The following is a 57,671-nucleotide window of genomic DNA, read 5'->3' as shown; positions in this document are numbered from 1 at the left end:
TTTCAAACTGGTAACCGCCATGTTTTTGATTGTCCAGTTTAAGCACTTTTGTCCCCATCCATTGCTCCACAATCTCTGGTTCTTCGTAAGCTTTAAAAAGCAATTCCAATGGCAAATCAAATTCCCTGGTAATCACTAATTCCTGTTTGCCATTTTCGGCATGGATCTTTGTTTTTTGTTCCATATCAGTTTATTTTTTGGATTGATAGTTTTTCATAATGGCTTCCAGTTTGTTAAATCTGTCATCCCACATTTGGCGGAATGGTTCAATAAAGTCGGCTACATCTTTCATTTTTTGCGCGTTTATGTGATAGTAAATTTCCCTTCCATTTTGTTTCTGTTCCAATAATTCGCATTCGGTGAGTATTTGTAAGTGCTTGGAAACTGTTGGTCTGGCGGTGTCAAAATTGGCGGCAATTGCGCCCGCAGTTAAAGCTTGTGAAGCAACTAAAAGCAATATGGCTCTTCTTGTTGGGTCGGCTATGGCCTGGAATACGTCTCGTCTTAAATTCATTGCGTAGTCATTTGACTACAAATATAAATGTAGCCATTTAACTACGCAAATTTTTTTATTATTTTTTTCTCTGAAACTTTTACCTGTGTTAGACCTTTGTATTTAATTAGCCTGCATTCATTAAAATAAATCTTAAATTTAATAAAAGTGACGCTAATAAAGGTTGACGGCATTTTCATCTATATGGAACACAACAAAAAAATAATAGAACCCGACAATACAGCCGTGCGAACAGCTTTATGGCGAGCCATGCATGTTGAAATTGATGCCCTTCCACACATTATTGATGATGAAGTAGGGTTAAAACTAGTAGCTCCAAATAACGACTGGCAACAGCGACCCGATATGCATCCGGAGTTCACCAAACGGTTGCGGGCATCCATTGTAGCCCGGGCCCGTTTTATTGAGGATCTGATTATTAAAGAAAGCGCACAAGGGATCAATCAGTATGTTATCCTTGGTGCCGGGCTTGACACATTTGCCCAACGACAGCCAGACATTGCATCCAAACTACAGGTATATGAAATTGATCAACCCGATACACAAACCTGGAAACGGCAGCGGTTGACTGAACTGGGCTTTGGTGCTCCCAATTGGCTACATTTTGTTTCTGTTAATTTTGAGATCTCTTCCTGGTGGGATGAATTGTTAAAAGCGGGATTTGACCTTAATAAACCAGCAGTTGTGGCTTGCACCGGCGTTAGCTTGTATCTTAGCAAAGAGGCTATCATTACTACCTTAAGGCAGCTGGCAACACTTGCAGCAGGTTCCACATTGGCTGTGGCTTTTTACCTGCCAATGGATCTGCTGGATGAAGAAGATAAATTTTTACAACAAATAGCAGAGAAAGGCGCCCGCGAAGCGGGTACGCCATTTGTAAGCTTTTTTACGCCTGATGAAATATTAGCCTTGGCCAAGGAAGCGAGATTTAAGCAAGCAAAAACAACATCGGCAAAGGATATGGAGCAGCTTTATTTTGCAAACCGGACTGATAGCCTTTTACCAGCGAGCGGAGAAATTTTCCTGTTAGCAACAACATAATAATTGCGATGTGTTATTCTTGGGTGTCTGGCTGTCCTGGTTAATATCAATGCAAATGAATTGACTCTGATAACGTGACCATAACACCACTTAACCTTGATAGTTTCCAACAGCAATGGGATCTTCTTCAAAAACATTTAGCAGCCTGTTTTTCCATTCTTCTATCCTAAGAGTAAGCTCTGCTGCTGATTGTTTTTCCGTTCCATAGATCACGTGGGGCCGTAATACCGAAAATCCGGTAAACTCTAAAATACCCCTTTGCAATGAATGCAGTATTACATCAAGATCTCCATATCTCTCACTGATATAGTTAGCTTCTGGCCCGCCAGTAGTCAAGGAGAGCAGCGCTTTTTTACCCTGGAAAATGCCATTTTCATAAATGTGGCCATTTTTGTAGAAACGCCCCATGGCAAACACACGGTCTACCCAACCCTTCAAAATAGCAGGCACGCTGAACCACCACAACGGAAACTGCCAGATCATGAGGTCGCACCACTCTACCTTTTGCTGCTCTTGCTCAATAAAGTTTGCAAAACCCTCTGTTTGACTTGCATATGCCTCTTCCTGTTGTTGTTTAAAAAAGAGAGGATCGTTTACCGTTGTAAAGTTAGATCGATCTGAAACCGGGTTAAACTGCATGGCATACAAGTCAGATATCTTTACCTCATGGCCTACAGCGGTAAGTGTTTCCATAGCGATGCTCAGTAGAGCGCCGTTCATACTTTGAGGTTCGGGATGGGCATATATAATAAGAATTTTCATAGTGCTGATATCGGTTTTTTAATAAACCGCAGGCAAAACTATCCCTTAATCAGTAAGTTTGTGCATGTACGGCCAATTGTATGAGGCACACAAAAATGTAAGTTATGAGCACAAGAAAAATCACATCCACTAATAATATCAATCGGGAAAAACTAATTGACTTCTGTGGGATGATGTATGCCGTTGATCTACTGGGCGGGCGGTGGAAATTGATAATTCTTTACAAATTAGGCAAAGGCTCCCTGCGTTTTAGCGAACTAAAAAAAATCATCCCGGGGATTACAGACCGTATGCTGACATTGCATTTAAAAGAATTGGAACAAAGCGGTTTAGTAATCAGAACTATTTATGCCGAAGTACCACCTCGGGTTGAATACAGGCTTACCAGCAGCGCCGAACAACTGATACCCGTATGGCAGCAATTGGAGCATTGGGGCCTTACTCATAAAGAAAGCCAAGGTGTAAAATAAACGCGTAATTTGTAATCCACTCCCCCCTGCAACCCCTGATTTATAAATCAGCTATCATGAAAGCAATTCTTACAAAAACCTTATAATCAAACTCTAACGCTCTTTTTCCCAATTACTGAATCAGCTATAATAATGACTGACTACCCGGCCAATAAATCAATAATTAAGACAGCTGTAATCCATGCTCCTGTTACAAAAGTATGGACAGCCTTGACAGATCAGGAATTGATAAAACAATGGATGATTGATACGGAACTACAGGTGGTCACAGATTGGCAAACGGGAAATCCCATCATTTTTAAAGGGAGTTTACATTGGATAAATTTTGAAAACAAAGGCACTATCCTACAGTTTGAAACTGCTAAAGCATTTCAATATAATTATTGGAGCACACTTTCTGGCTTGCCAGACGTGCCTGAGAATTACACCATAGTTGGTTTTGTACTAAACCCAGCAGAAGGGGGAACAACGTTAACACTAACCCTAAGTAACTTTCCAAACAAAGTGATCTATAAACATCTTGATTTTTACTGGACGGTTACGCTGGATATTTTGAAAAAGCTTTGTGAGCAGCCATAGCCCATTGCTATCTACTTTTGTACATGTAAATCCACACCCTATAATTGTCGTAATTGCACCCGCCGTTATTGAGCATCTTGCCCTACCTTTATTTTATTAAAACAAAACAGCAATTAAAATGGAAACAGCAAATAACACCGCAATTACAGTTGAGACTATTGTAAACGCTCCTGTTGCAAAAGTTTGGAAATCATGGAGCGAACCTGAACATATAACCCAATGGTGCCAGGCATCTGACGACTGGCACGCGCCTTATGCAGATAACGACCTGCGCGTCGACGGAACTTTTAAAACTACCATGGCCGCTAAAGACGGTAGTTTTAGCTTTGATTTTGGTGGTGTTTATACCACGGTAGAAGAAAATCAGCTTATTGAATATACCATGGGTGATGGCCGAAAAGTATCTATTGTTTTTGAAGATTTTGATAATAGTACTAAAGTAATTGAAACTTTCGATCCGGAAAGTACCAACCCCATCGAAATGCAACGTGGAGGCTGGCAGGCTATTCTGGATAATTTCAAGAAGTATACAGAAACCGCTATTTAGTAATAGCATACCACTATAAAAGCCTGGTAAGGATATGTACCAGGCTTTATTAATATTTTAACTGAGTAGGCGATACACCGAATTTCTTTTTAAAAGCGGCACTAAAATGCTGAACGGATGAATAACCCAGTTCAAATGCTATCTCTGTAACCGATTTCTTCGCCTCAAGCAAATCAATTTTAGCCAACTCAAGACGGCTTTCGGCCAGATACCCAAATACGGTAATACCGAACATCTCTTTAAATCCCCGCTTTAATTTATACTCATTGATACCTGCTGCACGGGCCAGCTGCGATAAACTTGGAGGCACCTCTATATGTTGCATCAGATAGTCCCGGGCATATACCAGTCGCTCCCTATCATAGTCGGTTTTAGCGTAAATTTTTATTGGAGTGAGTAGCTGATCATAGGATTCGGCCTGTAAAACCAGTACCTCGATGGCTTTGGAAAGCAGGAACATTTTTTTCAGTACCCCTACAAATTTGCAATTAACAACTGCATTGATGCAGCTTTGAATAGCCAGGTTGATATTTAAGTTATCGGCAGATAGGGCAGCCGACTCCCCTTTTAATATTTTATCGGCGAATCTCTTCAGTGTATCATTACCATCACGGGTAATGTTCAGAAAGGCCTCTTCGGTAAACTGGATCATGAATGATCGCATTTTTAGCTCTTCCACCTTCATTTTACCTTCTGCCTCACTTCCATAAAAAAGATTGTGCTGATTGGAGTTCAACTCAAACTGTTTGTTCAAATGCTTGTCGACCATAAGCAATTTACCTTGCAAACTAAAGTACATCGTTACCATCTTCATATCGCCACGCCAATCAAGCACGCCCTGCTCTCTGAATACAGATTCTGAATAACTCATCCGGATACCATTAAATATCCAAATACGCGTTTGCATATCGCCAAAAGGCAGGCTCAAATTAACCAGCTCCGTTTTTAGCTCATCCGTATTAAACCCGGCCTCATTAAGCGGATGGCTATACAGGATATTGTTACTGGCCGCATCTTTTAATTCAAATGGCATTACTCCGTATTATATAAATCATACTCCTTTTAGTGTAACAAACGACTACCAGATCAAGGGCATCTTTGTAATACAAAAACTGATCAAACCCTGGTAATCAATAGTAAGATACTAAAAAGCTCTTCTTGTTACTGATTACCAGATGATAGTAGTGATCTAAAAAAATGAATTTTAAAAAATTAAGACAAATGATCGAAATAAAAGGAAATGGGAACATAGTTTCCAAAGAGATACCGGTAAGCTCATTTATCAGGCTGCATCTGGCAGCAAAAGGGCTGATAGAGTTAGTGCCATCCGATGAAGAAAAAATAGTAATAGAAACCGACGAAAACCTGCTGGATTATTTCGAAGCCGTTAATTCGGGGCGCACTCTCTATATATCATCCGAAGCAAAATTCAGAAAGCCATCTTTTACCAGGTGCAACATCAAGGTTTATTTACGCCAGATAGACACACTTTATATACGTTGCGATGGTGGCGATGTAAATTGTAATAAAGCGATCACCCTGGATAACCCACTGGAAATAAAAATACAGAGTGTTGGCAATACTGTACTTAACATTTTTGCTCCCGCGATAAAAGTATTGAGCCAATGCTCAGGCAATGTTACCCTTAAAGGTAAATGTGATACGCTTACTATCAAAAACCAGAGCGAAGGGAATTTATTTGCCCTGGAGATGCTTGCAGATGATTTAAGTATTAAAAACATGGCGGAGGGTAATGTAGAACTATATGCCAACAGATCCATCAGTATTGCGCACTGGGGCCAGGGCGATGTACACTACGCGGGGAACGCAGTACTAACCGATGTAAAGCAGTACGGCGACGGCATCATTAAACACGTTAAATAATATGGACACTATCAATAAACCAATAATCATTATAGGAGCTGGTTATGCTGGCTTATCCCTGGCTTTGTTTTTGAAAAAAGCAGGCATATCATCTACTGTTTTTGAGGCTTATCCCGATGCAAAGAGCATTGGTGCAGGCATTGGCCTGGCTCCAAATGGCGTAAGCATACTACAGGAGTTGGGTTTAAGTGAAAAAGTGATCAATGCCGGAAAAACCATCGATTATAATAACTTCAGGAATTACAAAGGCAAATTCCTGGCCCGGATAAAAACCAATGCCATCAAAAAATTTGGACAACCATTTGTGACCATCTCCAGGGCCACATTGCACCAGATACTTTACCAGGAGGCAATTGAACAGGGTATTGGAATAAACTTTCAAAAGCGATTAAAGGATATCAATGAACACACTGAAGGGATAATCGCCATTTTTGATGACGAAAGTCGGGTTGAAGGTTCCCTGATCATTGGCGCCGATGGCATTCATTCGGCAACCCGGAAAATCATTTTCAACAATGCCTTTCCCGAAGAATATACTGGCTTTTATGGCTCCGGAGGATTTACGCAGAGATCGGCCGTTTGGCAACATCTTGGTCAATATGATCATGATGCACTTAACCTATCATTTGGGTTGAGCGGATTTTTTGGTTTTAGCTTCCAATCAAAAGATGAGCTGATGTGGTGGTGCAGCTTGGAACTACCTGAACAGGATGCCAAACAAACTTTAATGAATCTTCCTGCCGAAGCATTAAAGAACAAATTAGCTACTGATTATAAAGATTTTTATCAGCCTGTCCCACAATTAATAGCCAACTCAGATCATGTCATCAAAACTATCATGTATGATATGCCCAGCCTGCCCGAATGGCACAAAGGCAAAACTATTTTAATAGGCGACGCTGCCCATGCAGTTAGCCCCACAAGCGGACTGGGAGCTTCCTTAGCCCTGGAAGATGCCATGATATTAGCTAAGCTACTCAGGAAATACACTACAGCTGATTACCCTAAAGCTTTTTCCGATTTTCAATCTATCAGAAAGCCACGAGTGGAGAAGGTACGCGCCGATGCCCAAAAGCATAACAACGATAAAAAAGTGCACTCGCCAATCTCGGCCTGGTTTAGAGATGCGATGATGTCGATTTTTCTCAGACTACTCGGATTGGGGGCAACCGACTGGAAGTACGATTATAAAATTAAATGGGATGATCAATAGTAGAGAGGCTGTATCATCAATCATGATACTGCATCTTTGTTCTTTGAACTATCCGGATACCCAATTACGGATTGAGCTATACCCTTGGATTAAATTGGCTCAATTAACAAAAAAGTGGGTTTACATGGTTTACACTTTTTTGGGTTTATATTTAATTATTTAGCTGACAATCAAATAATTAAATAAATTTCATCATCAAAAAGTGGGTTTACATGTAAACCCACTTTTTGATGATGCGCTTAATTTTTAATTCATAGGCGCCACAATACCAAAAGCGGTCAATTTGATTTATGATACAGCCTCTTTGTTATTTGATAATTTCAGAAAACTCAAACAGTTGCAACAATAAACAATCTTGGGAATGGTAACAGCACAGAGCCATCTGCGTATTGTGGGTATGCTTTCGCTATTCCCTCTTCATATTGCGCCAGAAAAGCATTTCGTTCGGTATCATCAAGCGGCTCAATAAAAGGGCGAAGACCGGTTCCTTTAAACCACTCTACGATTGCCGCGGGGCCACCTTGCAACGGATGATGATAAACCGTACGCCAGATATCCAGCGTAGCAACCTTATCGCGTAGGTTACGATAATACCATTCAGCTCCCTCTCTGGTCATTCGTTTTGATGCATCGTTTAGCTTGGCAGCCCAAGGCCCATTTGCGGCAGTTTCACGCATGAGACGGTGCGCAGGCTCGTTAAAATTATCGGGCATTTGTACGGCCAGGCAGCCTCCTTTAGCCAATTTACCGATCAGCGCGGGGAACAGCGTCTGATGATCAGGAACCCATTGCAGGGCCGCATTCGCCAGGATAACATCATAGGGCCCGGTGTCGCGCCATGTTGAAATATCGTCGACCTCAAAATGAACATCCGGCAGGCGTTTACGTGCCGCTTCGATCATATTTTCAGAACTATCCATACCCGTAATTTTAGCATCTGGAAATTGAGCGCTCAACAACTCCGTTGAATTACCTGGGCCGCATCCAATATCAGCTGCTGTATTTACTTGATTTATAGGAACATTAAAAAGAAGATCCCGGATGGGGCGATTACGTTCATTTTCGAACTTTGAATATTGTGCGGAGGACCAACTCATATATTTTCATGTTTAATATTTAACAAAATACAGATAAAAAAATTGTACACGCAGAGTTGTTCGTTATTACCTTAAGATAACTCCAGGCACTGCTATTTCTATTAATTTTGCAGGCTCACACCACCAATACTATGCAACATTTGCTTGATAATCCTATCTGGAATGCTTTGATATCCGGAAATAATAACCTGGCTCAGGGTAATAGCCAGGTTAAATATTACGCCGAAAACGTAGCCCCTTTTGTTGGCTTTGAAGATTATTCAACGGCTAACTTTAATATCCTGCACGATCTTGTACCTGATCAGCGGGTTTTGGCCGTTGTTTCGGCAGAAGAAATTACCATTCCTGATAACTGGAAGGTGCTGAATAATATGAAAATATTACAACTGGTGTTTGATGGCCCATTACCACAGGTGTCGCTAAATCAAGAATTGGTTAGTTTAACAGATCAACACATACCAGCCATGCTTGCATTAACCCAAATGACCAATCCCGGGCCATTCTCCGAGCGCACCATCGATTTTGGTAATTACAAAGGCATTGTCATTAATAATGAGTTAGCTACTATGGCCGGATATCGTACCCAACCATCACCATATATTGAAATTAGCGCCGTATGCACCCATCCAAATCATCTGGGCAAGGGTTATGCAGGCACCTTAATTAATTATCATATACGCCAAATCATAGCAGCATCAGGGGTTCCCTATCTTCATTCACGTATCGATAATGCAAACGCCATAAGACTTTATCAAAAGTTGGGCTTTTCCATCAGGAAGGAAATGACTTTCAATATCATCCAAAAAAATTAACAAACAGGCCCGGCATTTTATGCCGGGCCTGTTTGTTTTATAATACTATTGATATATCAAAATTATGAATTACCCTTGATAAGTCTTGATATCCATACCAATAGCACAGCGCCAAAAAAGGCGGTAATCAGATAACCAATGCTCCCACCCCAATGGATGCCCAGCCATCCTAAAACAGCGCCACCGACCCATCCGCCGACTAAACCCAACAGAATATCAATAATAATTCCATAACCATCACCCTTCATCACTTTCCCTGCGAGCCAACCGGCAATACCGCCTAATAAAATTTGAAATAATACGCTCATAATTATAGGAGTTTAAGTTAAAAAATCAATTGATAACATCACCACAGCAGATTTGAAGCCACTAGTTACGCTTTTGTATTCAGAGAATTGTTTTATACTACTTCACAGGTCTTTAAGTACCCGTTAACTACATTTAGGTTTACATAAAGGTATTCATTATCTGTTACATTTGCAGAATACATTTATTTCATTTTCAAATAGCACTTATACCTAAAACACCAAATTTACTTTTGTACTTGCAGAATATGGTTTTCTGTCTATATTTGCACTCCCAACGCGAAAGTAGCTCAGTTGGTAGAGCACGACCTTGCCAAGGTCGGGGTCGCGAGTTCGAATCTCGTCTTTCGCTCAAAGCCCTTCCTTCAAAAAGATGGGCTTTATTTTTAAAAGGTTAACACCTGCTCAGATGGTGGAACTGGTAGACACGCAGGACTTAAAATCCTGTTCCCGTAAACGGAGTGCGGGTTCGATTCCCGCTCTGAGTACAAAACCCTGATACATGCCCGTATCAGGGCTTTTGTTTTTTGTGGTATGATGATAATAACAACCATAGGAAGAAGAATAAAGTAGATGCCCCGATTTTATTCAACTTATTATAAAAGCAAAAAGATTATTTTTACGCTATGAAAAATGTGCTATTGGCAAGTACTTCTGCTTTGTTTGGAGAAGAGTACCTCGCCTACCTGAAACCATTTATTGCAGACCTGTTTACCGGGGTAAAAGAAATCATATTTATTCCTTACGCCCAACCCGGCGGTATCTCACATGATGATTATACCCGGCAAGTTGCAGAAACATTTGCAAATCTGGGCATTACCGTAAAAGGGCTGCATAGTTTCAGCAATCCCAAAGCCGCAATTAAGGATGCCTGTGGATTTTTCACAGGGGGTGGCAATACTTTCCTGCTCGTGAAACAATTACATGAACAGGATCTGATGAACCCACTGAAGGAAGCGGTAGAAAAAGGCACCCCGTACCTGGGCACAAGTGCGGGTAGTAATATAGGCGGTGTCAATATGCAAACAACTAACGATATGCCTATTGTATATCCGCCTGATTTCGGCACCATGGGGCTGGTACCTTTCAATCTTAATCCCCACTACCTCGACCCCAATCCACAACTAAAACACAATGGCGAAACCCGCGAAACGAGGATTAAGGAATTCCACACCCAAAATACTATTCCGGTGGTGGGACTGCGTGAAGGTAGTTGGATCAGGGTAAAAAATGATGTTATAACCACTGAGGGTATGCTTGATTCACGGGTATTTAAACCGGGCAAACCTCCCTATGAGATAAGCCCGGGTACAATCCTCAGGTTTTAAGATTACAATAATAATTTAAGCGGACTTTATCCGCTTAAATTATTTCATTTTCGATACAAAAAGCACCTCAATCAATTTGTTCCTCAATCGCTTAACACATTGGCGTTTCTTTTTACAGCAAGCGGATACTGTTTTTCTATCCTGTTTAATACAACAACAATAGAATCACCTTGATGTATTAATCCCTTAAGAATAAGCTTGCCGGGTGATGACTCGGTATAATAAAGCACAGTTTTTTTGGTAGTATCGGCACGATTGCGTAAAGTGAATAAGTGTTTAACCGTATCCGCCTGATACCCATAAAATAATCTACCTATATTACCATAATATTCTGTAGTCCGGATCTTATTTTGAGTATTTAACTTAAAAGGCTTGGCCACCCGGATACTGATGGTATTGAATTTTTCAAACACAACGTTTTGCCAACGCAAAGTATCGTCTGGAGCATATGGCAAAAGTTTATTATTGATTCTGAACTCGCTCACATCATAAAAACCGGTAAAGTGTTGCAAGCCACTATCAAGCGGTAATTTAAAGGTTTTACCCGATGCGTAAAGATTGCCATATTGATACCCCCGGTAAATCAGGAACACAAAAATAAACGCCGATTTAAGCGCGATACGTGTAGTCCGTTTCCATTGCCTTGAAAAAGCAGGTGGTTGAATATACTCGACCGCTGCCTGCTGATGCCTGATCAGGATGGTATAAAATTTATCCGCGTCCTTTGCTAAAAGTAATAATGAAAGCAATAGCAGATGCAGGCTGGCCAGCTCTACCCCGGCGTCGTAACCAATATTTACAAACCATATAGGCAACAGTATCGCTATCATCATCAACGCGCCTAAGGTAGCAGTACGCCTAAAAAGGATCAGAACTGTTGCCGTGAGCTCAAATATTCCGGCAAAGACCTCAAAAAAAGGCGAGACACCGGTAGTGAGCCAATAAAGCTTCCCGGGAGTAAAATCGCCCAGATTGGTATTTAACTGGCTCAATGTTGGGAAAGGCATTTGCACCGGGAATACCTTGGCAATAGCAAACCACGACATCCGCAAAGCTATCTGATAACGAACCAGTATAAAGAACCAGTTGTAAAGGCCATTGTCGTTGTCCTTTACTTCCAGTACATTTTGCTCTTTGCGCTTATATCGTTCTGTCAGCGCCCAAACGGCGCCAAGTGCAAAACAAACCAACAAAGTAATGAGCCAGCCTCCATAATTTTTACCACCATGACTGCTAAAAAACCATGGATTATTCTGACTGATCACATCGAGCCAGCGCCATGGATAACCTTTAACCGAAAAGCCAGCGTCAAAATCCTGTTGATAAAAAGCGGGTAAAAGGGGTATTATCGTTATAACGGCATATATGGTAAACGTTCTTAGAAGAATCTTCTTCAGCACACCCCAGTTAAGCGTTGTATTACCTGTTATCCGGGTCATAGCTTAGGATAATCTTTTGTTTACGATATCCCAGTTCACCACGTTCCACCAGCCAGCCACATATTCATTCCGCCTGTTTTGATATTTGAGATAGTAAGCATGTTCCCACACATCCAATGCCAGCAAGGGCGTACCTTTTACTACTGCATTATCAAAAAGCGGATTATCCTGGTTGGCTGTGGAGGCAATAGTCAACTTTCCATTCGCATTCAGTAACCATACCCAACCCGATCCAAAACGACCAAGCGCCGCTTGTGTAAACTGCTCTTTAAATTGCTCAAATGAACCAAAGGCCGTAACAATAGCATCTTTGATCTTGCCATCGGGCCCGGTAGAATTGGGCGTTAAACTTTGCCAAAAGAAGTTATGATTCCATACCCCACCTCCATTGTTTCGTGCTTTTGGCGAAAGTTGTGAAGCATGATCAAAGAATTCCTGCTCGGTACTAAATGTTAACTTTTCGGCTACGATAGCTTCGTTCACATTTTTAATGTAGGCGGCGTGATGTTTGGTGTAATGAATTTCGTTGGTTAGCCCATCTATGTGTGGCTCCAATGCTTTATAATCAAAACCAAGCGGTACCTGGCTAAACTTTAAAATATCGCCGGTGTTTACCAAAGCTTCGTCCTTGCTATATGCCGCAAACGCCTTATCGGTGTTTAAAATCAGCGGACCTGTTAAAGCCACCGCGGCTGTTACTTTAAGCGTATTTTCAATAAATTGTCTTCTGCTGTTTGTTTTCATAAAATGTATTATTGATGATTTACTTAAATAAGGTTGCCCGGCCCATCAGCCGGGACAACCTCTTTTACACAGTTTATTCCACCATCCTGTGTTTTATTTTTGATTTAGTTATGTGTAAGTATGGTTGCCCCTACGGTTGAAGCTCCTGGCGTTCCGTTGATATAAATGGTATAAATCTTCCCTGCGTTAAGCGTTACATTATTTAGCTTATCGTTCAGAATGTTTACGGAGGAACGGTCTGTGGTATTTGTTACCGAGAAATTAACCGTCCCCGCATCAACGGCAACAAAAGGCCCTAATGACCATGTGTTTAAACCAGCTCCCGATAATACAGAACCACCAGCCCGGCCGTAAACCGTATTGGTAAAAAGAGCAGTTTGGCCGGCTATGCCAAAATCGACAGCAGGGCTTCCGGGCGCAAGGTTTACAAACCGCACCTTAGCCTTTCCCGTTGCCGGAGCACTGAGATCATCATAAAAAAGGATCAGCGAATCAGCAGTGGACTTAACATTTTTCACGGCGAACACGGTATGGTAATAATTGGCAATGGGGCCGTTAGGGCCTCCTGCCGATGTAAAAGTGGCGCTGTTACCAAATTGCCGTGAAGCTTTATATGAAGTGTTGGTTCCTTCGGTAAAATTGATCTGCACATCACCAAACTGGGTGTCTAAATAAGGGCTTTTACTATTTATAGGTAAAGCGGTTTGGGTTACCTGGGTAGTGTATACCCAAAATTGGATGCTGGCATTTACGGGCCGTGCATTCACAAAACTGATATGTGCTGCAAGCGCAGGTCTGTCGGCGGCATTAATGTCTAAATAATCAGTTTTCTTGCAGGATGATAGAAGAGCTACTATCAAACCAAATAGTAGCCCTATTTTATTAAAGTTTAATATTGATGCTCTTTTCAGGAATTGTTGGTGTGATTTAAATATACTTTTCATGCTTAAGCTATTATAAATGAGCTGATAGTTTAATAAAAGGCTGGATACCGGCACTACCGTTCTGGATACCAACAACAGTGGGATTGCGCAAACCGGATATGGATGGGTCAGAATAATCACCCAAAACATTGAATACATTGTTAACACCTGCTGTCGCCTGTATCTTGTCGGTAAACTTGTACCCTACAGAAAGGTCGGTAACCCAAATAGGCTTAAGGTTTTGATAAAAGTAAACCGGGTTTAGCGGATCACTGGCGCTTAACAATGTGGCTGTGGTTACTTTACCAAAGTAGACCGTACGTGCCAGGAAAGTGAATTTATCTATACTGTAGATACCCTGTAGGTTAACCTTCTGCGCCGGAATATTGGTAGTTACTCTTGCCCTTTCGCCCGGACTAAGGATAACATTCTTGTATTTGTCGAGCCCTTTTGGGGTATTTACCTGGGTTACTTCGTTCTTTTCAAAGTTACCACCAAGCAGGAAGTTTATATTTCCCTTATCAAGCAACAACTTATAGCTTCCTGTAAACTCGATGCCTTTGGTGCGTGTACTAAATTCATTGTAGAAAAAGTTGGCCTGCGCGGCACCTGTTTGCTGAAACAGATTTTTCACATCCTGCGGCAGGTTAGCATCTGTTGAAGTAAAGTTGCCGGTATTACCTACCCGGTTATCAATATCGATCAGGTAAGAATCAACCGTTAATTCCACATTACTGCCCGGTGCTGAAGTTAGGCCCAGTGCATAACCCTTTGATTTTTCTGGCGATAATTTAGGAATACCCAGTGCTCGCGCGGCTGCACTTTGATTTGATGCCGTAAGAATGTCAACTCCCCTGCCCTGTTGAAAAGTAGTTGATATTGATGTATAATAAGATTGTGCCAGATCAGGCGCTCTGAAACCTGTATTGGCCGATCCGCGAATACTGAGCCATCTTGCAAAACTATATCGGGTAGCAGCTTTCCAGGTAAACACATTGCCAAAGTCAGAAAAGTACTCAGCACGGCCCGCTGCCGAAACAAGCCAGGCTTTAGTTACATTGAGTTCCAAGTCCGCATAGCCTGCGGTAACCGAACGGTTCACGTTAACCGCATTCTCAGGCCTGAAACCCAAATGGATCTGTGAACCGGCAGCTAAACCATTTAACGAAGTAACACCCGCGTTGGAGAGATAAGGAATACCCCCGGTTGTAGTATCTACATTAACAATAGTACGTTGGTCGGCTTTTGAATAGGAAGCTTCTTCACCGGCAATAATCTGGAAACCTTCAACACGGTGCTGAACACCAAAGGCAACATTCAAGCCTTTTAATATTTTACCAAAATACTGGGTAAAATCAAGTCCTGTGGTGTTTTGACTTGCATTATAACTGCCTGCATCAAAACTGGTCGGGCTTTTTAAACCGAGACTGGCGTTCAGGGAGTTATCAACCCGGTTGCCGAATATATTTTTACCGTATACATTGGAGAAATCCACATTCCATTCTCCCACCTTACCTCTTATACCGATGGCAATAGACTCATCTACAATATTATTTTCCATGGCTGGTAAAAAACCATCGGGATAAATGAAGTTGTTGTTACGCGATGTCCAGCCAGGTAAACGGTAAGTGGCAGTAAATTGTGAGTTTCGGCTGCTGATACCACCAAAGGCATACAGTTCTGCCGAGTTCTTCAGGGGCAAGCCTGCATTAAAAAACAACAAAGCGTCCTGACCGGCATTTGAGCCACTTGCCCGTTGATCAAAAAAATGACGGTCGATACCACGGCTTTTTAAAATGGCATCATCAATTTCTTTGGTATAAATAGCATCGTATCCACGTGTATTGGCACCTCCGCCATAAATCGGCCCATTATATAAACCAGCATCTCCCTTCCCCGATGGCAGGGAGATTGCCTGGGTAGCATATTCTGTGGTAATATTAACATATCCTCCATTGTTGCCTAAACCTACCCCATAATTGGCACTGGTACGGGTAACAGCTCCATCTCCACGCCTGCGTACACTTCCGGATGTATTGACCACAAAATCATCTGTTTTTTTCTTAAGCACGATGTTGATAACCCCGGCAATAGCATCTGATCCGTATTGGGCTGCAGCTCCATCCCTCAGAATCTCGATCCGGTCGATTGCACCTGTCGGGATAGCATTGAGATCATAGCCAGTTGAACCATTACCCAAACCACCATAGTTCACGTTAGCGCTTTTATGCCGGCGTTTACCATTCACTAACACCAATACCTGATCGGGGCCCAGGCCACGGAGCTGGGCGAGGCTAAGCGCAGAGCCGGCATCACCGGCATTACTTCCATTAACCGAATGAAATGATGGCGAAATATATTGCAATATCTGCGTTACACTTACCTGCGGTGCCGATTCAAGCAGGGGTTTTATATCGATAACATCCACCGCCACGGGTGAGTTTAGTTTGGTACGGTTGGCATTACGTGAGCCGACTATCTGCACCTCATTAAGTGCATTACTTTTAGCTGGCTTTAAACTGATGCTGAATTGTTTGGTGCCATCAATTTCAACTTCCTGGCTTTCAAAACCTATAAATGAAAAGACCAGGTATTTACCGTTGCGGATAATAATACTAAAGCTGCCATCGGCTTTGGTAACAGCACCTTCATTTAATCCTTTAACAGTAACAGACACCCCTGGCAGCGGAGCTTTATCATCGGCGGAGGTTACAACCCCGGTTACCGTTCGTTTTTGTGCCAATACCTTTTGCCCAAAAATCAGGGCGAGGAACATAAGCAAGAGTACAATTTTCTTCATTTTACAATAGTTCAAGGGCAAAGCAGTGGCTTCGGCAGAACAAAAAATATCCTGCCGGCAAATACCTGCCGACTGTGATCAATTAATTATTTATGGGGAGTATTTTAATTTGAAGCCGTTTGCTTAAAACGGTCATCGGTGAGCGCTTTTAAAAATTCAACTATGTCATCAATTTCGCCCGCAGTCAGGTTAAGTGGTTTTTCAAGTGCGAGGTCGCGGTTAATACCGTCTTTAACTACCAGCGAGGGGTTATTGTAATACTCAACTACACTTCGCAAAGTTTTGAATTTACCGTTATGCATATATGGAGCGGTAACTGCCACATTGCGCAAACTGGGTATCTTAAATTCACCCTCTTCGGTTTTGTTTTTTGTGATGGCTGACCGGCCCGGGTCGTTCAAATCTTTACCATTATATAAACCGATGCTTTTAAACCTATCGGCTGTAAAATCCTCGCCCGAATGACAGTTGTTACAGTTGGCTTTACCTATGAATAATAACCGACCGCGTGCGGCAGCAGCAGATATAGCATGGTCATCGCCGTTAATATACCGGTCATAAGGACTGTTGGAGGTTTCAAGCGTACGCTCAAATGAGGCTATGGCTTTCAACAAATTATCTTTAGTGGGTGCTGATTTAAATATTTTTTGAAATGCATCTGCATAGTATTTATTGTTATTTAGTTTTTTTACGGCATCTTCAATCGGAAGTCCCATTTCTGTAGCCGATGTTATGGGCCCTAAGGCCTGCTCTTCGAGCGAAGCGGCGCGGCCATCCCAAAAAAGATGAGGTCTGCCAGAAAGATTGGTTAATCCCGGCGAATTCCTGGCGGTTAGATTACCTTTTATGCCAATACTCAGGGCGCTGGTATCGGCAAATGCGAATTCTGGTTTGTGGCAAGAGGAGCAACTAATGGTATTGTCGCCCGATAGTATGGGGTCAAAAAATAGTTTTTCGCCCAGTTGCTCTTTGGTTTGCACATCATCTTTGGTGCCAACAAAACTCATAAATCCTATCCATGTTATGATAGCCGTTAAAACCAGAAGTATTTTTCCTTTTTTCATATCAGTATGCATTTAAGCCGCAGGTTAAATTTTCAGTCCTCGGCCGGGGTATTCAATGCACCCCGGCTTCAGACTTACTCCACTTTACATGAGTTTTTAAATGCTTTTATTAGTCAAAACAATGGCCCTCCACCTCTATTTTGGTGGCTTACGTATTAAATATTGCTGGTTACTGCGCGTTTGCGGTAAGGTTTACATTCAGATCGAAATCATCATAGATCACCTTATCGCCTAAGTTTTCAAAAAAGTTTTTTGAACGGAATTTGATGTCATATTTAGTACGGTCGACGGTTATTTTGGCGTTGGCGGTTAACTTTTTACCATTAACAGCAATCGTAGCCGGAAAACTGACGTCATTCGTGATGCCTTTTATAGTTAGCTTACCTTTAACATCGTATTGATTGCCGCTGGTTTTAGTAACAGAACTTATTACAAAGCTTGCTTTAGGGAACTTACCGGTGTTAAAAAATGTCTCGCTTTTTAATGTGGATACCAACTTATCGTTCGATGCCTGGTCGGTCAGATCCGCATCGGTAATGGTATTCAGATCGATATCAAAGCTTCCGCCTTTAAGGTTATTGTTTTCAACCGCGAAATTACCATTACTGATCTTTACTTCGCCGTTATGGTCGCCTGTAGCTTTTTTGGCGGCCCAGGTAAGCTTGCTGTTTTCGTTATCGACTTTAAAAGAGGCGGTTTTAAAGTTCTTTTTATGATCAATCGTTTTAACTGCACCAGGCTTGCCTTTTGTAAGCTTAACGGTTTTTATAGTTGATGGGGTGAACGATGTTAACGCTACGGATGCTGTAAATAGAACAGCGCCTAAAAATTTTGTCATAGTGGTTGTGGTCATTGGGGTTAAATTAAATTAAACCCGGCCAGGTTGTTACCCTGCCGGTCAGGTGTTTTTTATTTTCCTTTTAAAGTTTCGTTATTGCTTTCAACTGCATTAGTTTCATTAGTAGGTGCAGGTTCAGCAATCAGTTCGTCCAGCAGTTTGTTAAACTTCTTTTCGTAATCCTGGTAATATTTACCGGTAACCGTTCCTGTATATCCCGTGTAGATTTCCCTGACATCACCCTTCCTGTCAATAATAATGGTTGTTGGGAAAGCCACGAATTTGTTTAGCGCGGGCAATTTTTGCGATACCAGTTTTTTATCGGCCAATCCGCCAAACAGAATATCATATTTGATATTATATTTTTCCTTAAGCTTGCCTAAGGTGTACTGGGCATATTTAAGACTGTCTTTTTGTTCAAAGCCTATAGCTATCGCTTCCACACCGCGGTTATGGTTTTTATTGAACCAGGGCGAAAGGAATACGGTTTGATCGGTACAATTAGGGCACCAGGTACCAACTATCTCAATAATGGTAACCTTACCTTTGTATTTGGCATCGCTTAATGAAACCGGTTTTCCGGTAAGATCAGGAAATGTAAAATCAAGCTTTTTATAGCCTTCTTTTAAATAGGTTAATTTGTATGGGTCTGGTAACTCAGCCCGATCATCCTTTATGGCATCAAACTTGGTATTATCATAAATACCCTGTCCTATTTCGCCACTCAGGGTACCATCAGCATTGATCTTACCTTTATAAATTTTAGGGCTGGGGCCGGTAAAGCCGCTCAGCTCAAATTCATCTCCCTGTACGGTACCTTCCAGTTCGCGGCTATCGCCGGTTACCTGCATAATAACGCCCGTAAGCTTATTACCTGTTTGCTTCAATATAGCTACTTTATTAGGTACCTGGTCTTTTGAATAAACCTTCAACTCCCATTTACCGGTTAAATTAGCTGCCGGTGCAATGTCCTTTCCCGGCTCAACAAAACGATAGCTTTTACCATATTCGGCTGTAAACGGCAATGAATTCCCTCTGAAACCGGGTACCAGGCTACGGTATTCACCATTTAAGGTTCCGTCGTCTTCTACCTTGGCAACCAGGGCGGCATCATAGGTATTCATTTTGATAAATACCGAATCTTTACCAATCTGTTTAACATGGAAGTCATCACGACGCGTACCATTGAGTAGTGTAAATACAGCATGCTCCGCATCCTTGCCTTTCAATTCAAAATTGAAAGGAACTTTACTTTCGGCTACGGTAAATACACCACGCCATACGCCTTCCTTAATAAATTTCACCGGCGGGTTTTTATCTGCCGCGAATGCGGCACCACTAAACAACAAGCCTATAGTCAGGCATTTGAATGAGGTGATTAAATTGAGTGTTTTCATTTGATAAATAGTTAGTTATAGATCAATTAAGTTTATTTTCCTTGTTTTTCGGATGAATCAGCGATAGCCGCTGTTTCAGGTGCCGGTTCGGCTATCAGTTCATCTAGCAGCTTGTTGAATTTTTTCTCATAATCCTGGTGATATTTGCCGGTGATAGTTCCGGTATAGCCAGTATATATTTCCCTTACATCACCTTTTCTGTCGATAATTATTGTTGTTGGGAAGGCAATGAATTTGTTAAGAGCCGGGAGTTTTTGTGATACCAGTTTTTTATCGGCTAAACCTCCAAAGGCGATATCATAGTTAATGGCATACTTGTCCCGAAGCTTACCTAAAGTGTATTTGGCATAATCAAGGCTATCTTTCTGCTCAAATCCAATGGCTATAGCTTCTACACCGCGATTATGATTTTTGTTGAACCAGGGCGACAGGAAAACAGTCTGATCGGTACAGTTAGGGCACCATGTACCGATAATCTCTACAATCACCACCTTACCTTTGTATTTATTATCGCTCAGTGACACTTCTTTACCATCAATACCAGGGAAAGAAAAATCCAGCTTTTTATAACCTTCTTTTAAAAAAGTAAGCTTATATGGGTCAGGTAGCTCCACATCAGTTTTTTTAGCGGCATCAAACTTGAGGTTTTTATAGATGCCGAAACCTTCTTCGCCGCTGATAGAGCCATCCGCATTGATCTTACCTTTAATAATAAAGGGGCTCGGACCGGTAAAACCGCTTAGGGCAAACTCATCACCCTGTACGGTTCCTTCCAATTCGCGCGTGTCACCAACTACAGTCATCACCACGCCGGTGAGTTTGTTACCTTTTTGTTTTAATAGGGCGATAGATGCAGGGACGGCCTCTTTACTATAGGTTTTGATTTCCCATTTACCGGTCAGATCGGCCGTAGGTGCCACGTCTTTTCCTGGCTCAACAAATCGGTATGTTTTGCCGTACTCGGCTGTGAATGGCAAAGAGTTACCTCTGAAACCTGGTACCAGGCTGCGGTATTCACCACTTAAAGAGCCGTCGTCTTCAATTTTGGCAACCAGCGCGGCATCGTAGGTATTCATTTTGATATAAACCGAATCGACCCCAATAGACTTCACATGGAAATTATCTCTGCGAGAACCATTGATTAATGTAAAAACAGCATGCTCGGCATCTTTGCCTTTCAGCTCGAAATTAAAAGGCACCTTGGATTCGCTTACGGTGAATACACCGCGCCATTTTCCTTCTTTTATAAATTTCGGTTTAGGGTTTTCATGAGCTGACAACACGGTAACACCGCTAAGCAGCAAGCCGGCAGAAAGCAGCCTGGCTTTGGTCAGGTAGTTTGTGATTTTCATTTTTATAAGTTTTAGTTGTTAGTAATTGATAAATAGCGTGTTAAAAATTTGGCGCAAGGAATTCTCTCCCGCCCGGATGGGACGAGTTAAAAAACCGCAGCAAAATTTCAGGGAACTGCTCCTTTAAAACCAGAAGGCATACTGAACCAAACAACAACATCGCTTGATGTTTGCCGGTTGCGTGCGGAAATGCAGGTACTTAAATGTGTTCATGATTTTTAGTTAATTTATATTTCCAGAGCCTTATTGCTTCGGAAAAAAGTTTAGCACTTATTTCAATAATGAAAAGTTGCTATAAGATCATAGAGACTTCCTCTCCCTTATTCTTTATAAATCAACTAATTAATGGTGGGGTTAATTAGAATGCTGTAAAGGTAACAATAAATATTATAAATACAATTAAATCTATGGATTTAGTAGAATATTTTTATAAACAGTAGTTTCCATTAATTTCATACCTTGTAAGCAATCAACATCCTGGTCTGTACAGCACACGCCTGTTTTACCACCATAGCAAAGCAACGCACTTAGTACAGCCAGGATGTCGATCTTACATCAGATCAATTTCCGGGATAAACCACATGAGTTAACAATACGGGTGACAACAGAAAAGGGCGCCACCATTCTGTATGTGGATTTTAGTGATAAATTTCGATTTCATGGTATTTGCTTGTATAAGCCGAGGTAAAAGCAAGCGCTTATCTACCCGGCATCTTTATTAGTTTAACAGGTCAATTGGTGGCTAATGAGCTATTAAACTATATTATTAAATCTTTTACTTTACCGGAATACTGAATTCAACATCTTCGGGGGGTAAACACTGCTTATTGCTGCATACCATATAATTCAATGTACCATTAACCAATGCTTGCCCGTTTTTAAGTTTTACTTTTTGCTGAAATACAACCGACTGCTCAAAATATTGTACGTTCATACTAAACGACTTCTCATACTTGCTAACCGACTTAGGTTCTGAGGTATTACCGACAAGCGTGTAGTCACCGCTTTTGTCAAACCTGAACGAGGTTTTTATCGGCCCGCCATCAGCAACGTTTTGTGAATATATATGCCAGCCCTTATCAATAGTTGCTTTTATCAGCACAATGGCCTGTTCGTTGTCAATTTTCTTTGCCCCGTATGACCATTTTACAGGTGTCAGGATCTGGGTATAAGATGCTGTGCTAATGATGGAGATTAAAGCCGTAAGTATTAATTTTTTCATTCGGAGTTATATACTGATAATGTATTTTATTTGATCGCGTAACAGGTAAATAATCAGCGACAACAATACATATCTGCAAAGTGCGTAGTAGCCAAGGTTTTGTCGGTTTTCATATATAAACAGGTTCTATCTTTTTCAATTGTTTTTCATATTCAATAAAACTTACCCGAGAAAGAGCTGTGGAGATATTTGTATAAACAACCTGTAGCATCTTATCTTTCTCCCTTTACAGGAGCAGGAATTAGCACCTTTTACAATATAAAGAGTTGTACAGGTTGCCAAGACTTCATGGGGCCTTTCCCTCCGTCTTATCTGGATAAGTATTAAAGAACTGATGACACAAACATACAATAAAATCTATAATTCCTATAGATTTTATATATTTTTATTTCTTATCATTGCAACGCGGGTGCTAACAAATTGAAAAGCACCTCAAAATCAATCTTTAAAACATTTATTCATTCAAAATGCCCGATCAAAAACCAAAACAAACAGCCCTTGGCGATGTAGCCGCCAGGCAGTTGGCCATTGCCACCCGTACCGTTCCGCAATTATCAACCATCACCCCGCGTTGGTTAACACATTTATTAAACTGGATCCCTGTTGAATCAGGCGTTTACCGGTTAAATAAAGTTGTTGACGCCAATAATGTGGAAGTGGATTGCTCTAACCGCGACGAGCGTGAGCTTCCATCAACCTATGTTGATTATGAGGAAAACCCGAGAGAATACAACCTGAGCGCGGTAAATACCGTATTGGATGTGCACACCAGGGTATCTGACCTCTACAGCAAACCTTATAATCAGATAAGTGAGCAATTACGCCTTACTATTGAAATTGTTAAAGAACGCCAGGAAAGTGAACTGATCAACAACAAAGAATATGGTTTACTAAGCAGCATAGCCCCATCCCAAAAAATCAAGACAAGACTAGGCCCTCCTACTCCTGATGATCTGGACGAACTGATAACCAAAGTTTGGAAAGAACCGGGATTTTTCCTGCTGCATCCATTAGCCATAGCCGCTTTTGGCCGCGAATGTACGCGCCGGGGTGTACCGCCGCCTACCGTTTCTTTATTCGGATCTCAGTTTATCACCTGGAGAGGTATCCCACTTATCCCATCCGATAAACTGCCTATAGTTAATAATAAATCAAAAATCATCCTCTTACGTACAGGCGAAAGCCGTCAGGGTGTAGTAGGTCTGTTTCAGCCAGGGTTACCAGGCGAGCAATCACCAGGATTATCTGTGCGGTTTATGGGCATTAATAATAAAGCTATTGCCTCATATCTGGTGTCGCTTTATTGCTCATTAGCTGTTTTGGTTGATGATGCTATAGCTGTTTTGGAAGATGTTGATTTAGGCAACTATTATGAGTACAAATATTAATCCGGACAACCTGCCCAACTTACAGGAGCTGGAGCAACTGGCCAACCAGTTCTTTAAAGCCGGACCTAGTGGGATTGTAAATCAATTCCCCGTTCAACAAGCTCCTGAAGCTTTTCAGTTACCCGGCAACATACCTGATACAGGTTTATTTAATCCTGGGAATGTGAATGCCCCGGCCAGTTCAATTCCGTCAAGTACAATTGGAGGTAGCGGTGTTTTGCCATCGGCCATTAACCAGGGTAATGCAATTAATCTTAAAGATCCGCAAACCAGTTTCGCTGATCCTAATCTGAACGCACATTCTAATTCTTCGGCATCTGTTCAGCATAGCCCGATTAACGCTTTTGGAGGGCAGTTACCTTCACAACCTAATTTAGGCTATGACTCTTACCTGGTGAAAACTGATCTTATACCGGATGTAGTTTTAAAGCAAAACTTCCAGGTTGAGCAACTTTCATCTGCTCCCGAAAACCTGCTCCACTTACCCTATCAGCAAGATCAGGCTTTTGAAGTTGAATTGAACAAGATATTAAGTAATATCCATACATCTGGCCCTTCAAACGCTTTACCATTTACCGGAGAACCTGCTGCTACTGAAATTCCGTTTTATTTTCTATCGAATAATCATGGATTGCCTGCAGTAAAGTCAGACCAGGAAAAAATTAAACAGGCCGGTATCAGTAATATTATTAGTCCGCCGTTTGATGTAAATATCATCCGGCGCGATTTCCCGATATTACAGGAGCAAGTAAATGGCAAACCCCTTGTATGGCTTGACAACGCGGCTACTACCCAAAAGCCAAAACAAGTAATTGATCGCATTAGCTATTTTTACGAGCACGAAAATTCAAATATCCATCGTGCAGCACATGAACTCGCGGCAAGGGCAACCGATGCTTATGAAGGGGCACGTCAAAAAGTGCAAACCTTTCTGAATGCTGCTTCCATAAACGAGATCATTTTTGTACGTGGCGCAACTGAAGCCATTAACCTGGTAGCCAAAAGCTGGGGTGAGCAAAACCTGACAGCAGGTGATGAGATTATCGTAAGCCACCTGGAACACCATGCCAACATTGTTCCATGGCAACAACTGGCCGCCAAAAAGGGTTTAAAAATAAAGGTTATACCTGTTGATGACGACGGACAAATCATACTTGATGAGTATGTAAAATTACTCGGGCCTAAAACAAAACTGGTTTCATTTACTCAGGTATCCAATGCTTTAGGCACAGTTACTCCGGCAGCGCAAATTGTTCATCTGGCGCATTTGGCAGGAGCTAAAGTATTGGTTGATGGCGCTCAGTCGGTATCGCACATGCCGGTTAATGTACAAGCATTAAATGCCGATTGGTTTGTCTTTTCAGGACACAAGGTATTCGGGCCAACTGGTATCGGTGTGATTTATGGTAAAGAAGATCTGTTAAACCAAACCCAACCCTGGCAGGGTGGCGGTAACATGATCAAAGATGTTACTTTTGAGTATACCCAATATCATGATGCACCCAGCCGGTTTGAGGCCGGAACAGGTAACATCGCTGATGCCGTTGGTCTTGGTGCCGCTATTGATTATGTAAGCAGACTGGGTATGCCTGCCATTGCTCAATATGAGCATTACCTGCTTGTTTATGCAACGCAATTACTAAAAGAGGTGAAAGGCTTGCGACTGATAGGCACCGCGGCAGATAAAGCCAGCGTTCTGTCATTTGTACTGGATGGCTATAAAACCGAAGAGGTTGGCGCGGCGCTTAACCAACAAGGAATTGCCGTAAGATCAGGGCATCACTGTGCCCAGCCTATCCTTAGGCGGTTTGGTGTGGAAAGCACCGTAAGACCTTCACTGGCTTTCTATAATACCTGCGCCGAAATTGATTTACTGGTAAACACGCTTCATCATCTTAAACGGTAATGCACAAGTATGAAAGAGGATAAACTCGACAGCTTTATACAATTGCTTTATCAAACCCATAAAGCCGAATGGGAGGCTACACCAAAGATCAGACAGTGCGTTGGATGGCTGTCTGATCTCTTTGAATTTTTGTTTCCCAATAATCACGCGAACAAATTATCCATATATGGTGGCCATCTGAAAAAGAACCAGATAGATCTTGAAAACATACTGCTAAGCTATCTCGATCCAAAGGATATTAATATTGAAGAAGCTGTGATTGCATTCTATGATTCATTGAATGAAATTTATCAGAATCTTCGGCTCGATGCATCCATGATCTATGAAAAAGATCCGGCGGCTACCAGTGTACATGAGGTGATTGTTTCCTATCCGGGCTTTTATGCTATTGCCGTATATCGTATAGCACATCAGCTTACCCTGCTCGCCATTCCTATTTTACCAAGAATATTATCTGAGCACGCGCATGGCAAAACCGGTGTGGATATTCATCCTAAAGCTCAAATTGCTGTACCCTTTTGTATCGATCACGGTACCGGCATAGTTATAGGTGCAACCAGTATTATTGGTAAATACGTTACCATCTATCAAGGGGTAACGTTGGGCGCAGCGCAGGTAAGTAAAGAACTATCCGAAACCAAGCGGCATCCTACCGTGGAGGATAATGTGGTCATTTATGCCCGCAGTACCATTTTAGGTGGTCGTACCGTGATTGGTCATCATAGTATAATTGGAGGCAGTGTATTTTTAACCAAAAGCGTTCAACCCTTTTCACATGTTTTTAATACCCACCAATTAAGAATTGAGGTAAAGGAAAACTTGTAATAATTTTTTCAACTATGGTTTCTAAACTCAGTTCATCAGAGATAATACATTACCTGCTTATTCTTTTAGTTATCCTGATACCGGCAAGATTATTGGGCGAACTATGCCGCAGGTATAAATTGCCAGCTATTATTGGTGAGATCTTCGCTGGTATTATTGTTGGCCCTACGCTGCTGGGGTTATTATTCCCTGATCTTTTTAAAGGCATCTTCCTATCCACTCCGCATGCTTTTCAGGCATTTGACGGTATTGCCAATATTGGCATTATTTTACTCATGTTTATTGCCGGCTTTGAGGTAGATCTGAAACAGATAAGGCAGAATGGTAAACAAGCCATCAGTATAAGTCTTACAGGCATTATATTCCCTTTTGCTATTGGTTTTGCAGCCGTATGGTTTCTGTATCAAAGTCATTTTGCCAATGGCTTTAACAATCAATTAGTCACTTCGTTATTTTTTGGAACCGCGCTCTCTATAACCGCACTTTCGGTGATCACCAAGATATTACTTGACCTCGACATTCTTAATACACGCATAGGCAATATCGTATTAACAGCTGCCATGGTTGATGATTTTCTGGGCTGGATCTTATTCTCGGTTATTATTCAGCTGATGAATGTTGGCAAAGGTGAGGCCTCCTTTTGGGCGGTGAGTATAGTTATCCTTTATGCAGTTTTCATGTTAACGGGTGGGCGCTGGCTTATCCACAAACTAATGTCTTTTGCGGGCAAAGGAGAAAAGCCCGGCAGGGTGCTTACCATGGCCGTTTGCCTTTGCTTGATCAGCGCTTGCATTACCGAAGGGCTTGGCGTACGCGGTATATTTGGAGCCTTTTTGGTTGGTGTGGGTATTAATGATTCTGCATATTTTACAGAGAAACACAAACATGTGCTGCATCAATTCACTATCAATGTATTAGCACCGTTGTTTTTTGCTTCGGTTGGGTTAAGATTGAATTTCATAGCCAATTTTAATCTCGAAATTGTGGTGATCATCCTGGTTATAGCCTGCCTTGCAAAACTCATAGGCGCCGGAATAGGCAGCGCTATGAGCGGCATGACCAAAAACGAATCAATAGCTGTTGCCTTTGGAATGAACGCGAGAGGTTCGCAGGAGATTGTTTTAGGATTACTGGCCCTGCAGGCAAAGATCATAAGTGAGCCTGTATTTGAAGGGCTGGTGGTAATGACTGTAGGCACCATGATCATATCGGGCCCGATTATGAAACATTATTTTTTGAAAGAACAAAAATTGCAGTTAGAAACTAAAACTATCCCTGTATAAGAGGGGCTTATTTTAATACAGATCAACAGGAAATCTTGATGCGCTGATTAAAAATAGATCAGATTGCAACTGCCCATTGATTTCTACCCTGAGAATTGCTGTCGGGCCAAAACCAACATTTTCCTAATCACTTATGAATAAGGAGGTAAACACATGGTTGCAAAACTCATCAAGTGATGCGCCATGATTTAAACCCGGGCCCGCAAGAGATGTTTGTACTGCGGGCGGAATCAATTCGGCAACCCGGCATCTGGTAGCAGATAGAGCGTGCCGCAAGGTAATCGTATAATGATGTAAAGCCGCTTTACAGGTACTGTAAACCGGCGCGAAAGCCTGCGGTATATATGCCCCGCCCGAAGTAACGTTAACAATCAACGCATCTTTTCCGTTATTTAATATTAAGGGAGTAAGCAAGAGGTTCAGATGGATGGGACCGGAAAGTAAAATATCAATCTCTTGCTGTCTCTCGTCCCATCCCGCAGTATCGGCGGCCAAAGCAATCCGGCGCTGGATACCCGCGTTGTTTACCAAAATATTTAATCCTGGTAAAACCTGGTTAACATGCTCTGCCAGTTCTTCTCTATTCTGTGCATTGCCTATATCGCTTCTATAAGTAAGCAAACCTGGCAGTTCTATAGCGGTAGCTTCCAGTTTTGCTGCATTTCTACCGGTAATCATTACTTTACAACCTGCCGCCATCAAACGTGCCGCAAGCCCTTTTCCAATGCCGTCACTTCCTCCAGTGATCAGCACTTCTGCGTTTGTTAAATCCATCGTAACTCTTTTTACAAAATTGGAGATAACGAAACCTACAAAATGGTCATGATTTAAGTAAATGATTTTTCCGGTATTCTTTTGGCGAAACTCCATTAAAACGCCGAAACCATTTGGTGAATTGAGATGGCTCAAAATCCAGTGTTAAAGCAATATTCCGAATAGTATAGGTCTTATCAGCCAATAATTGCCTCGCTATCTTTACTATCCGTGCCTGGTAAATGCCGCAAGGCGATACCCCGGTTGCATCCTTTATCGTGTTACTTAAATGAATAGGATGTACATGCAACAAATCGGCAAATTGCTCTATTTCCCACATTTCTGTTGCACGGTGATGAATAAGATCATCCAAATGTTGGTCAACCATTAGTGTAAACGCTTCCGTAAGTTGCTGTGGACGATCGGCCATAATTCCAAATTTATTAATTAATCCCAATATGCTGCATCTCAATGGATGGTGGTTTTCTGACTGAAATCTAATTCACAAAAATGCCCGGACATTTACAAAATCCGGGCTTCCCTATAACTTAAATAACTAATCAGCACATTATAGTGCAGGTACAGCAGGCCAGTCAACAGGTACCTGGGTAAGGGCAAACAGATAATTGGTGATGATTTTATCGCCTACAGCCATCACCACATCAACAAGACCGCCTTCATTATAACCCACCGCGTAAAAGTTTTCTACTAATTGCTGATCGGCATGGCCCTGATTTTCAGCAATACTTTTTACCAGTTTGGCAAGCGCATCCAGTTTCGGATCAAAGCTGATCTCGGCTTTGCGTATTTCCAACACCTGCTCATCGGTAAAGCCCTGCATTTTGCCAAAAGCCGTGTGGGCGCTTAAACAGTATAAACATTTATTTACCTGGCTAACCACCAGGTTAACCACCTCGCGCTCTTTACCACGTAAAGATGATTTACCGTTTTGCAGGGTAAGATAATTACCCAAAGCATTGTCTGAATGGGCAAATGCGGCAAACAGGTTGGGTACATGACCAACCAATTTAGTAAGGTTATCAAATATAGTTTGGTTTGCTGGTGATACCTGCTCTCTGGTTGGGATTGGGAAAGTTTTCATGTTGTTATATTTTATTTCGTTTTTGTTGACCCAAAATTGAGGTTTTTGGGCAGGCTACGGAATGGACAGAATTCCCGAAGACATGTAAAGATTTCCCGTTGAGCGTTACCGTTTTTTTATGATGATATATTTTGCTCGTACATAAACAACTCCAGGTCAATAATCCTTAAAAAAGCAGGTTATCTCCTTAAAAGTGGGTTTACATGGTTTACACTTTTCAGGGTTAACATTCAATTTAACTAATTGATAATCAATTTATTAAATTTGTTTTTCCATCATAAAACGTGTTTTTATGTAAACCCACTTTTAGCCTCTCAGGGCTATGATAAAAGCAAAAGTTTTTTTAATTCCCTCCCCACTGCCTACCGTGTGTACACAAGTTACGATGCTCCGTAGGAGCTACCTGTTGATTGTTTTCGTGATGTGTCAATATGGTAGCCCCACGGAAGGATAATAGCCCATGAGTAGACATAACACATCAATAATATCACAAAAGCGGGGCTGTTGGACTATTAATGTTGTACCGTGACTGTTGGATTCCAGTAGTAATAGCCAAACAATACCGGATCGGCATGATCTGCCTGGCGAACATATAACGCGAATTGAACAGTATAGTATTCTGTTCCGGTGTTGATCACATTAGCCTGGTTAAACCAAAAATTCTGCGCCGAAAAATCTACCGGAAGCGCAGCGCTATCTACGGGTAAAATTCCCTGCCTGGTATAAACACTGAACGTTAGGTTATTAAATACCGTAGTGCCCCCAAACTGGGCCAAACTGTAAATTACTACAGCCGAGTCGAAATTGCTGTTTTCAGAAACAGCATGCCAGCGAATGATATCACCAATATTGGCCTTTATATTCAGATTTGCCGTGCCCGACCCGGTAATGACATCGCTCCTGGTAGCCACCAAATACATATAATTGTGCGGTAAACCACTTGGATCGGTGGGGTTTTTACTTGGATTAGGATAATCGGCAACAATGGCATCCGTATCAATAACTATCTGGATATTGATTATTTCCTGCGAGGAAGAAAGAAGTTCGTTATAAATGGCCACAGTGGTAAGGTTAAAAAATGTTGGTGTTTTTTTAACTTAACAGGGAAAAAGACCACAGTCTTGCAGGCTGTTTTTCTTAGTCCCTATCGCTATACAAACCTGGCATTTAATATTTACCCCTCTAAGCGTATAAATACCTAATACAAAAAATGAGTATTTATACGCTCAAAACGCTAAATGTCTTTAACATTTAATGATGTCGCAAAACTATCTTTAAATGTCGTGTTTAGCCCTAACGCTTTATGATGCGTCAACCTAACTTTGTATGAAACAATTTAAATAATACAGTATGAGCGCTTTAAATAAACAATTCACAGCTACGCTGTTGAAAAGCCCAAATAAAGGCGGCTGGACTTATTTGATCTGGCCAGATTCAGTAAGTTTTTTTGGCACCCGCGGTCTGGTAAAGGTTAAGGCCACGGTTGACGGGCATCCCTTCCAGAGCTCTTTTATGGCCCTGGGTGATGGTACGCACAAATTACCTATCAAAGCCGATCTGCGTAAGCTTATTGGTAAAGACGTTGGCGATACGGTATCCATCAACCTGCAGGAGCGTATTTAACAGGTTCCTATATTTTGATGCAAACCCGGTATTTATATGCCGGGTTTGCTTTGTTTATTTATGATTTGCAGCTAAAAAAACTAATTAGGCAATAACCAGAAACAAACGTTTGCGTGGACATAAACGGTATTTTTACGTTGGTGAAGCAGGCAACTTTTTCAATAAATCCCCGCTTAAATTGCCAGTTTAAAAGCATTTTACTAATTTTAATGATTACTAAAACTGATAATGACCGGAAAACCAGCCACCATAAAAGAAATCGCGAAAATTCTTAATGTTTCTGTATCAACAGTTTCAAGGGCTCTGCATAAACACCCAACCATTGGTATTACTACCCAAATAAAAGTGCAGGCCCTGGCCGAAAAACTGGGCTATGAACCTAACCAGAATGCTATATCTTTCCAAAAAGGCAAAACCTATACTATTGGTGTTATTATTCCCGAACTGGCCGAAGCCTTTTTTTCTGCGGCTATCAGCGCTATTGAAGATACTACCTATAAAAGAAACTATACCGTTTTGATAGCCCAATCACATGACAACGAGGAAAAGGAGATCCAGCTGGTTGAAAAAATGAAAAACTCCCGTGTGGATGGCTTGCTGATATCTGTAGCCAAAACTACCTCGTCATTCGCTCATTTTGATATGCTGAAGCGCTTTAACATCCCTGTGGTATTTTTTGACCGTATACCACCCATAAAAAACATACACTATGTGGCCTGCAATATGGAAACAGGCAGTATTGAAGCCGTAAACTATCTGCTGCAAAAAGGTCATCGCAGCATCGGCCTTATTAACGGGCCCGCTACCCTGGCTGCCAGCGGCGAGCGCAAGGAAGGCTATATTAAAGCCATGACCAAAAACAGGCTAAAGTTTGATCCTTCGTTAATTGTAGGCTGTAATTTAACAGAAGAAGGTACCCGTGAGGCATTGAACAGCCTGCTGGATCACAAACGCCGGCCAACAGCTATTGTTACCTTTAATGATTATGTATCCCTATACGCCATCAAACATGCCCGCGACCTGGGTATCGATCTGGATAAGGACCTGCAATTTGTAAGCTACGCCAATTTACCCATCATTAATTATATGGACTATGCACCGGTGGCCTCGGTTGAGCAATTCCCCCATCTCCAGGGACAAAAAGCTGCCGATATTTTACTGGATCTGCTGGCGCGTAAAGACCAATCATCCGACGAGGTGCAGGCCTATTACAACGTGATAGTAGAGTCGCAACTGGTAGAAAACAAGGTCCGCAACAGCCAGTGAAATTGTAAATATTACACCATTCAAATCAGACACTCATTTTGAACCTATCTTAAAGGCTTGTCAATAAAAAAAACAGGCAAACGTTTGCGTGAAAAGTTTAGAAGTTTATTAATTAGGTTTGGTTTAAGCATTCAAAAAACCTTAAAAAACTTAGTAAATGTTTGATGTTATTCTAAAATCCTTTGGCCTTATCGCACATGACTATCATATCGAAAAATTTGGTGAAGGATTGATCAACCGAACCTGGAAAATAACCGGTTCAAAAAACGATAACGAGTTTATATTGCAGCAGATCAATAAAAACGTTTTTAAAACGCCAGAACATATAGCCGAAAACACCAACAAGATAGATCAGTATTTATCAAAGCGTTATCCCGATTATTTGTTTGTAGCATCCCTGCCTACCACAACCGGCGATTATATGGTTAAGTATACCGATGATGAATATTATCGCCTGTTTCCATTTATCAAAAACTCTATTACCCTCAATACAGTACAAACCCGCGATGAGGCTTTTGAAGCGGCCCGCCAGTTTGCCAAGTTCACCAATTTGCTGGCCGGCTTTAATGTAAGTGGCCTGCATTACACCCTGGCCGGTTTCCATGATCTATCTGGCCGGTTTGAAACTTTTAAGCGGGTAGTAAAAAATGCAGGTAGCGAGCGATTAGCGGAAGCCAGTGATACCATCGACCAGGCCTTCAGGCACCGGGATATTGCCGATGTGCACCAATCCATTATGCATGATCAGCTGATACCACTGCGTGTTGTTCACCACGATACCAAGATCAGTAATATTTTGTTTAATACCGATCATAAGGGCCTCTGTGTCATTGATTTGGATACGGTGATGCCGGGTTACTACATCAGCGATGTGGGCGATATGATGCGCACTTACCTCTCCCCTGCCAACGAGGAAGAGCAGGACCTTTCCCTGATTGATGTGCGCGAAGATTTTTTCGCGGCCATTGTAGAAGGCTACCTATCAGAAATGAACACCAACCTTACCGAGGGCGAGCGTGAACTGTTTGTGTATTCGGGCAAATTCATGATCTATATGCAGGCCATCCGTTTCCTGACCGATTACCTCAACAATGATATTTACTACGGCTCCAGCTATCCCGGCCATAACCTGGTAAGGGCCCGCAACCAATTTACGCTACTGGAAAAATACATGGCTTCCGAAGATAAATTTATGCAGATGGTAACCACTACCCAAAGTCAGCCGAAATGATGGAGGAAAACTTTTTAAACCTTAAATTTTAACAAATTTCTGATCAAAAAAGAGGCAAAACGGATTAAAAAACAGTCGGAAAAATTCGATTCTATCATTTTTAACAAATTACAACACGATTTTAACGTGTTTTGAAAACTTTAAAAAGTATCGGTTTTTGTTTCCTTAGTTATTAATCAAACAGCCCGCTTCTCTGGTAAAAGAGAAGCGGGCTGTTTGCCTTTCTGTAACTATACAAAAGTTTTTGCGGGATTATGATAAGGTATAGTTCTTCGAAATGTCAGACTTACAAAGTTTTAAAAACTTCGTAAGTCTGAAAAGTAAAATCACTAATTCACTAACTCAATAATTATTAACCAACAGGTGTTTGATCATGTCGCCGGTCATGGCTTTCAGGTTAAACCGGGCCTGCCAGTTCCAGTCTTTTTGGGCCTCACTATCATCAATTGATCGCGGCCAGCTATCGGCTATTTGCTGGCGTGGGTCGTTTTCGAGATAGCCGATGGTAAAACCTGGGATATGTTCGCTAATCTCCACTGCCAGCTCGGCCGGGGTACAGCTAAAGCCAGCCAGGTTATACGAGCGGAATACTTTTAGTTTTTCCAATGGAGTTTGCATCAGCTGGATAGTACCACGGATGGCATCATCCATATACATCATGGGCAGGCGCGTATCCGCCGAAAGGAAGCATTGATAGCTTTCTGTGGCTATGGCATCGTGAAATATCTGTACGGCGTAATCGGTAGTACCTCCGCCGGGCGCGGCTTTCCAGCTGATGAGGCCGGGATAGCGGATGCTGCGTACATCCAGCCCATACTTTTCGCGGTAATAATTGCACCAATGCTCGCCGGCCAGCTTGCTGAAGCCGTAAACCGTTTGCGGATCTTTTTCGCCAAACTGCGGGGTATCATCTTTCGGCGACCCCGGACCGAACACCGCGATAGAGCTTGGCCAGAAAACTTTTTCTACCCGGTAAGCTACCGACAGATCAAGCACATTCAACAAACCGTTGATGTTAAGATCCCAGGCGTAGCGGGGTTTGGTTTCGCCGGTGGCGGATAAAAGCGCAGCAAGCAGGTACACCTGTTTGATCCGGTACTGCTCAAAAAACGTTTTCAGTCGCTCTATGTCATTAACATCGGCTTGTACAAACACGTCGCCCTTTAACTGCTCGCGTGGTCTTATATCGCAGCTAATGACCTGGCAGGCGGGCCAGGTTACCTTTAAGGCATCAATCAGTTCGGTACCTATCTGCCCGTTTGAGCCTATTACTAAAATACTATCCATATCCGGTTTCAAAGCCGAAAATTAGACATCATTAACCGAAAACGGGTTGCTACAACTCTTCAATCTTTACACAAACGTTTGTTAAATACCTATTTTAATAAATAACGATCAGTAATTTTAACGTAGCCAGAAGCAGGTAAAACCCAAGGGCATCATAAATTTTTGTACCCTCATGGACTGCCAGAAACCAAGATAAACACGGATAAATTATATAATATCAAAATAATACTATCCAAATAAGGAACATATTATTTTGCATCTAAATCAAACTACTCAAATGAAAAAAAGCTACCTAATCCCATTGCTTTCAGCACTCTTACTTTTAAACTGCAAAAAGGCATCATCCTATTTTTCAACAGACGATGCCCCGGTTAAACATCAAACAACCCTGGCAGCGGCGGCCGACTCCGTTACGTTAAAAGTTTTACAATTAAATATCTGGCAGGAAGGCACATCCGTGACGGGAGGCTTTGATGGTATCGTTGACGCCATTATTCAGTCAGGAGCCGATCTCATTACCTTAAGTGAAGTTCGGAATTATAACAGTACCAAGTTTGATGAACGCGTTGTAGCGGCTTTAAAAGCAAAAGGCTATACTTTTTATTCATTTTATGACAACAATGTTGGCATTGTATCAAAATACCCTATTGCCTCGTTTAAAACCAACATTTACGGCAATGCCTTTGATAAAGCCACCGTTAGTCTGAATGCTACCACGCAGGTTACCCTTTACTCGGCCCATTTAGATTATACCAACTACGCCTGTTACCTGCCACGGGGTTATGATGGTGTAACTTTTAGTAAAATAGCCGCGCCGGTTACAAACGTCGACAGCGTTCTGGCGGCCAACCTTAAATCAACCCGGGATGAGGAACTAAGCGCCTTTGTAAACGATGCCAAACAAGAAAGGGACAATGGCCGGATTGTTATATTAGGAGGCGATTTTAATGAGCCTTCGCATTTAGATTGGGTTAGCGCTCAAAAGGATTTGTTTGATCACCATGGCACCATTGTACCCTGGCAGGGCAGCGTTAAATTATATGGAGCAGGTTATAAGGACTCATACCGGGTTAAAAATCCCGATCCGGTAAAATACCCCGGATTTACCTGGGCGGCTTTTAACACCAGCGCCCGGCTTTCATCACTGGTATGGGCACCGGATGCCGATGAGCGCGACCGTATTGATTACATTTATTATGCCGACAATGACAACAGGGTAAACGTAAAAGAATCCATCGTATTTGGGCCATCGGGCTCCATTGTAAGGGGCCAGGGATACGAAGATGCCATTTACACCAATCCTTTTCTCAAGCCAACAGGAACATGGCCTTCGGACCATAAAGGCGTTATAACTACTTTTTCCATCAAGACAACAGCAACTCAGGCAAACATTAGTTTAAATAAAACAAAGTTTTCAACCGGTGAAACCATTACCGTGAATTTTGCCAATGGCTCTGCCGATCCCAAAGCCTGGATCGGGATCTATCAAACCGGCAAAGCACCCGGCGCCGCTAATACATATGCCGATGCCTGGCAATATACCAATGGTTTGGTATCTGGCAGCCTAACGTTAACATTACCATCTGGCAAACCTTCAGGTTCTTATTATGTTGCCTATTTTAAAGATAACGGATATATTGAAATTGCCCCCAGGCTTTCGTTTACTTATGGCAACTAAACCCCGCATTCACAAGACTTTCGCTCCTGTGAATTGTACGACCACTAATCTCCGGAAGCTCGGAAAGCATGACGCATAGTCGACTCACCGGTCTACGCTTCGCTGGACCACCCTATTTTCGCCTGCCGCGGAAAGAGGGTAAAGAAAAAAGAAGTAAAGAAAGCCCCCCTATGCGCGAAGCGAAGAGAGGGGGCGACAAGCGCAGCGATGTAGGGGTGAATGGATACCACGCAAGCTTCGCTTCCTATTAAAAGCAACACAAACGTTTGTAAAGTATATAACTAAGCAAATGATCATCAGTAACTTTAACCCAATGAAAAGAGGTTATACAATCATCGCTTTACTGTTTGGGATATACGCTAACGCACTGGCACAAACAGGCTCATCGCCTAAAACATTAAAAGTAAAACCCAATATTGTTTACATCCTGGCAGATGACATGGGCTATGGCGAGTTAGGTTGCTACGGGCAGCAAAAAATTGAAACACCCAACCTGGATGAGCTGGCCAAACATGGCAAACGTTTTACCCAACATTATGCCTATCCGGTTTGCGCCCCGTCGCGCTATTCACTTATGACGGGTAAAAACTCGGGTAAGGCCTTTATCCGCGGTAATCACGAATGGGAAGAGCGGGGTGATGTATGGAACTTTAAGGAAATGGAGAAAAACCCGACACTGGAAGGGCAATATCCCATCCCCGATTCAACCATTACCATTGCCAAAGTTTTAAAAACTGCCGGTTACACCACAGGCATTGTTGGCAAATGGGGATTGGGTTCGCCCATGAGCACCGGCACGCCTAACAACCAGGGATTTGATTACTTCTTTGGTTTTATATGTCAGCGCCAGGATCATACCTATTATAGCGGTCATCTTTGGGAAAACAATAACCGCGTACCGCTGGATAATAAAATTGTTGATCCGGATGTAAAATTCCCCAAAGACCTCGATCCGCTTGATGAAAAAAACTATGAAAAATATCAGCAAAAGGACTATACCCCTGATTTCCTGATCAGGGCGGCGCTAAGGTTTATTGATAACAATCATCACAAGCCATTTTTCTTGTATTACCCATCGCCATTACCGCACCTATCATTGCAGGCGCCTAAAGAACTGGTGGATTACTATCACCAAAAGTTTGGCGATGAAAAACCTTTTTTGGGAGGCAGCTATTTCCCCGTTCGCTATCCGCATGCTACCTATGCTGCCATGATCACCCTGCTGGATAAACAGGTTGGACAGATCATTCAAAAACTAAAAGACGACGGCGTTTACAACAACACCATTATTATGTTTTGCTCCGATAACGGCCCGGCTTATAATGCGGGCGTGGACCCCACATTTTTTAAAAGCGCTGGGCCCTTTAAAGGCGAATATGGCTGGGGAAAAGGATATGTTCATGAAGGTGGCATACGCGAACCCTTCATCGTATCGTGGCCGGGGAAAATAAAGGCTGGCAGTACCAGTAACCTGGTATCGGCCACGATTGATATGATGCCTACCCTATGCGACTTGCTCAAATTAAAAACCCCGAAAGATGTAGATGGCCTGAGCATTTTACCAACCATACTTGATCGCGGGCAACAAACCCTGCATGAGTACCTGTATTTTGAGTTTCCCGAATATGATGGTCAGCAGGCTATCCGCCTGGGTAATTGGAAAGGTGTACGGCTAAATATGCTGAAAGGAAACAACAAATGGTCGCTATTTGATCTTTCCAAAGATCCGCAGGAACAAAATGATGTGGCGGCGCAACACCCGGATATGATACAAAGGATGAGCGCTATTTCGAAAAAAGAACACCACACACCAGAGCTTAGCCGCTTTATTATCCCGGTTTTGGAACAGGAAAATAAGTAACTGATTTTTGATAGAGCTGTATAGAGTCCCACGCGGCACGCGTGCGCCAGCGGCTAAGAGCGCTTTTTGTCATCCTGAGGAACGAAGGATCTTCTTCAGCATATATGTATAATCGCACAATAGATGCTTCACTCCGTTCAGCATGACAAATTTATTTCCATTCAAGGCTTAAGCACTAATGTCAATCCTTCAATAATGCTTTCAATTCCCAATCCCCATCATCTAATAATTCGAGAGGTATATTCCCATCGCAATTGGGGATGTTTTTATCTGCGCCTGCCTGGACCAAGATCCTGACGCATTCTAAATAATTGGATGAACTGGTTGCGCCACCGTTCTTTAATCCGTGAACGGCCCAAAAGAGCGGTGTAGCTTTAAAATCGATACATAACTTATTGGTCTCCGCGCCTTCCGCTACCAGTTTTTTAACCACTTGAGCCCGGCCGCACCAGGCTGCCCAATGTAAAGCCGTACCCCCATGGCAGCCCGCGTGATTTAAATCGGCACCGCTTTCGATATATAAAATAGCCACCTGGTCGGCGTGCAGGCTTGCCGCGGCAACAAGGGGGGTATCCTGTTTTGCAATCAACTCCTCATTACCATTAATATTCGCTCCATGCGCTAAAAATATCCGAGCCATTTCAACAGCTTCCGCATCGGTATAGGTTCTGGAAAATACCCCGTCGCAGAGGCGGTGCAGTGGATGGGCCAGGGTGGTGTTTACGCTATCATATGGAATACCTTCATTAGCCAGATTGCGGTTATTGGTAAGCGCCTGTTCTATGCCCTGGTAATCTTTATGGTCAATCAATTTTTTCATTGTTTCCATTCCATTTTTAGTTTTATAAAAGTGGTTTAAATAAGGCGAATTAACAATTGACCACGATCAAGAAAATCAGCTCAGTCTTGCCCTTACCCTGCTTAATGTTTCGGGCGCCATGCCTAAGTAAGAGGCAATTTGGTTTTGCGGGAAACGGTTTAACCAATCAGGATGCGTTGTCAATAGTTCATGATAACGCTCATCGGGATTTTTGGTTTTGATAGATGCCAGGTGCATTGTTGAAATATGAAGACCGGTTAGCAATTTATTCAGCATTCGGAAATCCGGATAGTTATCCATTAACCAGTGAAGATCTTTAAGCATTATTGTCGCTGCACTGGTATCCTCAAATGCTTCGATATAATTGGTCGATGACTGCTGTGTTAGTAAACTTTCCAAATCGGCTAACCAGGTATTTTCGGTAAAAAAGTTAAGGGTCAACTCCTTATCTCCTGTTTTGTTATATAGCCTTAAACTGCCACTGAGGATGAAGGTAATGCCCTTAGAAATTTGACCAGACTTCAGTAGAAATTCCCTTTTGTTGAACCTTTGGAAGATTAACCTACCAGTAAACTGATCTAATTGTTCTTCCGCGAAAGGATGAGTTTTTAGCAATGAATCTTTTATTTTCGAAAGGTCTGTCATTGGGTATTGAATTTACCTATTTATTTAGAAAAACAAAAAGGGTGTCATTCTGAGCCCGTCGAAGAGTGGAGCGCGGAGACCTACCCACTATGCAAAACTTACGAAGTTTTGAAAACTTCGTAAGTTTCATATCTGCTGCTTATTCTAATTCTGCGAATTTCAGACAGGTAAAGAAAAGCCTTGGTTCTTGATTCTAACCTCTTGCTTCTATCTCCCCCCTACTCCAAAGTAGTTTTACCGCTGATGGTTTTGGCTTCGTTCTGGTGGAAATCGAAAACCAAAATCTCGTTGCTGCCTTTTTTAAGCCATGAAGCCGGGCAGTACAGCCTTTGCTGCGGACCAGTGTTCCAGTACCTGCCCAGGTTATGGCCGTTCACATAAATAATGCCCTTGGCGTAATTGCTCAGGTCGAAAAAGGTGTCGCCGGTTTCCTGCAGATTAAACGTGCCTTTGTAGAACATGCCTTTGGCATCAGCCTCGGCTTTTGCCGGTTTCAATGTTTTGATAAAAGCTTCAGTCATGGGTAAAGGATAGATCTGCCAGTCCATCAGGGTCATGCCGTTGAGGGTTACCCGGTCGGTGATACCTTTACGGTCGATGATATACTGGGCAAAGTTAATGTGGCCCATGCCTTCTACCAGGATATCCAGTACCGGGTTTTTACTGCTGCTTTCGGGGATCTTGATGTTCCATTTGCCGCCATCGCGGTAAACAGTATCGATGAGTTTACCATCTACAAAAACCATAGCATAATCATGCGGTTCGGTAATGGTAAGCGTACCTTTTTTATGACCAATAAGTTTGGTGCGGTAAAGCATCAGGCCCTGGTTTTGATCATAATATTCCATCGGCTGCGGCTGTGGCGACAGGAATGGTTTAGGCAACTGCTGCCAGATACTGGTTAACGGACTTAAAGTAATAGCCGGTATGCTGATGGCTTTAGCAGCCTGTGGTACAGCCGGAATTTTATATTTTACGTATTTGCTGATGAGATTACGCAGCATATAGTATTTAGGGGTTGCCTGCCCCTGCTCACTGATGGGTGCATCGTAATCATAGCTGGTCAAATCTGGTTGGTATTGGGTAGCCGAAAACGCGTTGGCACCCGCAGTAAAGCCAAAGTTGGTACCGCCATGAATTACGTACAGGTTAAATGATTTATGGTTCTCAAGCAGGTAAGTAATCTCTTTCTTCAAACCATTGGTATCAGGCTTGGCGAATTTCTCTTTCCAGTGGGTTAACCAGCCCGGATAAGTTTCACTGCTGAATGATGGCACATTGGGGTTGCGTTTGGTAGCCTGGGCAAAATCCTCATCACTGGTGCCGCTGTCAAGACCGATAGCCGCGCCATCGATATTACCGGCTTCGAGCATAAAAGGCGTAGCGCCATCGGCAGTATAAAATGGCACAGTGATGCCATTTTGCACCCATAATTTACGCAGGGCCTCCAGGTAGGTTTTATCGTTAGCATAGCTGCCATATTCATTCTCAATCTGCGACATGATGATAGGGCCGCCATTGGTGCATTGCAATGATTTAACCTCGGCTGCCAGATGGGCCACATAACGGCTTACCGCGCTCATGTAACGGGTGTCCATACAACGTACTTTAATATCGGGAATTTTTAACAGCCATGATGGCAATCCGCCAAAATCCCACTCGGCGCAAACGTACGGACCGGGACGCAGCAGTACCCACATGCCCTCTTCCTTACAAATGCGGATAAATTCGGCAATATCATGGTTACCTGTTTTAAAGTCGAAAACACCCGGGGTAGCCTCATGGTAATTCCAAAACACATAGGCCGCGATGGTGTTACAGCCCATAGCCTTGGTCATGCGGATACGGTCGCGCCAGTATTCACGGGGGATACGGGCCGGATGCATTTCGCCGCTGATGATCTGGAAAGGTTTGCCATCAAGCAGAAACTCGTTTTTGCTGAGGCTAAACACATGCTTATCCTGCGCAAAACACAGCACAGGTAATAAAAAGAGTAAGGGTAAAAGGTACTTTTTCACGGATTGCTGTTTTGTTTTAGTATCAAGTAGCTAGTATCAAGTATCAAGACTTTTTTCTTAGCAGTAATAAACTCTCGGATACCCTGCGGATGGTCTTGATACTTGATACTAACTACTTGATACTATTATTAAGGTAATTTATTAAAATCGATGGTGGGGTGGGCCATACCTGATTGTTGGCGACTAAGATCGCTTCTTAAGGTCGAAAAATCATTAAAAAATCCACAATTTCTGAGGTAAAAATGATCGCCCTGTACACCTCCGCCGTAATCCTTTCTGTATTTGATATTTGCAGTAGCATCGCCGGTAAAAAGGGCTTTGGTGAGCGGGTACCATTTACCATTTGTATCTATCAGCCAGCCATTACCAAAGTTTACACGGCGCTCCGTATTACCCATTTCCGGATCAAAATTTTCAAGGAACGAGTACAAGCCTTTTAAATAAAAGCCCGACATCGGTCGTTTAAAGCTGGCCACCAGTTGCCAGATACTTTGATCGGCAGGTTTAAAATAGGCAGTAAATATGGTGGTTTTAGCCGCGGCATCAGCCTGGGCATGTATCAAAAAGGCGTAGGTTTTACCTGCCACCCAGGGATAATTCATATAGCTTTGCCCACCAGATCCTTCTCCGCCAAATTCGCCACCGTGTACACCTGCTCCTTTCTTTAACAGGTGAATTTTTAAACTATCGGGGATGCTTTTAGGATCATCAGTATTGAAGGGGCTCCAGATAGAGAACAACACATGGCGCTCTGTTGGCGAGTTTACCTGCATACCGAAATAGCCACCCGTAAAACCATCAGCCATAAAATACGAACCCAGCACATCGTTACCTACAGGAACAGTCACCTCGTTGTAGAACCATTCGGTGGTAGTTTTGGCTTCGTCTGGCAATGGATAGTTCAGGTGCACTGATGGCCCTCTCCTGCCCCAGTGAAAATAATTGTCGTGATTATCCTTAGTATACTCAGCGCCATTGGCCGTAGCCGGGCCGCTCAATAACAGGTCACTCACCTGGGCGAATACCTTGCCGCTCTTTTTTAAGCCCTGCAGTTTTATTTGCAGATAGCCCGCGGCTTTAATGTGGGCGGTGCCAAAGTCAACAACAGCGGCTTCCTGATTAGATACCGTTTTGGTCAACACGCTTTGCCCCGCCGATACTTTGATGGTACTATTACCTTCGGGCACCTGCAAGCGCAGCGCTATTTTCAGATCGCCGGCAGCTTCCAGGCGTACATATACGCTTATCACATCGGTGTTACTGCTCCAATTGTTCAGACCAGCATTGTCAATAATGGCTTGTGCGTTCTTATTTACCCAGGCATTGCCGCCCAGTGGTACTGTGAGAGTACTGTCTGCCGGAAGAGCAGTAGCCTGACTGCTCAATTGCAGGAGTGTAAAAGTGGCGCAGGCGCATAATATCCTGCTTATTTGTTTTTTATTAATCATATCGTTTATTTAATGATCAGCAGCCAGCCTTTGGCTTTTTCAACCGGGATCTTATCATTCAAACCAAATGTTTTGGCGGGTTGAAAACTCCTGATCTCCGGCGCGGTGATCGTTGCTTTACTTGGGTCAATGCCTAATTTTTTCCAGTCAATTTTTAGCTGGATCTCGGTATCGCTATCCTCCCAGCTGGCTATGGAAACCAGTACAGCACCATCTTTTTTGTAGATGGTAGCCAGTACTTTATCATGGTCGGTCTTCACCGGGTTATCATCAACCCAGTAGCCTATCATTTTGGTACCTTTGATGCCAAAATCGTCCCAAACTTTCCATATCGGGCGCGGATCGGCGCCATCGCTCCAGGGCATGCGGTTGGTCATGCCGTAAACCATTCCACGCCATTTGTTGCCGCCATCCTGTAACATTTCGCCCATTAAACCAAATGGAATACCGCTTACTTCGGTCAGGAAAAAATCCGGACTATTCTTTTCGTAATCAAAATACTCCCCAAACCACAGGCGGTTGAGGTATGGAAAATGCTCCATATACAGGTTGGCGCTGTTGTTAAAACCATCACTTTTGTTGTATTGGTTGGCCGAATGCAGGTCGATGATACCGGGATGCCCATCTTTGGTCAACACCCGTTTAACGCGTTTCATAGTTACACGGTCAAAAGCCACGTCGTCCAGGTAAATCCCGTCGATGCCTACGTTCTGGGTGAGCCAGTTCATGCCCTCCACATAGTAATTGTGCCAGCGGTTCATACCACTGTTGATAATAGCGGCATCTTTAATTTCGGGAACAAACCAGGCGGCAATGTAATCATCGCCAATGTGCTCCTGCAGCCAGCTGAAACCTCCGCCTTTACCCGGCGAATAGATCTCATGTCCCAAACTCCGTAAAGCAAAGGTTTCATAAGCGTGATTGGATAACTCGCGGATGGTATTATAGATCTTCACCTTTAAACCCTCGGCATGTGCCGAATCGTCATAAGCCTTCATGGCTTTCCAGGCGATGAAGGGGTAATTGATATTGGGGTTGATAGCGGTGGCGTGGTGAATATTGATCACCGTGGCACCAGCTTGTTTTATGGTATCGATAGGTTTGTAGGCATGATAAAAACGGGTAGCCCACTGAAAATCGGTATTGATGGTATGGAAAGGCGTGATCAACAAGTTGAAGTTGTAATATAGCACATCACCTTTGCTCAACTTGCGTTCGCCGCTGTAATTATTGGCCAGCACCGCTTTGCCGTCGTCTTTTACGTTGATGCCACCTTTGTCGCCATTACCCCATGATGATGGCAGAATGAGCGGCTTTTGCAGATAGAAGTTGGTATTCAGCGGCCGCACATATTTTTCATCGCGCAGCGAATACTGCAAGCCTGCGTTTACGTTGCCAATCCAGGCGCCATCCTGATTTTTATGGGTAACATCCCATTTCCATTCAAAGTTTTCGGGGCGATAGCCGCCTTTTTGGCCCAGGCCCATCATGTATTTGGCCACATCCCGTTTAAAAGGGATATGCATGGTAATATCTTTAAAACTCACATCCTGCAAGGCTTTTACCTTCACGGTATAGGCTATAAAACCATCAAACTCCATAGAAGCGCTTACTTCCATCTGTAAGCTATCGTTGGCGCTGGTGGCTGTCCACTGCACCGTACCTGGCTCTTGCTTGATGAATTGCAGGCCCTGGCTTTTCAGCTTGATGTTTTTACCGGCGGTGTTCAGGAAATGAAAGTGGATAGCCTCGGTCAGCAGGTTGTTGGGTGCGTCGGCGTATTCGGTCATTTCAGGAGTAAAGAAAGTCTGGATCTGTTTCGGGAAACCATCGCTGTTCACCTCTACTTTTCTACCCAATAGTTCTACCGTGTTATTTTTTACTACCAGTGGTTTATAAGGTGCTATCACCGTATTTTTTTGCGCCATGGTGGAATTCAGCCAACCCAGGCGGGTCATTTTCCAGGGTTCATCCACACCTCCGTTTTTGGCTAATGCCGGGTTTACTTTCAGAGATAATAGAATCTCTTTGGCCGTTTTGCCGTTGCTAATCGTAGCCTTGCCGGTATAACCAGCCGCCATTGCGCTTGCAGGTACATCAATACCACACCATAAAGCCTGGATAGTTCCGGTAGTTACGCTCACTGTTTTGGTCAGCGGCGAACCGTCATAAGCCGTACCGCCTGTATTGATACAGAACAAAGCCGAAGCCGGGATCTTTTTACCGGTCGCGCTTTTCAGATCGCTGAAAGTAACCTTTACATCATCCAGGTTTTGCAGGGCGTATACACCCAATTGGAACGAAAAGTTTTCGCCGCGTAATGCTGAGCCGGTATATTTACTTTGCGGACCAAGTTCTATCCAGCGCTGGGGCAGGTCTTTGGTCATCCGGATAGAGTTCAACCTATCCTCCGGAAAAACTAAAAACGATTCGCTTTTATGTTTAGCGATCAGCGCGTCCGTTTCATTTTTGGTGGCGCTCACTTCCATCGGGTAAAAGCTATTGAAAGCATCTACCGACTGAAACTCTTTTACTGTGGCCGCCGGGATATTATTGCCCAGGCTGTTTAACCATGCAGGTGAGGCGGTATTTTCCGGTTTCATATAGATACCTCGCGGATAGTTGGACTTGCCCTCATTTTTATAAGGCATGTAATACACAAAGTAAGTCCCCTTGCCCGATGTGGGTTCAAAAACCACTTCGCCGCTTTCACGGGTAATGGCGCCCAATTTTACATTGGTCACTTTTTGCTTGGTATGGGCATCCTCAATAATCACCCGTTTGTTTTCCGGATCATTATCTCTCCTTCTCCATGGAATGAGCGCTTTGGCTGCCTTACCTGTGCCGGTAAAAGTTAAAACTACCCGATGATTTCCCAACGAATCGGGCAGCCAGCAGCTTTTACAATTGGTATAAGGTATTTTTTGGGCTTGTGCCGCAAGAGCAGGTAGCAGGAAAATGAGCGCAAAGAGTTGTCTTTTCATAATATCGTATAAATCACAGATATAAATTCAAAAAGAGGGTGTTACCCCTCCTTGTGTAATATTAAATAAAATATCTGTTTGCTGTATAGTGCCATACCTATAATGGCATGGCTTTTATGCTATGGATTTTGTGTAAGTTTTGGGTTATTATCAATTTCTGTTTGTGGGATAAAGAATATCACCCGCGGATCGGTAGGCGCTACCGTTTGCATAATATTGGTTGTTGGTGTGTTGTTGAGCGCGTGCGTACCCGGGTAATTACGTACCATAGGTAAGTTATTCCTGTACAGATCATAAGACCGCTGTCCTTCAAAAGCAAACTCCAGGCGACGCTCTTCCAGCACCGCGGCCAATACACGGTTAGCGGCCACATCGGTCAAAGTAAGCGTAGGTATGCCCGCCCGGGTACGAATGATGTTAACATCATCAAGAGCCGCCTGACTGTTGCCCAGTTTAGCGTTGGCTTCGGCACGGTTCAAATACATTTCGGCAAGGCGCAGGTATACCGGCGAACTCAGCGTTACTATACCTTCCTGAAAACTGTACTTGGTAATGTAATACATCGGTGTCTTGGGTGTCAATTTTGGATTGTATTGTAAAACACCTGCAATGGTGTATGGTGCAATGAAGCTATGGCGAAGGTCGTTAGGGTATTTATCCAGATCCTCCACATAAGTTTTTGAAGCGTACACCTCGCCCCAGCCGGTATTGCCTTGTCCACCGGGAGTGGTTAAAGAACTGGTACCATCCGGGCCCTGGCCACTGTAATACATAGAGCCGATAGCGCTAAAGCCCTGATCCTGCGTTTTTGTATACTTTATACAGAAAATGGTTTCCTTGTTGTTTTCGGGCACACCGCTAAAGTAGTTCTGATAATCACCGCCCTGCAATAAACCATAACGGCCAGAATTGATGACCAGGTTGGCATATTTAATAGCATTGGCATTATCATTCATGTATAAATAAACGCGTGATAATAATGCGTAAGCCACCTCTTTGGATGCATATACATTCTGATTAGCAACGGTCATCAGGTCGGCGGCTTTTAAAAGATCGGCCAATACCGCGCTGTATACATCTTTTACCGAACTACGCGCCGGAGCAATGTCGTTACTGGTTTCTACCAATATCGGCACACCCGGATTACTGCCGTTACCTTGTGTATATGGCCTGCCAAAAATACGTACGAGGTTAAATTCAGCCATGGCACGCAGGTAAAGATTTTCTCCTTTTAGTTGTTTTAAACTTGTTGAAGCGTTATCCGGGATAGCAGCTATGATCTTGTTAGCCGCTGCTACCAGGTGATAAGCCTGTTTCCAAAAAGCGGTAGCATGACCGCCTGTCGGGATATGATTATACCGGTAACACCTGGAAAGATCATCTGATGATGGTTGCCCCTGTGCTATATTATCACCAGGGTATTCCATCAGGAAATGCCCGCTTCTTACATAATCGGGGTTCCGGAGCACGGCATAATTACCAATGGTAGCCGTTGCTATATGCGAGGAATCGCCCAGGGCTACTTTTTCATCAATAGCGGTTGATGGCTCTACCTTTTTACAAGCACTCACTACAGATCCTAAAAGACCAACAATGAGCATTATTTTTATATATTTTAAAATCTTCATTTTCGTTTTTTTTAGAATCCAACATTCACACCGAACAATATTTTTCTGCTGATAGGGTATTTAAAGCTCGACGTACCTATATTACTGTTACTCAGGCTTACTTCCGGATCGGTTCCAGTAAATTTGGTGATCGTGAACAGGTTATCTCCGCTTACAAATATCCTGGCGCTCCTGATCTTTAAACTATTCAGCCAGGTTTGTGGTAACTGATAACCCAGGGTAGCGTTGCGCAGACGCAGGTAACTGCCGTTTTCCAGGTATCTTGATGAGGTAGAGTTAGAGTTATTATTCCCACCCTGTATGGCTTGTGGTTCAGTAGCTATATCGCCAGGTTTTTGCCAGCGTGTCCAGCCTTTGGGTGGCACCATAACATTATAACTGTCATATAAACCATCATTATCAAAATAAACACGGCTATCGTTATACACATAATTGCCGTAAACAAAATTAAAGAAGGTGCTTAACGAGAAGTTTTTGTAAGAAAAGGTATTGGTAATACCGCCGGTAAATTTAGGCGATGCCGATTTGCCGGTAAATTGTTTTGAAGCTGATGCCTGTGAGTAAACACTGGTTGTTTGTTTGGTTACGTTACCATTGGCATCGGTAACTAATTTTTCCCATAGTGGTTTACCATTTGCCGGATCAACGCCTGCCCATATCGGCATATACCACTCATTCATATCATGCCCTACAGCAATTGGCAAGGATGCTCCCGGCGATGCCATAGATTCCCCTGCATCTAGGGATAATACTTTGTTGCGGTTAAACGCGATGTTGAAATTGGTTTCCCATTTGAAAGCGCCGATAAGATTGCGGGAATTCACGTTGATCTCCAATCCCCGGTTACGTACCGAGCCTATGTTTTCAAATACATAGTTATACCCCGATGTTGCCGGTAATGGTTTCTGGAATAATAAAGCGCTTGATGTTTTTTGATAAACATCAATATTCACATCAATGCGGTTAAACAAACCCAGATCTAAACCAATATTGGCCGTTTTCATTTTCTCCCACGTAAGATTAGGATTCGCTTTTTGCGATGGATAAGAGCCTGGGGCACCATTGTAACTAGCCGACTGATCAATGCTATATAAACCCAATGCCGCGTAGTTACCAATTTCGGCATTACCGGTTGTACCGTAGCTTGCACGTAGTTTCAGGAAATTAATGGACTTTACGTTTTGCATAAAGTCTTCCTTGGTGAGTATCCATGAAGCGCCGCCCTGGTAAAAGTTACCACTTGGGTTGTTGCTGCCAAAGCGTGAAGAATACTCATGCACATATGAACCTACCAGGAAATATTTACCGGCATAGTTATAATCGGCCTGGCCCAGGTATTTACGGAAATTATACTCATCCACACCGCCGCTTGGGTTGCTGATAATATCCGTAGCGGTTGACATTACCGGGCTGCCCGCAGGCAGGCCTTTTCCGTTCAGGTACTGGTCATCATAATGATATTTCTGCCCTTCGCCAACTGCCAGCAAGGTTAAATTATGATTGCCGAAGCTGTTATCATATTTTAAGCGATTGGAAGTTAGTAAAGTACTGCTGAAATTACTGCTGTTATACAGCTCACCAGAGTTTGCCCCACCATCCTTGGTACGTGTATCATAATAAGTTTCATCACGGTAATTATACAACGTTACGCGGTTGTAAGTAGCAAAACTCAAGTGTTTGATTATGGCATAGTCTATATTAAAATCGCCGCTGGTGTTGAGGCTTTTGGCATTGGCAAAATTATATTGCAGGCCCTGCAAAAAGTTCTCTTTATCGCGGCCCACCCAGCCCGGATAAGTTCTGCCATCAGTTGGTGTGCCATCGGCATTATAAGCAGGATCATACGGCATACTTAAATAAGCATCGTACAGGGCATTACCGGTGAAAAGACTGGTGGGGTTATTATCCTTGTTATAAATGGTGTTCAGTAAAACGCTTAGCTTTAACTTATCGCTCAATTTTGTGGTTAGGTTTGAGCGCAGGTTATAAGATGTTTTGGCATTATCAATTAATGTACCCTGCTCCTTGTAGTAATTACCAGAAACATAAAACTGTGTTTTATCGCTGCCTCCAGAAACAGAAATTGTATGATTTTGTGTAACGCCGGTCCTGAAAGCCAAATCGAGCCAGTTGGTATTATATTTTAGTACCGATGGATCAGGTGTAAGAAATGTTTTTTGGTAATCATACAACTGCTGCGAATTCATTAAATGAAACTTACCAAATGTGGCGTTGTTAAATCCCACTACCGAGTTTACATCAATTTTTGTTAAGCCCGCCTTACCCTGTTTGGTAGTCACGATAATTACCCCGTTGGCTGCCCTTGAGCCATATAGGCCGGTTGCTGCAGCATCTTTCAATATCGTTACCGATTCCACATCTGTGGGGTTATAGGTGCCGCCGATATTACCGTCGACCACAATCAGCGGACTTGTACTCGCGCTGATGCTGCTGGCCCCGCGGATCAGGATATTGGCCCCCGAGGAGGGATCGCCAGAGCCGGACGATACGACTATACCCGGGGCTTTACCTTGTAACAGGCTAACCAGGTCATTCGAGGTAACATCCCTTAATTTATTACCGCTAACTACAGAAACCGAGCTTGACAGTTGCGATACCTGTTTAGATGAGTAGCCTACCACCACTACTTCGCTCAGCTTATTCAGATCTTCTTCCAGTACAACCGATACCTCATTTGATGAGCCTATGGTTACTTCCTGTGGTTTATAACCTATATAGGTTACCGTTAATACTCCCGATTTACCTTTAAGAGTTAATCGGAATTTACCATTGATGTCGGTTACAGCTGTGTTCTTATTTCCTTTTTCGGATACTGTAGCACCAATCGCGGGTACACCTTTGGTATCTTTTACGGTACCATTAATTACCGTTTGGGCGCTTGCCCAGGTGGGTAACATTACAAACAGATAACAGCAAACCAGTTTCAAAAAAGGACTAACACAGGAGCGTCCCTTTGAAAAAATACCTTGCATGAAATCCGGGCCAAGTTGTGAGTAAATTTTAATCATACATTGTTGGTGTTAATTAGTTGGTCAATAAATTTCCAGTCGGTTTTTTTATGTTTTTTTGGATATTGGAAATTAGAGATAAGGCCTAAACAAAGCAAAATTGCAACCCCTCAAACACCACGCAAACGTTTGTTTTACAAAAGACTAACCAACACAAACGTTTGATAAACAACAAAATACATAAGCACCCAAAAGAAAGACCGTGCAGATAGCAGGCTTTTAGGTTTTACAGACTGATATAATTTCGAGTTATCATTCAAAAGCTTCCTGTTTTGGGCAACAGCGCAAAAACTTTTGATTTATGGCGATATAAACAACACATTTTTAAGGCAATAATTATGGCAAATTCGACCATCTTAGCGGTCAGTCTTCGTATTAATAGTGCCTTTGAATAAAGGTGTTATATAATTATACACTTTCTCCATACTTTCCGCAGGGCTTTCGGCGGCGGTATGGATGATCAATTCTGGATTTGTGGGTACCTCGAACGATGAGCTGATCCCTGTAAAATGGATTATTTGATTGGCACTGGCCTTTTTATACAGGCCTTTAACATCACGCGCCTGGCAAACCTCCAGCGGGCATTCAATAAATACTTCTGTAAAGGATTGACCTATGATGGCTGACGCCAGGGTACGGTGTTTTTGCAGCGGGGTAATAAAGGAGCAAATGGTAATGATGTTGTTTTGTAGCATGAGCCTTGCAATTTCGGCGGCCCTGCGGATGTTCTCCTCCCGGTCATCTTCGGCGAAACCGAGGTCCTTATTAATACCCGATCGTAATACGTCACCATCCAGGCAAACTGCAAAAAAGCCGTCATTCTCCAGTTGCTGTTTTAATAAAAGAGAAATGGTTGTTTTGCCTGCACCGGATAACCCGTACAGCCAAACAACCATTCCTTTCTGATCAGGTATTCTACTCATTTTATGCCTTTTAGCCAGCTCTATAGAGAACCGCTTACTCAGGCAATTTAAAAATATTATTGCTACGATCAATATCCGGCAGTTGCCTGTCGGGATCAGCAATAACCGAGGTTATTTTTGATGTGGTATTACATTTCAATTTCCACTTAGCCCCTTTTTGCCACACCTCAACCGGGAGTTTGATCACTTGTGCCTTACCGTTCTGCTCGGTCACTTTTAAAGTTATGGGCAACGCCATTTCACCTAAATTCTCTATAGTGATCACGGCTCCGGCGGCTGGGTCATTTTTATTATATTTCACATCGGTAACCGCCTGATCAAGCTTCCAGGTGGTATAAAACCATTCCTTCCAGAACCAGTTCAGGTCTTCGCCGGCGGCATCATTCATCGTACGGAAAAAGTCCTCAGGTAAAGGATGTTTGTAGGCCCAGCGTTTAATGTACATATTGAAGGCATAATCAAACCTGTCGGCCCCTAAAACCTCATTGCGCAAAATATTCAGGGCCAGGGCTGTTTTATAATAATACTGACCGCCATCGTGCATTACTTCGGGCGGGGTCATCAGCGGGTCTTTCTCGCGCAGCAGACTCCGGGTCATACGTACGGCCACGCTGCTGGTATCGCCATATTCGCCATGGTTGAACCAGTTAGAGGCATAACCATTGATAAACGTGTTCATCCCTTCATCCATCCACATAAAGCGGCGCTCATTGCTGCCCACAATCATCGGAAACCAGTTATGGCCCATTTCATGGGTGATGTCATGCCACAGATCGTCCTTTTTGATCTGGTAACTACAGAAAACAATTCCCGGATACTCCATACCTAATGCCACGCCAGCCACCACAAATGCCGAGTGCCAGGGATATTCAAAATAATTTTTAGAGTAAAACTCGATGCTGTTTTTTAAATATTGCGCAGCCCGGCCATAACGATCATAACCACGGCTTTCAACCGGGTAAACCGCGTTGGCCAAACCCTTTTTGCCGCCCGGCAGGTTAACCCTTGCGGCATCCCAGATAAAGGCTTTGGAGGCCGACCAGGATACATCGCGGGTATTATGCATTTTATAATGCCAGGTTAACATACCTTCATGTTTTGGCCTGATGCCTGCCGTACCCACCTCAGCTTCGGTAATAATGTGTACCGAGCTATCGCTTTTGGCAGCTGCGGCCAGGCGCTTGTTTTGCTCCATAGTTAATACCTGCTGGGCGTTTTGCAGATCGCCGGAACCTGCTACGATCATATCGGCAGGTGCGGTGATGAAGTAATCGTAATTACCATACTCGCAATAAAACTCGCCGGTTCCTATATAAGGCAGGGTATCCCAGCCATTCACGTCATCATACACGCACATACGCGGGTACCATTGGGCCAGCTGGTAGATCACGCCTTGCTTAACCCCTAACCTGCCCATACGGTCGGCGCCGTAATGGGGTACATAGAAAGAGTAGTTTACTTTTACGTTGATTTGGTCGCCATGGGGTTTTACCACAAAAGGCAAACGCAATTGCATGCGGGTATCGGTAATGGTAGGCTTGATCACATAGTTTTTACCCATATAGGTAACCGAAACCGCGCCAATATCATAGCCTCCCTTGGTATAACCTTTGGCGTCGAAACGGTCGCCACTAAGCGGCGTTGTAGCAGCGCCGCGTGAATCGGGTTTAAACAGGTTCTGATCCAGCTGTAGCCAGAGGTAATTGAGTGTATCCTGACTGTTATTAGTATAACTGATGCTTACATTGCCTTTGATCAGGGTATCCTTTTCAACCAGCTCTGCATTGATCACATAATCGGCTTTGTTTTGCCAGTATTTGGGACCGGGTGCACCGTTTGCACTGCGAAACTCATTACCATTATAGGTAAAAAACGAATGATCGAATACCTGCAGTTCGTTATAAGCGGGTTTAGTTTGGGCAATAGCCAAAAATGGCGTCATGGCCATACAAAAGAGCCATAAATTAATGTGTTTATACTTCATGTTAGCGTTTAAATAGTCCCGGCACTTTAAGCATGCCAGAGCATTTTGTTATTGTATTATACCAATGAAATTAATGATTAACTCAGGCTGCCTTAATAATTAATTTAACACAAACGTTTGTTATAACCTCAATTACTTTAAGATCAGTTAATTTTCAACAGCGATATTTTGCGGCCTGGTAGCTATAGATAACACCTACTTTACCTTGCACAAAAAGCCCGGATTAAGCAGTGAAACTTTATTATACAGAAAAGGTTCGCCACTGGGCATGGTCATTTTTGCACCACTGGATGTGGCTATGGCCTGCCCGGCGGCGGTATCCCACTCCATGGTTGGGCCATGGCGGTAATAAATATGCGCTTTCCCTTCGGCTATGAGGCAAAATTTGAGTGAGCTCCCACCGTAATTGTCTCTTTAATGGGATATTGATTCAATACTGCGGTTTCTTCGGGCGAGGCATGTGAACGGCTGCCGGCGGCTATCCAGTTGATGCTGGTTGTATCCGCATGCAGCCGGACAACTGAACCATCGTGACTTTCTTTCCAACTACCGATGTTTTGACCTCCATAGTATAGTTCGCCGGTAACGGGAATATAGATGATGCCTAAAACCGGGGTGTGTTTATGGATAAGCGCGATGTTGACGGTAAACTCCCCATTATGCTTGATAAACTCCTTCGTGCCATCCAGCGGGTCGACACACCAGAAATAGGGCCAGTTTTTTCGGGTTTCGTAGGGAATATCCTTGCCTTCCTCAGAAATAATGGGGATATACGGTGTTAAGGTGGTCAGGGCATTGAATATCACCTCATGCGACAGCTTATCGGCAGCAGTAAGCGGTGATTGATCGTCTTTAAGGCTGAGCCCGATATTTTCGGGCGATAGGTTATAGATACTGAGTATAGCTGCTCCTGCTTCCCTGGCTATTTGGTTGACGCTGGTTAGATCAATAGGTTCCAGATCCTGGTAGGTAAAAATCATTTTGGTAGATGTGCTGTTTTTAATGACTGGATAAATATGTAGCAAATTATAGTTTTTATCCCGTTAGCACATCGCTTTTTTTATCAGCACATCATAATGACACGTTTTATGACCGCCATAGCCCGGGGGCGAATCGTCCCGCGCAAGCAAATTCAGGACTTCGTACTCAAAACTTCCGATCCCTCGTTGATCTTTTTCACGTATAGCTCATCTACCAATATCATCACAATAGCCAATAGTGGCACGGCCAGTATAATACCCAGCACACCCGAAAGCGTGCCCATCAGTACCTGCGATAATATGGTAAGTGCCGGCGGCAGATCGATCATCTTTTTCTGGATGAGTGGGGTTACAATATTGCTCACTATGGTTTGTGAAACTATATAGATCAACGCTACAATGATGGCCGTATTGGTGCCTATCGTGAGCGCCAGCAGTACCCCGGGTATCATGGCGGCCAGAGAACCAAAATTGGGGATTAGTTTCAGCAGGCCCGTGAGCAAAGCAAGCACCAGCGCTACCGGGATGCTCATAATACTTAAACCTACACCTATCAAAATAAACACCAACATCATAGATAGCATCATGCCCTTGAGCCAGCCTTTGAGCGCCATACTGATCCGATCGATCACGCAGCGGCCCAGTTCCTTACGGTCTTCCGGGATCAGTTTAATGATACCATCCTTATACAGATTAGGGTTAGCTGTAAAAAACATAGCCAGGAACAGGATCACATATATATTGCCCAGGACACCAAAACTGGTATTGAAAAACTGTTTAGCGGTGGCAAACAGCTTGTCAGAATTATCATCCGACAGGTATAGCAGCACCTTATTGCCCAACGGATATTCAGACAGCTTTTCTTTAACGGTATTCACCGTTTTGGGGAGCGAATCGCTCAATACAGTGATCTGCTTGGAGATCTTGGCTCCCATAAACCAAAATAAAACCGTAAGTATAATAAAAGTGCCCGCTACAGAAATGATCATGCAAAGTCGCCTGCGCCATTTGGTTTTGCGTTGTATCATATCGCCCAGGCCATGAAAATAAACCGATACCAGCGTGCCTGCCAGCACCATGAGCAATACGTTAAACGCTACCCGCGCTATCAGAATCATCACCACCAACAGGGCAACGATGGCCACCGTGTGCCACACTTTCTGAATATAGGTAAGTTCTTTTTCGACGGTTTCTTTTGCAGGTTGTTTGTGATTTTGGGCCATACGGTTTCTTAAAAGTTAATTCACATTTACATTACAATAATTAAACATAAAAGTTTTCTTGACGGCATCATACATTTATATAAGCCATATGGAGTACATGACCGCCGCCGCTATGTTTTTAACTATATTTGCCACAGGCCATGTGCCTGCATTTGAATAGCTGTGATGAACTATACCGAACCACAACTCCGAACCATTAATGTAATACGCTACGTTACCCCCCTGCGCGAAGGCGGTTCCTTACCGGCCATTGCCGAGGGTGACGACGAGTTTTTATATGTACTTAAGTTCCGCGGGGCAGGCCAGGGCGTAAAGGCCCTGATAGCCGAGCTTATTGGCGGCGAAATTGCCCGCTTGCTGGGTTTACGTGTACCCGAACTGGTATTCGCCAATCTCGACCCAGCCTTTGGTCGTTCAGAAGCCGATGAAGAGATACAGGACCTGCTCAAATTTAGCGTCGGCCTTAACCTGGCGCTGCATTACCTTCAGGGCGCTATAACATTCGACCCGGTGGTGACCACCCTCGATGCAAAAACGGCTTCGCAGATTGTGTGGCTGGACTGCCTGCTTACCAATGTGGATCGTACCCCGCGCAATACCAATATGCTGATGTGGCACAAGGAACTTTGGCTGATAGATCATGGTGCATCCCTGTACTTTCACCACTCCTGGTATAACTGGGACGAGCAGGCTATACGTCCCTTTATGCCCGTAAAAGATCATGTACTGCTGCCCCAGGCTTCGCTGTTGGACGAGGTTGATGCCGAGTTTTCTGCTATCCTGACCGACGAGCGCATCCTGGCCATTGTTAACCTGATACCGGATGAGTGGCTTACAGACGATTCGGAAAACGGTACACCTGCCGAACGTCGCGATGGTTATTACCGTTTTTTAACCACACGCGTAGCCGCGTCTGAGAATTTTGTAAAAGAAGCACAACATGCAAGAGCCATACTTATTTGAGTACGCCGTAATACGCGTTGTGCCGAGGGTGGAGCGCGAGGAATTTATCAACGTAGGTGTAATTGTCTTTTGCCCCAAACAGAAATTTTTAAAAGTGCGTTTTGTGTGGAACGAGGACCGCATCAGCGCACTGGCTCCCGGCCTGGATCTGGATTGCCTGAAAGATAATATCAACTCTTTTGAAAGGATATGCCATGGCGATAACCATGCCGGCCCTATAGCCCAACTGGATCAGCCTTCCCGTTTTCGCTGGCTTACGGCTACCCGCAGCACCGTGGTACAATCATCAAAAGTACACCCCGGCCTGTTATTGGATGCCGAAGCTACTTTGAATAAATTGTTTGCCCAGTTGGTGGCATAAGCTATTCATTATACTTTATTCCACACACGTCATTGCTGTAAAGGTCAGATAATTCGAGGACAGATTAGTGTAACTTAAAGTTATGCGTATTAACACGAACGATCTCACCCTGAAACGCAATTATTTGCAAA

General features: G+C 43.1%; 51 protein-coding genes, 2 tRNA genes and 2 riboswitches (1 of these 55 running past the window's edge). Of the genes, 21 read left to right on the top strand and 32 right to left on the bottom strand.

Features of this window, described 5'->3' with window-relative positions:
* Both FHW89_RS26195 and FHW89_RS26190 read right to left on the bottom strand, forming a co-directional pair.
* Positions 1-184 carry the 5' portion of an SRPBCC domain-containing protein gene (locus tag FHW89_RS26195; protein WP_172338004.1) on the bottom strand. Its footprint begins 284 nt before the window's first position, so the window shows 184 of its 468 coding nt (coding positions 1-184); it begins with the start codon at positions 182-184; its stop codon lies beyond the left edge, outside the window.
* 6 nt (positions 185-190) lie between these two features.
* Complete coding sequence (locus FHW89_RS26190; RefSeq protein WP_172338003.1) at positions 191-514, bottom strand: helix-turn-helix transcriptional regulator; 324 nt, start codon at positions 512-514, stop codon at positions 191-193.
* Positions 515-697: 183 nt separating this feature from the next.
* Here FHW89_RS26190 and FHW89_RS26185 point away from each other — a divergent pair, with 183 nt between their 5' ends.
* Positions 698-1,555 carry a class I SAM-dependent methyltransferase gene (locus FHW89_RS26185; protein ID WP_172338002.1) on the top strand — a complete coding sequence of 286 codons (858 nt, stop codon included), beginning with the start codon at positions 698-700 and terminating at the stop codon, positions 1,553-1,555.
* A gap of 90 nt (positions 1,556-1,645) precedes the next feature.
* Here the strand turns inward: FHW89_RS26185 and FHW89_RS26180 are convergent, their stop codons facing one another.
* Positions 1,646-2,317, bottom strand: a complete 672-nt coding sequence (locus FHW89_RS26180) for an NAD(P)H-dependent oxidoreductase (RefSeq protein ID WP_172338001.1) — start codon at positions 2,315-2,317, stop codon at positions 1,646-1,648.
* A 104-nt stretch (positions 2,318-2,421) separates the two neighbouring features.
* Here FHW89_RS26180 and FHW89_RS26175 point away from each other — a divergent pair, with 104 nt between their 5' ends.
* The 3 genes from FHW89_RS26175 (at position 2,422) to FHW89_RS26165 (ending at position 3,913) form a co-directional block, all read left to right on the top strand.
* Positions 2,422-2,787 carry a helix-turn-helix domain-containing protein gene (locus FHW89_RS26175; RefSeq protein WP_172338000.1) on the top strand — a complete coding sequence of 122 codons (366 nt, stop codon included), beginning with the start codon at positions 2,422-2,424 and terminating at the stop codon, positions 2,785-2,787.
* A gap of 132 nt (positions 2,788-2,919) precedes the next feature.
* Complete coding sequence (locus tag FHW89_RS26170) at positions 2,920-3,366, top strand: SRPBCC domain-containing protein (RefSeq protein ID WP_172337999.1); 447 nt, start codon at positions 2,920-2,922, stop codon at positions 3,364-3,366.
* Between the two features lie 118 nt (positions 3,367-3,484).
* The gene (locus FHW89_RS26165; protein WP_172337998.1) at positions 3,485-3,913 is read left to right on the top strand and encodes an SRPBCC family protein; all 429 of its coding nucleotides are present in this window, start codon (positions 3,485-3,487) and stop codon (positions 3,911-3,913) included.
* A 49-nt stretch (positions 3,914-3,962) separates the two neighbouring features.
* On the opposite strand, the gene FHW89_RS26160 is transcribed toward FHW89_RS26165, so the two are convergent.
* On the bottom strand, positions 3,963-4,946 hold the full coding sequence (locus FHW89_RS26160) for an AraC family transcriptional regulator (protein WP_172337997.1): 984 nt from the start codon (positions 4,944-4,946) through the stop codon (positions 3,963-3,965).
* Between the two features lie 164 nt (positions 4,947-5,110).
* On the opposite strand from FHW89_RS26160, the gene FHW89_RS26155 reads away from it, so the two are divergent.
* A complete protein-coding gene (locus FHW89_RS26155; RefSeq protein ID WP_172337996.1) occupies positions 5,111-5,797 on the top strand; it encodes a GIN domain-containing protein in 687 nt (228 codons plus the stop codon).
* Position 5,798: 1 nt separating this feature from the next.
* The gene (locus tag FHW89_RS26150) at positions 5,799-7,010 is read left to right on the top strand and encodes an NAD(P)/FAD-dependent oxidoreductase (RefSeq protein WP_172337995.1); all 1,212 of its coding nucleotides are present in this window, start codon (positions 5,799-5,801) and stop codon (positions 7,008-7,010) included.
* 329 nt (positions 7,011-7,339) lie between these two features.
* On the opposite strand, the gene tam is transcribed toward FHW89_RS26150, so the two are convergent.
* Positions 7,340-8,107, bottom strand: coding sequence for a trans-aconitate 2-methyltransferase (tam, locus tag FHW89_RS26145; RefSeq protein ID WP_172337994.1), 768 nt, complete (start codon positions 8,105-8,107; stop codon positions 7,340-7,342).
* 131 nt (positions 8,108-8,238) lie between these two features.
* Between tam and FHW89_RS26140 the strand changes: the two genes are divergently transcribed.
* Positions 8,239-8,919: a GNAT family N-acetyltransferase gene (locus FHW89_RS26140; RefSeq protein ID WP_172337993.1), complete on the top strand. Its 681-nt coding sequence runs from the start codon at positions 8,239-8,241 to the stop codon at positions 8,917-8,919.
* Positions 8,920-8,981: 62 nt separating this feature from the next.
* On the opposite strand, the gene FHW89_RS26135 is transcribed toward FHW89_RS26140, so the two are convergent.
* On the bottom strand, positions 8,982-9,227 hold the full coding sequence (locus FHW89_RS26135; RefSeq protein ID WP_172337992.1) for a GlsB/YeaQ/YmgE family stress response membrane protein: 246 nt from the start codon (positions 9,225-9,227) through the stop codon (positions 8,982-8,984).
* A 276-nt stretch (positions 9,228-9,503) separates the two neighbouring features.
* On the opposite strand from FHW89_RS26135, the gene FHW89_RS26130 reads away from it, so the two are divergent.
* The 3 genes from FHW89_RS26130 (at position 9,504) to pepE (ending at position 10,552) form a co-directional block, all read left to right on the top strand.
* Positions 9,504-9,576: transfer RNA gene (locus FHW89_RS26130), tRNA-Gly, on the top strand.
* Positions 9,577-9,627: 51 nt separating this feature from the next.
* A tRNA-Leu gene (locus FHW89_RS26125) sits at positions 9,628-9,712 on the top strand.
* Positions 9,713-9,850: 138 nt separating this feature from the next.
* Positions 9,851-10,552 (top strand): dipeptidase PepE, encoded by a 702-nt coding sequence (gene pepE / locus FHW89_RS26120; protein WP_172337991.1) that lies wholly within the window; start codon positions 9,851-9,853, stop codon positions 10,550-10,552.
* Between the two features lie 83 nt (positions 10,553-10,635).
* Here the strand turns inward: pepE and FHW89_RS26115 are convergent, their stop codons facing one another.
* The 9 genes from FHW89_RS26115 to FHW89_RS26075 all read right to left on the bottom strand — a co-directional run bounded on the left by FHW89_RS26115 (position 10,636) and on the right by FHW89_RS26075 (position 22,331).
* Positions 10,636-11,991, bottom strand: a complete 1,356-nt coding sequence (locus tag FHW89_RS26115) for a hypothetical protein (RefSeq protein ID WP_172337990.1) — start codon at positions 11,989-11,991, stop codon at positions 10,636-10,638.
* Between the two features lie 3 nt (positions 11,992-11,994).
* Positions 11,995-12,735, bottom strand: coding sequence for a superoxide dismutase (locus FHW89_RS26110; protein ID WP_172337989.1), 741 nt, complete (start codon positions 12,733-12,735; stop codon positions 11,995-11,997).
* A 104-nt stretch (positions 12,736-12,839) separates the two neighbouring features.
* Positions 12,840-13,679: a DUF4397 domain-containing protein gene (locus FHW89_RS26105; RefSeq protein WP_172337988.1), complete on the bottom strand. Its 840-nt coding sequence runs from the start codon at positions 13,677-13,679 to the stop codon at positions 12,840-12,842.
* A gap of 10 nt (positions 13,680-13,689) precedes the next feature.
* Positions 13,690-16,458: a TonB-dependent receptor gene (locus FHW89_RS26100; protein ID WP_172337987.1), complete on the bottom strand. Its 2,769-nt coding sequence runs from the start codon at positions 16,456-16,458 to the stop codon at positions 13,690-13,692.
* A 104-nt stretch (positions 16,459-16,562) separates the two neighbouring features.
* Positions 16,563-17,522 carry a cytochrome-c peroxidase gene (locus tag FHW89_RS26095; protein ID WP_172337986.1) on the bottom strand — a complete coding sequence of 320 codons (960 nt, stop codon included), beginning with the start codon at positions 17,520-17,522 and terminating at the stop codon, positions 16,563-16,565.
* A 169-nt stretch (positions 17,523-17,691) separates the two neighbouring features.
* The gene (locus FHW89_RS26090) at positions 17,692-18,375 is read right to left on the bottom strand and encodes a YceI family protein (protein WP_216650695.1); all 684 of its coding nucleotides are present in this window, start codon (positions 18,373-18,375) and stop codon (positions 17,692-17,694) included.
* A 56-nt stretch (positions 18,376-18,431) separates the two neighbouring features.
* Positions 18,432-19,757 carry a peroxiredoxin gene (locus tag FHW89_RS26085; protein WP_172337985.1) on the bottom strand — a complete coding sequence of 442 codons (1,326 nt, stop codon included), beginning with the start codon at positions 19,755-19,757 and terminating at the stop codon, positions 18,432-18,434.
* 32 nt (positions 19,758-19,789) lie between these two features.
* Positions 19,790-21,109 (bottom strand): peroxiredoxin, encoded by a 1,320-nt coding sequence (locus FHW89_RS26080; RefSeq protein ID WP_172337984.1) that lies wholly within the window; start codon positions 21,107-21,109, stop codon positions 19,790-19,792.
* A gap of 224 nt (positions 21,110-21,333) precedes the next feature.
* Positions 21,334-21,445, bottom strand: a riboswitch (SAM riboswitch).
* A 439-nt stretch (positions 21,446-21,884) separates the two neighbouring features.
* Positions 21,885-22,331 carry a protein-disulfide reductase DsbD domain-containing protein gene (locus FHW89_RS26075; protein ID WP_172337983.1) on the bottom strand — a complete coding sequence of 149 codons (447 nt, stop codon included), beginning with the start codon at positions 22,329-22,331 and terminating at the stop codon, positions 21,885-21,887.
* Positions 22,332-22,540: 209 nt separating this feature from the next.
* Positions 22,541-22,654: riboswitch (SAM riboswitch) on the bottom strand.
* A 144-nt stretch (positions 22,655-22,798) separates the two neighbouring features.
* Between FHW89_RS26075 and FHW89_RS26070 the strand changes: the two genes are divergently transcribed.
* The 4 genes from FHW89_RS26070 to FHW89_RS26055 are packed head-to-tail and all read left to right on the top strand — an operon-like array spanning position 22,799 to position 27,733.
* The gene (locus tag FHW89_RS26070; RefSeq protein ID WP_172337982.1) at positions 22,799-23,719 is read left to right on the top strand and encodes a family 2A encapsulin nanocompartment shell protein; all 921 of its coding nucleotides are present in this window, start codon (positions 22,799-22,801) and stop codon (positions 23,717-23,719) included.
* Positions 23,703-25,625 (top strand): family 2A encapsulin nanocompartment cargo protein cysteine desulfurase, encoded by a 1,923-nt coding sequence (locus FHW89_RS26065; protein ID WP_172337981.1) that lies wholly within the window; start codon positions 23,703-23,705, stop codon positions 25,623-25,625. Before FHW89_RS26070 ends, FHW89_RS26065 begins: the two co-directional genes overlap by 17 nt.
* A gap of 9 nt (positions 25,626-25,634) precedes the next feature.
* Positions 25,635-26,450, top strand: a complete 816-nt coding sequence (locus FHW89_RS26060) for a serine acetyltransferase (RefSeq protein ID WP_172337980.1) — start codon at positions 25,635-25,637, stop codon at positions 26,448-26,450.
* A gap of 14 nt (positions 26,451-26,464) precedes the next feature.
* Complete coding sequence (locus FHW89_RS26055; RefSeq protein ID WP_172337979.1) at positions 26,465-27,733, top strand: cation:proton antiporter; 1,269 nt, start codon at positions 26,465-26,467, stop codon at positions 27,731-27,733.
* A gap of 123 nt (positions 27,734-27,856) precedes the next feature.
* On the opposite strand, the gene FHW89_RS26050 is transcribed toward FHW89_RS26055, so the two are convergent.
* The 4 genes from FHW89_RS26050 to FHW89_RS26035 form a co-directional block, all read right to left on the bottom strand.
* Positions 27,857-28,507, bottom strand: a complete 651-nt coding sequence (locus FHW89_RS26050; protein WP_172337978.1) for an SDR family NAD(P)-dependent oxidoreductase — start codon at positions 28,505-28,507, stop codon at positions 27,857-27,859.
* Positions 28,508-28,553: 46 nt separating this feature from the next.
* Positions 28,554-28,916 (bottom strand): helix-turn-helix transcriptional regulator, encoded by a 363-nt coding sequence (locus FHW89_RS26045; RefSeq protein ID WP_172337977.1) that lies wholly within the window; start codon positions 28,914-28,916, stop codon positions 28,554-28,556.
* Between the two features lie 138 nt (positions 28,917-29,054).
* A complete protein-coding gene (locus FHW89_RS26040) occupies positions 29,055-29,588 on the bottom strand; it encodes a carboxymuconolactone decarboxylase family protein (RefSeq protein ID WP_172337976.1) in 534 nt (177 codons plus the stop codon).
* A gap of 512 nt (positions 29,589-30,100) precedes the next feature.
* The gene (locus FHW89_RS26035; protein WP_172337975.1) at positions 30,101-30,649 is read right to left on the bottom strand and encodes an inclusion body family protein; all 549 of its coding nucleotides are present in this window, start codon (positions 30,647-30,649) and stop codon (positions 30,101-30,103) included.
* Between the two features lie 289 nt (positions 30,650-30,938).
* On the opposite strand from FHW89_RS26035, the gene FHW89_RS26030 reads away from it, so the two are divergent.
* The 3 genes from FHW89_RS26030 to FHW89_RS26020 all read left to right on the top strand — a co-directional run bounded on the left by FHW89_RS26030 (position 30,939) and on the right by FHW89_RS26020 (position 33,708).
* Positions 30,939-31,211: a DUF1905 domain-containing protein gene (locus FHW89_RS26030; RefSeq protein ID WP_172337974.1), complete on the top strand. Its 273-nt coding sequence runs from the start codon at positions 30,939-30,941 to the stop codon at positions 31,209-31,211.
* Positions 31,212-31,439: 228 nt separating this feature from the next.
* Positions 31,440-32,477 carry a LacI family DNA-binding transcriptional regulator gene (locus FHW89_RS26025; protein WP_172337973.1) on the top strand — a complete coding sequence of 346 codons (1,038 nt, stop codon included), beginning with the start codon at positions 31,440-31,442 and terminating at the stop codon, positions 32,475-32,477.
* 157 nt (positions 32,478-32,634) lie between these two features.
* Complete coding sequence (locus FHW89_RS26020; protein ID WP_172337972.1) at positions 32,635-33,708, top strand: phosphotransferase enzyme family protein; 1,074 nt, start codon at positions 32,635-32,637, stop codon at positions 33,706-33,708.
* A gap of 342 nt (positions 33,709-34,050) precedes the next feature.
* Here FHW89_RS26020 and FHW89_RS26015 read toward each other — a convergent pair whose 3' ends face one another.
* Positions 34,051-34,995 carry an NAD-dependent epimerase/dehydratase family protein gene (locus FHW89_RS26015; RefSeq protein WP_172337971.1) on the bottom strand — a complete coding sequence of 315 codons (945 nt, stop codon included), beginning with the start codon at positions 34,993-34,995 and terminating at the stop codon, positions 34,051-34,053.
* 277 nt (positions 34,996-35,272) lie between these two features.
* Here FHW89_RS26015 and FHW89_RS26010 point away from each other — a divergent pair, with 277 nt between their 5' ends.
* Positions 35,273-36,673: an endonuclease/exonuclease/phosphatase family protein gene (locus FHW89_RS26010; protein ID WP_172337970.1), complete on the top strand. Its 1,401-nt coding sequence runs from the start codon at positions 35,273-35,275 to the stop codon at positions 36,671-36,673.
* 313 nt (positions 36,674-36,986) lie between these two features.
* A complete protein-coding gene (locus FHW89_RS26005; protein ID WP_172337969.1) occupies positions 36,987-38,534 on the top strand; it encodes an arylsulfatase in 1,548 nt (515 codons plus the stop codon).
* 181 nt (positions 38,535-38,715) lie between these two features.
* On the opposite strand, the gene FHW89_RS26000 is transcribed toward FHW89_RS26005, so the two are convergent.
* From FHW89_RS26000 to FHW89_RS25950, 12 genes are all read right to left on the bottom strand, one after another.
* Positions 38,716-39,354 (bottom strand): ankyrin repeat domain-containing protein, encoded by a 639-nt coding sequence (locus tag FHW89_RS26000; protein ID WP_172337968.1) that lies wholly within the window; start codon positions 39,352-39,354, stop codon positions 38,716-38,718.
* Positions 39,355-39,429: 75 nt separating this feature from the next.
* A complete protein-coding gene (locus tag FHW89_RS25995; protein WP_172337967.1) occupies positions 39,430-39,999 on the bottom strand; it encodes a Crp/Fnr family transcriptional regulator in 570 nt (189 codons plus the stop codon).
* Positions 40,000-40,217: 218 nt separating this feature from the next.
* The gene (locus FHW89_RS25990; protein WP_172337966.1) at positions 40,218-42,017 is read right to left on the bottom strand and encodes a beta-galactosidase; all 1,800 of its coding nucleotides are present in this window, start codon (positions 42,015-42,017) and stop codon (positions 40,218-40,220) included.
* 128 nt (positions 42,018-42,145) lie between these two features.
* Positions 42,146-43,465 carry a DUF3472 domain-containing protein gene (locus FHW89_RS25985; RefSeq protein WP_172337965.1) on the bottom strand — a complete coding sequence of 440 codons (1,320 nt, stop codon included), beginning with the start codon at positions 43,463-43,465 and terminating at the stop codon, positions 42,146-42,148.
* 5 nt (positions 43,466-43,470) lie between these two features.
* A complete protein-coding gene (locus FHW89_RS25980) occupies positions 43,471-46,449 on the bottom strand; it encodes a glycoside hydrolase domain-containing protein (RefSeq protein ID WP_172337964.1) in 2,979 nt (992 codons plus the stop codon).
* 119 nt (positions 46,450-46,568) lie between these two features.
* Entirely contained in the window at positions 46,569-48,077 is a 1,509-nt protein-coding gene (locus FHW89_RS25975; RefSeq protein WP_172337963.1) for a RagB/SusD family nutrient uptake outer membrane protein, read from the bottom strand.
* An 11-nt stretch (positions 48,078-48,088) separates the two neighbouring features.
* Complete coding sequence (locus FHW89_RS25970; RefSeq protein ID WP_172337962.1) at positions 48,089-50,995, bottom strand: SusC/RagA family TonB-linked outer membrane protein; 2,907 nt, start codon at positions 50,993-50,995, stop codon at positions 48,089-48,091.
* A 467-nt stretch (positions 50,996-51,462) separates the two neighbouring features.
* Entirely contained in the window at positions 51,463-52,029 is a 567-nt protein-coding gene (gene cysC, locus FHW89_RS25965) for an adenylyl-sulfate kinase (protein ID WP_172337961.1), read from the bottom strand.
* A 34-nt stretch (positions 52,030-52,063) separates the two neighbouring features.
* The gene (locus tag FHW89_RS25960) at positions 52,064-54,013 is read right to left on the bottom strand and encodes a M1 family metallopeptidase (RefSeq protein ID WP_172337960.1); all 1,950 of its coding nucleotides are present in this window, start codon (positions 54,011-54,013) and stop codon (positions 52,064-52,066) included.
* A gap of 195 nt (positions 54,014-54,208) precedes the next feature.
* Positions 54,209-54,367 carry an inositol monophosphatase family protein gene (locus tag FHW89_RS28725; protein WP_371742493.1) on the bottom strand — a complete coding sequence of 53 codons (159 nt, stop codon included), beginning with the start codon at positions 54,365-54,367 and terminating at the stop codon, positions 54,209-54,211.
* 17 nt (positions 54,368-54,384) lie between these two features.
* On the bottom strand, positions 54,385-54,993 hold the full coding sequence (locus tag FHW89_RS25955) for a 3'(2'),5'-bisphosphate nucleotidase CysQ (protein ID WP_216650694.1): 609 nt from the start codon (positions 54,991-54,993) through the stop codon (positions 54,385-54,387).
* A gap of 152 nt (positions 54,994-55,145) precedes the next feature.
* The gene (locus FHW89_RS25950) at positions 55,146-56,216 is read right to left on the bottom strand and encodes an AI-2E family transporter (RefSeq protein ID WP_172337959.1); all 1,071 of its coding nucleotides are present in this window, start codon (positions 56,214-56,216) and stop codon (positions 55,146-55,148) included.
* Between the two features lie 165 nt (positions 56,217-56,381).
* On the opposite strand from FHW89_RS25950, the gene FHW89_RS25945 reads away from it, so the two are divergent.
* Positions 56,382-57,179: a HipA family kinase gene (locus FHW89_RS25945; protein WP_172337958.1), complete on the top strand. Its 798-nt coding sequence runs from the start codon at positions 56,382-56,384 to the stop codon at positions 57,177-57,179.
* A complete protein-coding gene (locus FHW89_RS25940) occupies positions 57,157-57,540 on the top strand; it encodes a DUF3037 domain-containing protein (protein WP_172337957.1) in 384 nt (127 codons plus the stop codon). Before FHW89_RS25945 ends, FHW89_RS25940 begins: the two co-directional genes overlap by 23 nt.
* The last annotated feature ends 131 nt before the right edge of the window (positions 57,541-57,671 follow it).

Origin of the sequence: Mucilaginibacter sp. SG564 (assembly GCF_013149275.1) — a bacterium.
Classification (GTDB): domain Bacteria; phylum Bacteroidota; class Bacteroidia; order Sphingobacteriales; family Sphingobacteriaceae; genus Mucilaginibacter.
The sequence above is the reverse complement of the archived record's forward strand: the minus strand, read 5'-3'. Positions and strand labels throughout refer to the sequence as shown.

Coding starts and splice junctions, on each gene's coding strand:
- FHW89_RS26185 (WP_172338002.1), top strand. CDS start 698: ATGGAACACAACAAAAAAATAATAGAACCCGACAATACAGCCGTGCGA.
- FHW89_RS26105 (WP_172337988.1), bottom strand. CDS start 13,679: ATGAAAAGTATATTTAAATCACACCAACAATTCCTGAAAAGAGCATCA.
- FHW89_RS26155 (WP_172337996.1), top strand. CDS start 5,111: ATGAATTTTAAAAAATTAAGACAAATGATCGAAATAAAAGGAAATGGG.
- FHW89_RS26165 (WP_172337998.1), top strand. CDS start 3,485: ATGGAAACAGCAAATAACACCGCAATTACAGTTGAGACTATTGTAAAC.
- FHW89_RS26135 (WP_172337992.1), bottom strand. CDS start 9,227: ATGAGCGTATTATTTCAAATTTTATTAGGCGGTATTGCCGGTTGGCTC.
- cysC (WP_172337961.1), bottom strand. CDS start 52,029: ATGAGTAGAATACCTGATCAGAAAGGAATGGTTGTTTGGCTGTACGGG.
- FHW89_RS26050 (WP_172337978.1), bottom strand. CDS start 28,507: ATGGATTTAACAAACGCAGAAGTGCTGATCACTGGAGGAAGTGACGGC.
- FHW89_RS26010 (WP_172337970.1), top strand. CDS start 35,273: ATGAAAAAAAGCTACCTAATCCCATTGCTTTCAGCACTCTTACTTTTA.
- FHW89_RS25955 (WP_216650694.1), bottom strand. CDS start 54,993: ATGATTTTTACCTACCAGGATCTGGAACCTATTGATCTAACCAGCGTC.
- FHW89_RS26055 (WP_172337979.1), top strand. CDS start 26,465: ATGGTTTCTAAACTCAGTTCATCAGAGATAATACATTACCTGCTTATT.
- FHW89_RS26005 (WP_172337969.1), top strand. CDS start 36,987: ATGAAAAGAGGTTATACAATCATCGCTTTACTGTTTGGGATATACGCT.
- FHW89_RS25960 (WP_172337960.1), bottom strand. CDS start 54,013: ATGAAGTATAAACACATTAATTTATGGCTCTTTTGTATGGCCATGACG.
- FHW89_RS25970 (WP_172337962.1), bottom strand. CDS start 50,995: ATGTTACCCACCTGGGCAAGCGCCCAAACGGTAATTAATGGTACCGTA.
- FHW89_RS26090 (WP_216650695.1), bottom strand. CDS start 18,375: ATGACCACAACCACTATGACAAAATTTTTAGGCGCTGTTCTATTTACA.
- tam (WP_172337994.1), bottom strand. CDS start 8,107: ATGAGTTGGTCCTCCGCACAATATTCAAAGTTCGAAAATGAACGTAAT.
- FHW89_RS26100 (WP_172337987.1), bottom strand. CDS start 16,458: ATGAAGAAAATTGTACTCTTGCTTATGTTCCTCGCCCTGATTTTTGGG.
- FHW89_RS25940 (WP_172337957.1), top strand. CDS start 57,157: ATGCAAGAGCCATACTTATTTGAGTACGCCGTAATACGCGTTGTGCCG.
- FHW89_RS26140 (WP_172337993.1), top strand. CDS start 8,239: ATGCAACATTTGCTTGATAATCCTATCTGGAATGCTTTGATATCCGGA.
- FHW89_RS26060 (WP_172337980.1), top strand. CDS start 25,635: ATGAAAGAGGATAAACTCGACAGCTTTATACAATTGCTTTATCAAACC.
- FHW89_RS26095 (WP_172337986.1), bottom strand. CDS start 17,522: ATGAAAAAAGGAAAAATACTTCTGGTTTTAACGGCTATCATAACATGG.
- FHW89_RS25945 (WP_172337958.1), top strand. CDS start 56,382: ATGAACTATACCGAACCACAACTCCGAACCATTAATGTAATACGCTAC.
- FHW89_RS26175 (WP_172338000.1), top strand. CDS start 2,422: ATGAGCACAAGAAAAATCACATCCACTAATAATATCAATCGGGAAAAA.
- FHW89_RS26180 (WP_172338001.1), bottom strand. CDS start 2,317: ATGAAAATTCTTATTATATATGCCCATCCCGAACCTCAAAGTATGAAC.
- FHW89_RS26190 (WP_172338003.1), bottom strand. CDS start 514: ATGAATTTAAGACGAGACGTATTCCAGGCCATAGCCGACCCAACAAGA.
- FHW89_RS26015 (WP_172337971.1), bottom strand. CDS start 34,995: ATGGATAGTATTTTAGTAATAGGCTCAAACGGGCAGATAGGTACCGAA.
- FHW89_RS26030 (WP_172337974.1), top strand. CDS start 30,939: ATGAGCGCTTTAAATAAACAATTCACAGCTACGCTGTTGAAAAGCCCA.
- FHW89_RS26085 (WP_172337985.1), bottom strand. CDS start 19,757: ATGAAAACACTCAATTTAATCACCTCATTCAAATGCCTGACTATAGGC.
- FHW89_RS26020 (WP_172337972.1), top strand. CDS start 32,635: ATGTTTGATGTTATTCTAAAATCCTTTGGCCTTATCGCACATGACTAT.
- FHW89_RS26065 (WP_172337981.1), top strand. CDS start 23,703: ATGAGTACAAATATTAATCCGGACAACCTGCCCAACTTACAGGAGCTG.
- FHW89_RS26040 (WP_172337976.1), bottom strand. CDS start 29,588: ATGAAAACTTTCCCAATCCCAACCAGAGAGCAGGTATCACCAGCAAAC.
- FHW89_RS25980 (WP_172337964.1), bottom strand. CDS start 46,449: ATGAAAAGACAACTCTTTGCGCTCATTTTCCTGCTACCTGCTCTTGCG.
- FHW89_RS26170 (WP_172337999.1), top strand. CDS start 2,920: ATGACTGACTACCCGGCCAATAAATCAATAATTAAGACAGCTGTAATC.
- FHW89_RS25975 (WP_172337963.1), bottom strand. CDS start 48,077: ATGAAGATTTTAAAATATATAAAAATAATGCTCATTGTTGGTCTTTTA.
- FHW89_RS25995 (WP_172337967.1), bottom strand. CDS start 39,999: ATGACAGACCTTTCGAAAATAAAAGATTCATTGCTAAAAACTCATCCT.
- FHW89_RS26080 (WP_172337984.1), bottom strand. CDS start 21,109: ATGAAAATCACAAACTACCTGACCAAAGCCAGGCTGCTTTCTGCCGGC.
- FHW89_RS26115 (WP_172337990.1), bottom strand. CDS start 11,991: ATGACCCGGATAACAGGTAATACAACGCTTAACTGGGGTGTGCTGAAG.
- FHW89_RS26000 (WP_172337968.1), bottom strand. CDS start 39,354: ATGAAAAAATTGATTGACCATAAAGATTACCAGGGCATAGAACAGGCG.
- FHW89_RS26025 (WP_172337973.1), top strand. CDS start 31,440: ATGACCGGAAAACCAGCCACCATAAAAGAAATCGCGAAAATTCTTAAT.
- FHW89_RS26160 (WP_172337997.1), bottom strand. CDS start 4,946: ATGCCATTTGAATTAAAAGATGCGGCCAGTAACAATATCCTGTATAGC.
- FHW89_RS26110 (WP_172337989.1), bottom strand. CDS start 12,735: ATGAAAACAAACAGCAGAAGACAATTTATTGAAAATACGCTTAAAGTA.
- FHW89_RS25950 (WP_172337959.1), bottom strand. CDS start 56,216: ATGGCCCAAAATCACAAACAACCTGCAAAAGAAACCGTCGAAAAAGAA.
- FHW89_RS26070 (WP_172337982.1), top strand. CDS start 22,799: ATGCCCGATCAAAAACCAAAACAAACAGCCCTTGGCGATGTAGCCGCC.
- FHW89_RS25985 (WP_172337965.1), bottom strand. CDS start 43,465: ATGATTAATAAAAAACAAATAAGCAGGATATTATGCGCCTGCGCCACT.
- FHW89_RS26045 (WP_172337977.1), bottom strand. CDS start 28,916: ATGGCCGATCGTCCACAGCAACTTACGGAAGCGTTTACACTAATGGTT.
- pepE (WP_172337991.1), top strand. CDS start 9,851: ATGAAAAATGTGCTATTGGCAAGTACTTCTGCTTTGTTTGGAGAAGAG.
- FHW89_RS26075 (WP_172337983.1), bottom strand. CDS start 22,331: ATGAAAAAATTAATACTTACGGCTTTAATCTCCATCATTAGCACAGCA.
- FHW89_RS26150 (WP_172337995.1), top strand. CDS start 5,799: ATGGACACTATCAATAAACCAATAATCATTATAGGAGCTGGTTATGCT.